Genomic DNA, 57,671 nt, shown 5'->3' on the forward strand with positions numbered 1-57,671 from the left:
GTCGGGAGAAAATTTTTGGATATAGGAATCCATATAATCATCATGACTTACATAGATATTGTTAGCACTATCAATTGCAAGACCTCTTGCACTTGAAACGGCTGAATCAGGCAAAAAGAATTCATGATACCATATTACCTCTCCTGAGCTGTCAAATTTCACCATCAGATAATTCACCCCTTGATTAATACTGATTAAATCTAAGGTACCAATACTTATAAACTGTACAAAACCCATTGTCATAATCAGGTTTCCTTCATTGTCGCAGGCAATATTGTAAATACTTACATTTCCTGTAATTTCTTTAGTAAAAACTTCATTTCCTTCTGGATCGAATTTGTTAAAGAATTGAGTTCCCATAATGTCTTCATAGATAAAAGCATCGTCTTTGAAGCCTGTCATATAGACATTTCCAGAAGGATCTAGAGCAATATTATAACCAATATTATCAGGATTCATGTCGAAATCTATTGGAGCAATATTTAGCCATTCAATCGTTTGAGAATGAGCCGTAAAACCAAGAAGTATAAGTAGAGTTGAAAGTAGTTTTTTAATCATGTTTTTGTGTTTTAGGTTATCCAAAATAATTGATTTTTAATGTTATAGAGATGCTTTTGTGTTAAAAAGGTTGCTTGGTTTTAAATACTTTATGTAAATATATACAAAGACAATTACTTAATAAAAGTGAGGAACCCTATAATTCCTTTAGAGAGAGTTTAAAGTTCGTGATAAGAAAACACGTTAATAAAAAAATGGCACAGAATAAATATCCTGTGCCATTCACGAAATTAACTAAACTCAAACCTTATTCGTACACTCTAATATAATCGATGATAAATTCCTGAGGAAAGATGCTGTCGTCTACTTCTGGACCGCCAAAGTTGCCACCAATTGCCATGTTTACTAGGATATAAAAAGGCTGGTTAAAGGGCCAAACGTCTTCCTTTTTATTTTCGGGCTGGAAGGTATAAACGAGTTTTCCATCTACAAAAAAATCCATTTTTTCTTTGGTCCAATCTACTGCAAAGACGTGAAAACCTTCTTCGATATCTTCAAATTTTGTTTTCTTGGTGTTGATTGTATTTCCATGACTGGCTTGGGTGTGAAGCGATGTGAAAACCATATCGGGTTCACGGCCTACGTATTCTAGGATGTCGATCTCACCACATTTTGGCCATCCCACCTGACCAATATTTGAACCTAGCATCCAGAAGGCAGGCCAAATTCCTTGACCAACTGGTAGTTTTGCTCGTGCTTCGATTCGGCCATATTGAAATTCTTTTTTAGCCTTCGTGGTGATTCTTGTAGAAGTATATTTCTCGCCATCTTTCTTGGCAGTAATCACTAATTTTCCATCTGTCAATTTATGATTGTCTTTGGTGTAAAGTTGGCGTTCGTTGTTTCCCCAGCCACAATTTGGACAACCATTTCCTAGCTCGAAATTCCATACTTTTTCGTCGAGAGCCTTTCCATCGAAATTTTCTTCCCAGATGAGTTTCCTTTTGGTTTCCTGTGCAAACGAAATGCTAGCGATTAGAAAAAGAAAGAGTATTTTTTTCATAGTACTTATTTTAGCTACAGATTCACAGATTAAAAAACGTATTATCAATCTGTGGTAATCTGTGAAATCTGTGAAATGTGTGTTTAATTTTTATATTCAAATTTTCCTTCCAATGTAGCATCCGAGCTTCCTCCGATGAATACTTTGAAATCGCCTGCTTCAGCTTCCCATTTGCTATTGGCGGTATAAAATTCGATTAGTTTACTGTCGATTGTGAAGCTAACGGTTTTCGTTTCATTTGCTTTAAGTGAAACCATTTCAAAGCCTTTCAATTCTTTTACAGGACGCGTTATACTTCCTATTTCGTCTTTGATATACATTTGAACTACTTCTTTTCCATCTACCTTGCTGGTATTTTTTACATTAACCGAAACCGTGATTTTTCCGTTTCCAGAAAATGAAGAAGCACTCATTTTTAAATTAGAATATTCAAATTTAGAATAGCTCAAACCATATCCAAAAGGGTAGAGTGGTGTGTTCTTTTCATCTGTAAAATGTGACCAAAACACGCTCTCTCCTCCAGGTCCAGGACGTCCAGTTGTTTTTTGATTGTAATAGATTGGCACTTGTCCCACACTTCTTGGAAATGTCATAGGCAATTTTCCACTAGGATTGTAATCGCCATATAAGACTTGTGCAATTGCATTTCCGCTTTCGGTTCCAAGTTGCCAAGCTTCCAGAATTGCAGGAATATTTTCGTCAGCCCAAGTGATGGCTAATGGACGACCGTTGTTTAAAACCAGCACAATATTTGGATTCGCTTTGTAAACTGCTTCTAAAAGTTCTTGTTGTACTCCAGGTAAATCAATTTTGGCACGACTTCTACCTTCTCCTGATTGAAAGCCTACTTCTCCTAAAACCATGATTACAACATCTGCTTTTTTGGCTGCTTCAACGGCTTTGTCAAAACCACTCTTGTCGGTTGTATTGATTTTAATTTCCAGTCCAAAAACAGGAGTTCCTGTATAAACATCGGCTCCTTTTTCGTAGGTTATTTGATTTCCTTTGTATTTTTGAAGACCTTCTAAAACAGAAACAGCTGTTCCATCTTTCGAAACACCTCTCCAACCTCCAAGCGGACTACTTTTATCATTTGCCAAAGCTCCGATAACGGCGATTTTTTGTCCAGATTTTTTTAGCGGAAGCAAATCATTTTGATTTTTTAATAATACAATTGACTTTTTAGCCATATCCAAAACGCCTTCATGCATGGCTTTACTGCCAACTGTTGTTTTTTCGCGTTTTTCATCACAATATTTGTAGGGATCGTCAAAAAGTCCAAGTTCAAACTTGGTTCTCAAGATTCTTCTAGCGGCATCATCAACGACTTCTAATTTTACTTTTCCTTCTTTTACTAAAGCTACTAAATGTTCTACATATCCGCTTGATTCCATGTCCATATCAGAACCTGCATTAGCTGCTAATTCGGCTGCATGTTTAATATCTTTTGCATATCCGTGAGCGATCATTTCGCCCATTGATCCCCAATCTGACACCATAAAGCCGTTGAATTTCCATTCACCTTTTAGGATGTCTCTTTGCAAATATTTGTTTCCTGTTGCTGGAATTCCGTCCAATTCATTAAAGGAATTCATGAAGGTTCTAACACCAGCTTTAGTAGCAGCTTTGAAAGGAGGTAGGATTACATTGTGTAACGTTGAAAGGCCAACATCTACGGTATTGTAGTCGCGGCCAGATTCTGCAAATCCATAACCAGCAAAATGTTTTGCACAAGCCAAAATGGTTTTATGATCCGTTAAATCAGTTCCTTGAAAGCCTTGGATTCTTGCGACACCAATTTTGCTTCCTAGAAATGGATCTTCTCCAGCACCTTCCATCACACGTCCCCAACGAGCATCTCGGGAGATATCTACCATTGGAGCAAACGTCCAGTTGAGTCCAACAGCAGCAGCTTCTTCTGCAGCAATTGCCGCCGATTTTTTGATGGCTTCTAGATCCCAACTTGCAGCTTCGGCAAGTGGTACGGGACTGATAGTTTGATAACCATGGATGACATCATATCCAAAAATTAGTGGAATTCCCAGTCTGGTTTCTTCCACAGCTATTTTTTGCAAGGCTTTTACATCTTTTACTCCTACAACATTTAGCATGGAACCGACCCATCCTTTTTTGAGGTGTTCGTATTTTTTAGCCGCTTGTCCGTCTTTAGGAACCGGACCTGTTACTTCCCAAAATCCATTGTATTGGTTCATCTGGCCTACTTTTTCTTCCAAAGTCATCAGGTTTAAAATGGAATCCACGCGTTGTTCGATTGAATTTCGTTTTATAACTGGTTTGGTTTTTTTTTGGGCAAATGAATCGTTTGAGCTTAACAAGGCAATTGCTGTTATAGCAACGGATGTATAAAGAAACCTTTTTTTCATTGTTTTGTCTTTGTATTAGTAGTTTCAAAAACAAGGAGGTTAGATGGTCTAACCTCCTTTTCTTGAATTGTTTTCTGGTATTTATTGGTAAACTCTCACATAATCAACTTCCATTGTCGATTGTGTAAAGTTTGGATCTACTGGACCACCAAATCCGCCTCCCATTGCTACATTCAGGATGATAAAGAAATCAGCATTGAAAGGGGTATTTGCATTGTTTGTAAACGTGTGGAACAACTCATCATCTACATAAAATCGGATTGTGTTAGCTGTCCAAATTGCTGCATAGTTGTGAAATTCGCTTGAAACGTTATCTACTATTGTTGATTGAGTTGGCCCATCACCTCCAGAATTTCCGGGATAATGAAGAGTAGAATGTATGATTCCCGGTTCATACCCCTTGTGTTCCATGATGTCAATTTCACCACATGCAGGCCAGCTAAGTTGCTCAAAACTTGCACCTAGCATCCAGAAAGCAGGCCATGTACCAACTCCTGCCGGAAGTTTGATTCTAGCTTCTACTTTACCATAGGTCCAATCTTGTTTTCCTTGCGTTTTAATTCTTGCAGAAGTATAAGCTGCACCACTGAAGGTTTGTTTTTTAGCTGTGATTTTTAGCATTCCACCTTCAACTTTTACGTTTTCGGCATTGTCGCGGTAGTACTGCAATTCGCCGTTACCCCAACCACCAGCACCGATGTCATAACCCCAGTTTGCAGGATTAGGTGCTCCAGCAACATCAAATTCATCTGCCCAAACTAGGGTTTCAAAAGTTTCGTCATCACCACCGCCTTGTTCCGGTTTTGTAGTGGTAAAGGTATGGTACCAAGCTAAAGCTGGATCATTACCCATGATGGCACGAACAATCATTCTGTTTTCGGTAATTGTCAGTATTTCATAAGTAGTTTGATTGATATAATATCCCATGAAACCACCATCTGAGAAGGTCATTGCAGTTTTACGGCTTTGATCAGCTGTTAATACGGATTGAGAAGGGCTCAGGAAGACACTTTTTTGACCAGATGTGTCAAGAGGAAGACATAAATCTCCACCTCCAAAACTATGGAAAGCAGCATTATAGAAGGTGTTTCCTCCGTTGTTTAATTCAAATTTTAAAGCCCCATTATCATCAAGTGAAAAGGTCATTTCAGTATCATATAGACAACTGCTTTCTGGAGCACCAGCTTTTTCGAATGGAGCTGCTGCATACCAAATTGGAGAGGCATTTTCTCCTGAGTTACCATTGTTTGGCCCAACACCTAAATGGCCAGGTTCATTTGCTGCAAAATACCATTTTTTAGAACTTCCGCCAGTCAAAAATTCAACCGCTTGAGGATCTTTAAAGTCACTGAAAACCTTAATTTCAAAGCTCATACTTGAAGTTACACCACCAGTTCCGCTTGCTAAAACTGTAACGGTATAAGTATTTGTTCCTTCCGTATTGAAACGCTTTCCAGCTAAAATTCCACTTGGTGAATTATCTTCTGTACCATCACTAAAAATATATTTATAGCTGATGGCATTTTTTGCTTTAGCGGTAAAGTCTACCAAACCAGATCCATCTCCGTCAGGAAATTCATCACTGACACCCAAAATTACCGCTTCCACTTCGATACCGCTCGGAGAATTGATATCTCCGAAAGTATTGTCGTCGTCCTGACAACTTGAAAGTGCAAGTACTGCTGAGAGTATTATTGCTAAATTCTTAATGTATTTTTTCATATTATTTTTTTTAGTTGTGGAAATAAACGTTGTCAATATATACAGTAGCAGATCCAGTTGGGGCAGCTGCATATATAAGTTGTGCAATATGGGCTCGTGCAGTTAGTCCAGTAAAATCACTCAAAGGAATATCTAAACTTAACCATGTGTTTTGAGCAGGAGATTCAATTACAATCTCGTGTTCAGAATCATCACCACCTTGATAAGCGCCATTTGCTCCAAAATCTACTAACTTAATTTTGAAAGTTGTGGCATTTCCAGTCCATATATCGGTATGGAAATGTGTCATGGCTGTGGCATCAATCATGTTAGCTCCTGTAGTTTCAATCCCAACAAAGTCTAAATTATAGTATCTTTTTGTATCATTACCTTGAATTTGTAGGTCTTCAAGAGCGCCACCTGACCATGTGGTCAACCAAGTATTAACCGGAACATTTGTGTAAGCATTGCTAAACATTGAAATTACTTGTGAAGCTGCCAATGTTGGAGTAGGAGCTGCAGTTTGTGGTGTTGCACTTTGCTTGTAAAAATATACATTATCGATATATACACTTGAAGTTCCTGCTGGAGCTCCAACATAGATCAATTGTGCAATATGAGCTCTAGTTGTTAAACCAGTAAAGGCACTTAAGGGAATATCGATTCCTACCCATTCTTCCTGAGCTGGATTTGAAATAATGATTTCGTGCTCAACATCATCACCACCACCATAGGCAGCATTGGCACCAAAATCTACTAATTTCACTCTGAATTCGGTTAAATCAGCTGACCAAATATCGGTATGGAAATGAGTCATCTCTGTAGCATCAATCATTGAAGTTACAGTTTCGATACCTACGAATGTTAGACCAGAATATTTTTTAGTATCATTTCCATTGATTTGTAAATCTTCCAGTGTAGCACTAGACCAATCGGTTTTCCAAGTATCTACGGGAACATTATCAAAAGCATTACTGAATAACGAAATGACATCTGCTTGATTTAGAAGAGGGTCTGGAGCGGCATCCAAATCAGATACAGTTACAGTTTGTGTTTCTTCTGCAGTAGCAGCACCTCCGCTTAAAGCGACAACTTTTACTTCATAAGTTCCTGCAACGGCATAGGTATGTGTTATAGTTTCACCCTGCATAAAGTCAACTGGAGTTTGATTTGGATCTTCACCAAAATAAACTTGGAAGAACGTTTCTAATTCAGCCTCAGCTTGAACAGTAATGGAACGACTGGCACCAGGAATGATGGTTACAACCAAACCAGTTGGTTGGAGAAATGAAACGGTTAATTCCTGAGTAAACTCGGTTTTTAGTCCGTTGATTCCAATGCCATAAATTGTAACGGTGTAAACACCTTCTGCATAAGTATGTTCAAAAACTTCTCCAGCAGCAATCGTTTCGGTTTCGACAGTTCCGTCACCATAATCTACTTCGTATGAAGTTATTCCATCACCATTTGGGCGAATGGTAACTTCTCCTGAATTGTCCTGCTTGATAGTAAACAAGGCAGAAATATTAGAGGGTGCTTCGATACCATCCACATTGGTAACAGTATCATCTTCTTGACATCCCAAAAGGGCTGTTAGAAGAAAAAAGCTAAAAATATATTTTAAATTTTTCATATTAAATGAGGTATTAATATTGAGGGTTTTGAGCCCAGTTTCCGTTTGAGAATTGTATTTCTTGAAAAGGAACGGGAAATATTTCATGTTTTCCAGCAATGAACCCATCGATTTCTTGAGCTGCTTTTCCTGTTCTAACCAAGTCAAAGAAACGGTGTCCTTCGCCTGCTAATTCAACTCTTCTTTCGGCTAGTATGGCATCCGTCAAGCTTGGTCCAGAAAAACTAATATCATGGTTGTTATCACCAAAAGCACGACGTCTAACTTCGTTTAAATAAAGACGAGCTTTTGCATCGTCGATACCACTTCTGTTAAATGCTTCGGCAGCCATCAACAAAACATCAGCATAGCGAATTGCTCTGTAGTTATTTGGATTTGTAAGGTTTTGATCTCCTGCTGCATCATTACTTCTAGTTCTTGGAAGGTATTTTCTGTTGAAGTAGCCTGTGTGCTTGAAGCCAGTACTATATGTAGCACCTGTTTGTGTAGCCCAAGCCTCGATATCTAAAATGGCAACATCTTTTCTTAAATCTCCCGTTTCGAAAGCATCTACTAATTCTTGTCTTGGAACATTAAAACTAAATCCTGATGCAAAAACAGGACCTGCATAGCTTCTAACACCGCTGAAACCAACTGCTACATTTCCTTCACTACATTGAAGACAACCAAATCCAGCTCCTTCTAGTTCGCTATATTGTACTTCAAAAACCGATTCAGGACCGTTTTCGCCAGCCATTTCAAAAATTGTATTGTAGTTTTGGACTAATGAATATGGAGAGTCAGTAATCATTGTATCTAAAATTTGTGCAGCAAGTGCAAACTTATCTTGATACAAATAGGCTTTGCCTAATAATGCTTGTGCTGCACCTCTAGTTGCTCTACCAGTTTCGGATGCATTAGGATTTAAATTTTCTACTGCAAATTGCAAATCCGATTCTATCACGGCATATACTTCTTCGATTGGGGATCTAGGAATACTTGTCACATCTGAAGCAAGGAATCTTTTATCACCACTTAAAGGAATTGGACCAAACCATTTTACTAATTCGAAATTATAATATGCTCTTAAAAATCGAGCTTCTGCAATAACTTGATTTCTATTTGGAAAATCGGTTTTGTCTTTAAATTCTAAGATGTAGTTGCATCTGTTTACCCCAGCAAACATCCAATCCCAAAGGTTTTTAAGATTTTCGTTAACCGGTGTATGTACCATATCGTCAATTTGTTGAAAACCAATGACATCTGTTGCACTTTCTCCTCCAGAGGCTGTATTGTCTGAAGCTATTTCTCCTAAAAGAACATTGATGTATGTAGATTGCAACAAATCGTAAGCTCCAATTAATGCTTGATTGTAGTCAGTTTCTGAATTAAAATAGTTTTCAGAATCGATTGTATAGACTGGGTCTCTTTTTGTAAAATCATCATCACAAGAAGCAAAGAATGCCGCAATGATTACTGTTGTTATAAAAATATATCTTTTCATTTTGAATATTTTTTAGAAGTTAATGTTTACACCTAGCATATAGGTTCTTGGAATAGGGTATGTTCCGTTGTCAATTCCACCACCAATTGGTGCGGCACTAACAGCTCCTGGATCAAATCCTCTATATTTTGTAAATGTATATAAGTTGTTTACACCTAAATACATACGAAATTTAGAAATGCCTATTCTATTGCTGAAATCCGGATTTAAAGTATAGCCCAACTGAACATTTTGAATTCTAAAATAAGAACCATCTTCTACAAAATAGTCAGAAAAAACGTTATTGCTAGTTGCATCAGTTGTCACTCTTGGAACGGTATTGCTTGTTCCTTCTCCTGTCCAACGGTCTAAAACATAGTTCAATCGGTTTACATCGGTTAATGTTCTTTCGTAGTTTCTGACGATATCATTTCCAATTGAAGCATAGGTATAGGCTGCAAAGTCAAATCCCTTGTAGGTTAAATTGAAATTGAAGCCCATAATCATATCTGGAATCGGATCTCCAAGATTTGTTCTATCATTTGCATCAATAACCCCATCGCCATTTATATCTTTAAATCTTATATCTCCTGGTTGTGCAACTGCACCAAGAGCTTGTTGAGATGGATGTGCATTAACTTCGGCTTGATTTTGGAAAATCCCATCAGTTTGATAGCCATAAAAATAGCCTATTGGTTGTCCTTCCTCCATTCTAGAGGTCAATAAAGTTTGGCCTACTCCAAAAGTTCCACCTTCAATAAAACCTGTTTCAGTATCTACAAGCTCTACGACATTATCAATAGTTGAGATATTGTAATTCAATTCCACTTTGAAATCATCCGTAATTTGATTGTTGTAGTTAATTGCAAATTCAAATCCTGAATTTCTTGTCGTTCCAGCATTTACGGTTGAGTTTCCACTTCCTGGAGCTCCACCACCACCAATTCCAGATGCTGGGACACTTCCGATGAGTAAATTTTCTCTAACATCATTATAATAATCGGCTACTATGTTCACTTTATTTTCAAAAAGGTTGAGGTCTAAACCAATATCTAATTTTTTACCTTTTTCCCATTTAAGATTTGGGTTTGGAAGAACCCCAACTGCTGTTCCGTTGATTAGACTTCCGTTAAATACATATGTAGCTTCTCCATTAAGCAAAGATGCGAATCGATTGTTACCAATTTGATCGTTTCCTAAAACACCATAACTTGCTCTTAATTTCAAGAAATTAACAATATTATCAGTTCCAAAAAATTCTTCGTTTGAGATTAACCATCCAGCGGTCATTGATGGAAAATAGGCGATAGTATTATTTGGACCAAACTTAGTAGAAGCATCTCTTCTATACATTCCAGAAATTAAATATTTACCTTTGAAATCATATTGAAATCTTGCAAAATAAGATAGTCTTCTTTCGTCATAATTGTAGGCTCCAACATCTCTTCCCTCTCTAAATCCATTAGCCAAAGAAATATCTGCAAATTCCCATGAATTATTTGGGACATCGTAACCCGAAGCATTTAACCCTGTGCCAAATTCTTTAAAAATAGTATTACCAACAGTAAAGGTTAGGTTGTGATTATCAGCAAATGTCTTTTTGTAAGTTGCAAAAAAGTCAAAAGAGTAGTTATTGTCTTCATTTTTGCTTTGATCTACACGGCTTCTTGGCACATTAAATACCTTTCCCTCAACATAAAAAAGCTCTTTTGCAAAAGTTTTTCCTCTACCATTCCCAGTATTAAAACCAATTCTAGAGGTTAATGTTAATCCCTCAATTAGTTCATAATCTAGTCCAAATGTACCATTGATTTTTTTGTAACTTCCATCATTGTATGTGTTTTCAAGTTGAGCTAATGGATTGATGATTTCTATACCATAACCTTGGTTTGGAATTTGCGTAAATTCACCATTTTGATCATACGGAGTGAAAGTTCCAGGCAAGTTTATTGCATTAAATAATACAGATCCTAAACCATTATCGTTGAAACCCCTTGAATTATAATAGCTATAAGTAACATTTGTCTGTACTTTTAATTTTTCAGAGATATCAAATCCTAAAGCGATTCTAGCGGTATTTCTTTTAAAACGTGATTTATCCCAATCACCGATGATTCCTTCCTGAGTCAAATCGGAAGCACTGATGGCATAGGTAACTTTATCGGTTCCTCCTGATACTGAAAAGTCATGACTAATGATTGGAGCACCTTTGCGAAAAAGTTCATCCTGCCAATCAGTCCCTTTCCCTAAGCCAGAAACGTCTGGATAAGGTAATGGGTTTCCTGCATTTGCATAGCTTTCATTAAGAATCAATGCATAATCGGTGGCATTCAATAAAGAAAGTTTTCTTGAAGTTTCTTGAAAACCAGTATAACCATTATAGGTTACCATTGGTTTTGTATTTTTCCTTCCAGTTTTTGTAGTCACTAGGATGATACCGTTTGCTCCAATAACTCCATAAATTGCTGCTTGAGCATCTTTCAAAACGGTTAGTGTTTCGATATCACTTGGGTTTAAATCACTTAGATTACCTACATATCCATCAATGATAGCTGTTGGTCTGTTCACTTCATTTGAACCAACTCCTCTAATTTTAATGTCAAATCCTGCGTTTGGAGCACCTGTTCCTCCAGATACAATAACACCGGAAACTGTCCCTTGTAAGGCTTGATCTACTTTAATAGGTTTTATTTTTTCCATTGTTTTTGCATCTACAATAGAAACTGATCCCGTAACCTCACGTTTTTTCTGACTACCATAACCAATAACCACAACTTCGTCTAAGGTTTTGGTGTCTTCTTGCATGGCAATTGCAACATTGCTATTATTTGAAGTTACGGTATATTCAAAATTAGAATATCCTACATAACTAAATACAACCACGGATCCTGTTGGAATTCCTCCAAGCGAAAAATTTCCATCAAAATCCGATGTTGTTCCTTTAGTAGTATTCTTAATTTGAATGTTTACTCCAGGAAGCGGTAGTCCCGATCCTGATTCTTTAACTGTTCCTCCAATGTCATAACTTTGGGCAAAACCAAAAGCGGAGAGTAACAGAAAATAAATTAATAGATAATTTGACTTCATAAGTATGTTTTTTGTGAATTATAAAATTAGCCTACTTATTTGAGAATAATTCAAAATATACCACAACAAAAAACATACATCCTAAAAAAAGTAGTGCAAAATTTCCATACCAACAAAACAATCCCAATAGATATGCAGAATGTTAGAGTAATGTTAAATCAAAAAAATCTTAAAAAAATCAAAAAAAAGAGCCAATACAACGTTGTTGTTGTGGTAATGTATAGGTAATTTTTACAGATGTAGTAGTGGTGCTATATGGATAGTATATACTCAACAAGCCCTTGTTCGTGAGGTAAATCCATTTTTTTACGCAAACGATATCGTTTTATTTCAACACTTCTTACGGAAATATTCAATAATGGTGCAATTTCTTTCGATGAAAGGTTGAGTCTCAAATACGCACAAAGCCTTAAATCATTAGGTGTTAGGGAAGAATGTGCAGCTTTTATTTTTTTCAAAAAGTCTTTATCTGCATTATTGAAAGCTTCCTTGAAGAGGTCCCAAGTATCTTCTTCACTGATGTTTTTATTGATTGTTGTGATTACGGTTTTGATATTTTTCGAATTATCATCTGTTTTTTTCAAATCTTCCTTGATGGATGTCAATAATTCATTTTTCTTAATCAGGCTCATAGTCGAAACAGCCAATTCGCGGTTCTTGCTATTTACATCAAGTTCCAATTGTTCATTCTTTATTTTTAGCAGTTCTTGTTCAACCTCCATTTCTTTTAATTCCAATTTTCTATTATTGTCTTCAATCAACTTGTTCTTTTGATTTTGATAATAAGAATTGTAAGCTTTATGCACAAAAAATGCAATTATGAAGATAATGATCAGATAGATCAATATGGCTAAATTAGTAGCATACCAAGGTCGTTCAATTGTAAAGTGATAGACAATTGTATTTTCTGAAAGCGAATTCCCAACCCTAGCACGAACTTTAAAAGTATAATCTCCAAAAGGCAGATTTTTGAAACTTACATACGGTTTATTTGACCAAACGCTCCATTCCTCAAAATAACCTTCAAGCAAGTATTGATATTCGGCTACAATATATTTGTTGTATTCTGGTACACTAAAATTGAACGTAAGATTATTGGAAACAAAATCGATTTCTTCATCACCTGTAATGGAGATATAATGAATGTTCGAGTTGCTTTCATTTTTATAAACTGTATTTAAATTGATATTGAATTTATTGAAATTCAATTCATTAATGTTCATTGAATAGTAGCCGTCAGTAGTTCCAATAAAATAAATATTCTCTCCAATTCTCGAAATATTTTCATAACCAGGCATCGAATTATTGAGTGAATAGGGGATAGGGATAGTGTTGAGTTTTGGCTCGCTACTCAATTTTCCTATAGTGAAATAATTAATATTATTTTTAGTAAAAAGCCATAGTTTGTCGGATTTATCGACTATTAACTTCCCCGAACGATATTCGTCATTTTCAATCGCCTTGCTTAATATTAGGTCTTTTTCAAATTTTTTATTTTGGTTATTAAATTTGAAAATCCCTTCTTTTGAAGCATAAATTATCGTGTTGTTGAATTTTGCTAGACCTGCATTTTTTCCCTTTGCTGGCGATTTATAGGTTTCAAATTTTGTAACTTTTGTAAAATTACTGTTTAATAAAAGTCGGAAAATGGCTTTATATTCATGACTTACAATTATTTCGTTAGGCGAGTTAACTTCAAAAAATTTAGATGAATAATCAAAACCTGCAATTTTATTTTTGAATTTCCATCCTGAAGCCGTTTTCTCCAAAATACTAATTCCTGAATAATTCCCCTGAAGTAATTGATTTGGATTATTAGGAAAGTTTTGAAACTTCCATGTTCCCGATTGGTTGTAAATCAAGCTCGAAGTACCCTCATTAATAACAAAAGTACCTGAATCATGACCACAAAATAAGGTGTTGTCATATTCAAAAAGTGACCAAACTTGACCTTTCGTTCCGTTCACGATTTGATATTGCTCGTTTGAATTATTGGTTTTATAAAATAATCCCTGATTTGTTCCTACATAGATTTTATTGTTAAATACCGTCGAAGAATAGACTGTTCCTAGAATTCCTGTCTTGTCGAAAAAGGTTTTTATGGGAGAAGAAATATTCAAACAATCGATTCCATTATCAAGTCCAATCCAAAGATTTTTCTCCCGATCTTCAAATAATGAAAGGATTGTGTTATTGCTTAATCCTTGATTTTGAGTGATATGGTATAATATTTTTCCTTCTGGACTTATGATAAAAACACCATTTGATATACTCCCTAAAGCAAAATTTCCATTATTCAAAACGATACTTGCATAGATACTGGTAGAATTGAGCAAAGCATCAGCTTCAGTCGTCCATTTTAGAAGATTGCCATCTGAAAATTTATAAAATCCGCTGTATTGTGTTTGAATGAGGATGCCATCATTTGAAGAAAAAATATTCAAGACCTTTTTATTCTGCATGATTTTTTGATCGACTAAAATATGCGAATTCCCATTTTTAATTTCAAAAATACTTCCGTCAACGCTTTGAAAAAAGATACCGTCACGTGCTTTAAACGATTTTAAAATACCGCTTTTGGGTGTGATAATTTTGAACTGTTGGGTTTTGCTATCATAAATATAAATCCTATTCAATGATTGGAATATAACCCATTGATCATAGTTGATAATGTTCCAAAATTGTTCATCATCAATTAACTTTTCTTTTATTTTTTTGCTAAGAGAGGTATATTCGAGAATGCCTTTCTCATTCTTAATCCAAAAACCAAATTCCATGTAACATCCCGTATATACTGTGTTTTCAATCACTTTTACTGAACGAAGAATCGTTTCATTTGGTGATGGATAAAGTCTCCAATTTGCACCATTAAATTCTAGTAATCCTTCGTTGTTAGCAATGTAGATGAAGTTTTTTTTATCTTGATCAAGCATCCAATTTTGGTTTCCAGCACCATATTCTTCCGAACTATATTTCACAATAGACGGCAACTCTTGTGCAACTCCAAGAAAAGAAACGGTAAAGAAAAGAAGCACTAATTTTAGAGGAAAAACTTTCATAATCGAATTTAAATAGGTTGCTAAAGATAGAAATATAAATAGGTTTTGTCAAAAAAAGCAACGTTATTTTACGGTGCTTCGTATAATAAAAAAGCACGTTTTTTCGTAGAAAAAACGTGCTTGCTGACTAAAAAAAAAATTATTTTTTAATGATTCTTGATGTAGTTACTTTTCCTTCTACGGTTACTTTGGCGATATAAACTCCGCTTTGAAAACCTGAAAGGTTAATAGTTTCATTGTTTTTGAATGAATTTATTGATAGTATTTCTTGTCCAAGTAGGTTATAAAAGGTGATGTTGTCAATTGTTTTTTCAGCACTTACATGGAAGAAATCGCTAACTGGATTAGGATACATTTTCACTGAAGAAATTTTAAAATCCTCAGTCGCTAAAGCTCCATTACTGAAATAAACATTATCTACATATACTTTAGAACCCCCACCAACAAAGATCAACTGGGCAATATTTTCCATTGTTGTCAATCCTACAAAATCTGTTAAAGGAATACTCATCGTTACCCATAGGCTTTGAGCCGGATTGTCAAAAGTCAATTCATGTTCTACGTCATCGCCACCTTGAAAGATTCCGTTTGCACCAAAATCTACCAATTTAATTTTGAATTGCGTGAAAGTTGGCGACCAAACATCTACATTGAAATGTGTCATACCCGTGATGTCAAGCTGAGAAGTAACGGTTTCGATACCCACAAAGTTTAGAGAGGTATATTTTTTCGTGTCGTTTCCTGCAACCTGAACATCCTCCAAAGTCGCATCCGACCAATCTGTTTTCCAAGTGTCAACCGTAACATTTGTATAGGCATTGCTAAACATCGAGATTACATTTGCAGCATCCATCGTTGGAGTAGGTGCTGCAACTGTTGGGTCTGAAGGGATAACAATAACTGTTTCGTTACTAAAATAGACATTATCAATATATACTTTTGCACCACTTGCTACAAAGATAATTTGGGAGATATGTTGCAATGAAGTTAGATTTTCAAATTCTGCCAAAGGAATGGTATAGGAATTCCAAGTAGATTGTGCAGGACTATTAAAAGTGATTTCATGTTCAGAGTCGTCACCGCCTTGAAAAACACCATTAGGGCCAAAATCAACCAATTTTATTTTGAAAACAGTGAAGTCAGGCGACCATACATCTACATTAAAAGCAGTCATACCCGAAGCATCGATTTGAGAAGTCACGGTTTCAACTCCTACAAAAACCAAAGGATCATATTTTTTCACATCGTCTCCTGCAATTTGAACGTCTTCTAACGTAGCATCCGACCATTCTGTTTTCCACGTATCAACTGCAACGTTGGTATAGGCGTTACTAAATAGTGAAATTACATCAGCTTGCGGCAATATTGGAAGTGGAGCTGCTACTATAGGATCTGTTGGAACCGTACTTGCTTCGTTCGTAAAATATACATTGTCAATAAATACAGTTCCTGTACCAACTGGCATTCCTGAGAAAATAAGTTGTGCAATATGCTCTTTGTTTATCAAATTTGTAAAATTAGTCAAAGGGATGTCATAACTTACCCAGCCATTTTGAGCAGGTGTTTCAAATATAATTTCATGCTCAGTATCATCGCCACCTTGAAAAGCACCATTTGCGCCAAAATCCACTAGTTTGATTCTGAAGGTTGTAAGGTTGGGTGTCCATATGTCAACATGAAAATAAAGCATGTCACCAGCATCAATAAGGTTAGGGCCAACCGTTTCAATACCAACGAAACTAAGGTTAGAGTACTTCTTTACATCGTTTCCTGCAATGGATAAATCTTCCAAGGCTCCAGCTGACCATTCCGTTATCCAAGTATCAACTGGAACATTGGTATAAGTGTTGCTAAACATTGAAATAACATTCGCCGGATTTCGTGTAGGAACCGGTGGTGCATCTGTTGGAGCTTGCGAAAAGCCGTAAGAACAAATTAAAAGGAAAATCGTTTGCGTAATTTTTTTCATGATACTATTGTTTTTTGTTGTATCTCAAATTTAGGATTGAAATAGAAGATTTGTATAAAAACCAACTATATAAAAACTATACAAATTGTAAACTATTTAAAACACAACTAAAACATGGTTTTGCGAAAGATTTTTAGAGTAATATTCCATTAATAATAAGGTTTGATAATGATGTAAAATGCAAAATGTTGTGGTAATGTATTGTTTTTTTAGAGAAAATTTTATAAGTATTTTTATGTATTTGATTAATTTTAATAGAAAAAAGTGTCAAATTCTTATTTATATCCTATGGAATTGAATTAATGAGAATTACATTATTGCAATTATAAAGTCTAAATAGTTGATAATATGGCAATTGATTTATTGATTTTAAGAAATTAGTAATCTTTATTCAAATTTTAACAAATTAGATTGTAATAAATCCCTATTTTCGCTCGTTAACAATAAAAATTTAAACATGAAAAAGATGAAAAGAGCGATTTTAACAGCGTTTGTATTAGTAGGTTTAACGTTAACTTCTTGTGGAAGTGATGACAACGGAGGAGGTGCAGAAGCATCTATTGTTGGAAAATGGAATCCATTAAAAACAGAAACTAAAGTAGGAAATTCTCCTGCTCAAGTTGAAAACTATGATGGACATGAGCCTGGTTGTGATAAGGATTATTTTGAATTTGTTCAAAGTGGTAGCCTAAGAGAAGTGGTTTATTTCAAAAACGTTTCTGACGTTTGTACAGAAGATGAAGCTCAACCATCTAGTTGGGTGAAAAATGACAATACCTTGACTATTAATGATGGTCAATATGATGGTGTTTATCAAATTAAAAGATTAACCAGTTCAGATTTACAGCTTTCTACTGAAGTTTCTTTTCCAGGTGGAACAACAACAACATTGACACTTTTTTTCAAAAAAGCTGCTAACTAAAAAGAAGTTGTATTAAAAAAGAAAAGCCTTAAACTTAGAGTAGTTTAGGGCTTTTTTTTTATGACTAATAGGTTCTTTTAAACAATCTCAGCACTCAATCCTGCATCCAGGAGTTGGGTACACTGCGGTTTTAATTCGTCTAAAGATCCTGTTTTTACTGTACATTTTCCTTTGTAGTGTACTAATATTGCACATTGTTCAGCCTGTTCTGCTGTATGGTTGCAAACTCTGATGAGTGTTTCAATTACATGATCAAATGTATTTACATCGTCATTAAATAAAACAATTTCGTTGTTTAGCCCTACAGCTTCTTCAACCAAAACCTCTTCTAAAACTTTTTCGATTGTACTCATTTTAAATTGTATACTGATTTGAATCTGGAAACAAATTTACGAATTTATATATTTTAAAGAAACCCAATTATTTCTTTTAAATTTCTTAACATACGTTAAACCTTGTTCTTTACAGGAGGCATCAATGAATGGAATATCCTCTTCATAAAAACCACTTAAAAGCAAAATACCCTCTTTATTGAGGCACTTCACATAAGCTTCCATATCATTCAAAAGGATGTTTCTGTTGATGTTGGCTATAATCAAGTCATATTTTTTACCTTCCAATATTGTTGCATCACCTTCATAAACAGTGATGTGACGGCAATTGTTCCGTTCGGCATTTTCGATAGAATTTAAGTAGCACCAGTTGTCAATATCAATGGCGTCAATTGGCTGAGCACCTTTCATTTCGGCTAAAATGGCTAAAATAGCAGTTCCGCATCCCATATCCAGGGTTTTTAGACCTCTAACATCTGTTTCCAGTAAATGCTGAATCATCATGTGGGTGGTTTCGTGATGTCCGGTACCGAAACTCATCTTAGGCTCGATCACGATATCAAACTCGGCATTGGTTTTAGGATGAAAAGGTGCACGAACATGGCATTTTCCGTCCACATCAATTGGTTCGAAATTTTTCTCCCATTCTTCATTCCAGTTTACTTGTTCTATTTCTTCAATTGTATAGGAAATCGTAAACTCAGGCGAACTCAGAATTTGAATATCTTCCAAAACATCTTCTGTCCACAGCTGCTTCTGGATGTAGGCAACCACACCAAAATCGCTTTCTGTAAAGCTTTCAAAAGGTTTTTCGCCCAATTCGGCTACTAATATTTCTGAGCCAAGCTCTTTCGGTTCGACCGTAAAATGATATCCTAGATAGGTATTTGCCATAACATTAAATTTTTGCAAAGGTAATATTATCATAACATACGGTAAGTAAATTTAATATTAAGTTTGCATCAACTTAACACAACTGGTTTAATGAAAAAAACAATTGCAATTTTTGCACTATTCTTCGCTTATTCGTTGAATGCTCAAGTTACTATTAAGCAAGCAACTGATGACAATGATTTAAAACTTTCCACTTTACCTTACTATAATTTCGGAAAAGGTATTGGATTGACTTCTCCCGACAGTTTATTTCAACTTAATATTCGATTCAGGATGCAAAATCGTGTTACCTATATCGAAAACGAAGACGAAAAACCGGCTTATGACGGACAAATTCGCCGTCTTAGACTGCGTTTTGATGGTTATGTAGGAAATCCTAAGTTTTTGTATGCCATTCAATTATCTTTTTCTCCGGGAGATGTTGGCGAAGTAATCCCTGGCGAAAATATCAATATTATTCGTGATGCGGTAGTTTTTTATAGGCCTAATAAAAGCTGGAATATCAGTTTTGGGCAAACTAAGCTTCCAGGAAACCGTCAGCGTGTTAATTCCTCTGGAGGTTTGCAACTTACAGATCGTTCCATCAACAATGCAAGATTTACTATTGATAGGGATTTTGGGTTTCAGGTGCACAACTTGAATGAGTTTAAGGACAAATTTTCATACAATCTAAAAGGCGCTGTCTCTACTGGTGAAGGTCGAAATGTTACAGGAAAAGCCGATGATGGGGTAGCGGTTACTGGAAAAGCAGAGATTTTTCCGTTTGGCGCATTTCAAAAAGATGGAACTTATTTTGAAGGTGATGTCCTTCGTGAGCCTAAGCCAAAGTTGATGCTTTCAGGTGCTTTTCAGCAAAATAATCACGCAAAACGCACACAAGGCCAACTAGGAAGTGACTTGTTTGAGGCACGAACAATGAAATCTGTAATGCTGGATGCTATGCTAAAATATAATGGTTGGGCAGCGATGACGAGCTATATGTCTAGAACAACCAATGAGAATGCGGTAACTTTTAACCCTGATGATGCTACCAATTTTAATTATGCTTATATAGGGAGTGGGTTTGATTATCAATTGAGTTATGTTTTTCCGTCCAATTATGAAATTATTGGAAGATATTCGACTCAAAAAGTAGGAGACGACATCATGCTTCTCGCTCCAGATCAAAAACAATACAGTCTAGGAGTTACTAAATATATTTGGGAGCATACCTTCAAAATCCAAACGGAATTGACTTTTGATAACCTTAATTACCACGAGGGAAGCACTAAAAACAATTGGTATTTGCGTTTTCAAGTCGAAATAGGAATATAATTCTGACAAGCTGGATATTTTTACGCTTCGTAAATCTCTTAAATAATGAAAATAAATCAAGTGAAGGAATTATATATTGAATTATATTTTTATATTTACTTAAAATATTTCATTTTTGTTAAATAAGCTAAAAAAAATACATTATTCTTTGCGGTATTAATTTTTAAATATATTTTTACGTTAGTTAATTAAACCTTATTATTTTATTATGAAAAAACTATTTTTATTTCTTGCCATGGCAAGTACGACAATGTTTGTATCATGCGGAAGCGATGATTCAGATGGAGGACCAGCAGTGACTGGAGTTGTATTAACTGTAAGTTCTACTTCAGTTGATTTAGGACAATCTGTTACCTTAACAGCTAAAGACAACAATGGAGAAGATGTTACAGCTGATGTTGTGTTTTATGACGGAACAACTGTTGTTACCTCTCCTTATACACTAACAACACCAGGAGCTCACTCTTTAACGGCTAAATTAGATACTTTTACAAGTCCAGCAGTTGTTGTTAATGGTAATGTAGCTGCAAATACTGTTTTTGCTAATGGAACTTCAAATGTTACAGACATTTCTATTATGTATTATTTAGGTTCAACAGAAGCTGGAGCAAATGTTTTTGTAGCTAATCCTTACAATCAAGTAGGTACTGGTGAGACTGCTACATATCCAAATGATATTTATGTTTATTTTACTTCAGCTCAGGAAGCAGGATCTGAATTTTTAACTTTACCTGAATTAGGTAATTATGCGTTTGGATTGCCTACTTCAAGTAAAGTAACTATTGATGCTAATGTATTTATTAACAGTCAAGAGATTTTAGAAACTGAGGTTACAACAGATGCTAATTGGAATTTGGAAGCTTTGACAGTAGATGAAACTGCTCAATCATGGGATTTTACATATGGTATCAAATTAGCTAATGGTTCTTATGTATATGGTGATTTTAGTGGTGACTTTGAGTTCGTTAATCAAGCAGGAAGAAATTCAGCAAGAAGTTCTGCAGGCTCGAAAATCAAAGTTGTTACGGTTACTCCTGCTGAATTGCAAGCAAATTTAGATGCAGTATTAGCAAAAAACAAGAAATAATCTAATTTTGAATTAGATTTTAAAACCCGATTACGAAAGTAATCGGGTTTTTTAATTTCAATCATTGTTATTTGATATTTTTTGATGTTCAAAAGTCCTTTGACGATACTATTTTTAATCTTCTCTTGAGAATATTGAAATTGTTGAGTTGCTAAAAAAATAAGATTATAGCATAATTTTTACAAACTATAGCATCAAACAGTAAGTAAATTAATATTGAATTATTTCCAGTCAACATATCAATACATTTTGCTTAATTATAAAGTTATGAAATGATAGTAATAAATATTCTTCCTTACAACTAAATAATGGGAAGTGGTAAAAAAAAACACCAATTTCTCCATAATAATTTGAAGAAAATTGGTGCTACTATTTTTATTTAAATGAGTATTTGTTAAAAAAAAAAAAAACTACTTCTTATTCCGATCCATCTTCATATTAATAAACTCCACAGCTAGCGAAAATGCAATGGCAAAATAGAGATAACCTTTTGGAACCGCTCCAACGCGTTGTCCTATTAATTGTGCATCGGAAAGGTGCATGCTTTCTGTGATTAGCATAAATCCTATCAAAATTAAGAAAGCAAGACCCAGTATTTGAATCGAAGGATTTGCATTCACGAAATTCCCAACAGGAACTGCAAACAGCATCATGACTCCCACGGAAATCACTACTGCCGTTATCATGATATAAAGGGCTCCTTCTAGTCCGTTGGTCATCCCAACCGCCGTTAAAATCGAATCAACTGAGAAAATCAGGTCGATCATCAGGATTTGCAGGATGACATTCGAAAAAGATTTTGTGGCACTGCTTCCCAATGTTTGTTCCTCATGGCCTTTGTGTTCCACTTTCTCCCTGATTTCTTTGGTACTCTTATAAATCAGGAACAATCCTCCTGCTAATAAAATCATGGCTTGACCTGTAATATCGGCACTAAACCAGCCCCAATCGAATGAAAACCAGGGTGCTTTCATGGCAATTAGTAAGGTAATTCCAAACAGCAATCCAATTCGCATAAACATTGCCAAGAACAAACCAATTCTGGTGGCCTTTTTGCGTTTCTCCACGGGTAATTTCCCCGTTACGATCGAGATAAAAATGATGTTGTCAATTCCCAGAATAATTTCTAAGAAGGTTAAGGTTAATAGGGCAATCCAAGCATCGGGATTTAAAAATACTTCCATTTTTTAGTTATGAATTATAAGTTATGAGTTTTTCAAGAATTAGAAATTAAAGATAGTGATACAAACGGTGTATAGTTTATGAATTAATTTTTTTAAATTATAAGATAATCAAATGCTTTGCATAAAGCACACAACTTAGTAATTCATAATTTATAACTCCTGATTATTCAATCTTCACTACGGTTCCGGTTTGTTTTTCAGAACTTCCAACCATTCCGAACTCAAATGTATAAGAATTTTTTGAGGTGGAAAGGATTTTCATCGCAATTGCCTTTTTTTCCTGCATGTTTTTCGGGTTGATCTTTTGGATAACATATTCACAATCGTTGATCCATTTGATAGAAGAAGTGTCCGATTTTCCTTCATAGAAATCAATTTCTTGATTTTCAGTACGAATGAAGGTAGTAGTTTTCTTTATGCCATCTACTTCATAGTCAAATCGAAATTTCCCGGTTTTAAAATCCTTGCATTCCCTTTCTGGGGTTTCGAAGCAGGAACATAAAAGGAGTAGGGCCAGTAGTGAGGTTATTTTCTTCATTGTAAACGTCTTAGTTCTTCTTCGGTAAAATTTTTTATGGTTTTTTCTTTCGAGAATTTATCGACATTATAGGCTGTCGAGTTATTCTTCGGAATCGAAAGGCTGTTCCATTCGCTCTGCTTTAATAATTTGGCATAAAAAACAATCTGCCCGATATGATAGGGATAATGGGCTAGTTGCCTGTTGATGGCTTCGATTACCGTATGCCCTTCATTTCTGATATAAATAATTTGCGATAAATGATTGGTTTCTAGTGTGTTTAAGGTGGTTATAAAACAATCCCAACCTTTGTTCCAAAAAGACAAAAGTTCCTCTTTTGTGGTAATGCTTTCCTCAAATTCAGCATCACGGTTTCTCCATTCTTTTTCGCCATCGGTAGTCAGAAAATCGGTCCATCTTGAAAGCATATTGCCCGAAAGATGCTTTACGATTACAGCAATCGAATTGGTATTTTCGTTTAAGGAGATAAAAAGTTGTTCGGGTTCTATTTGTTCAAAAGCTTTTTCCCCCAAGGTTTTATAATAGAGAAATTGCTTTTTGACACTTTCGAGATAAGCGGTATTGGCTTCCATATTATTGAATTTTAATATCATATTTTTCTAAAAGTCCCGGAATTCCCTGTGTGGCAAATTTTGCTTTTCGCATCGGGTTGGATTCTGGGTCGATGGTATAATTATAAGCCGTTACAAAATCGACTTCCTTCAGTTCGGTATCATTGAAAATAGCGCCACTCAAGTCTGTAGTATCAAAGGTAGAGCCTGAAAGGTTGGTTCCAATAAAAATGACATCTTTCAAGGAGGAATGGATGAATTCGGTCTTTGGCATTTTCTTATTGGCAAAGGATGAATAGTCTAGGATACATTCTACAAAATAAACACTAAAAAGGAAATCATCACATTCATTGAATTGAATTCCAAGTAGTTTGCAGTTCTTGAAACTCGCATTTCGCATACTCGAACCTGAAAGTTTGGTCATCGAAAGATTGCAATCAATGAATTCACAATCTACAAAAGTGTTATAGGAAAAATCACTGCTCGAGAAGTCGCAATTCTTGAAAATGCAACCTTCGAATTCACGGTTATTGATTTTCTTATCAAGATAAATTACCTTTTCGAAGGTTTTGTAGAGGTGGATTAGGTTTTCCATTATTTATCAAACATGCTTTTAATAATCGTTTTAATTCCTAAGAAAACCATTACCATTCCGGTAAGGCAAACCAAGATTCCAATACTCAAAATCAGCCAATAAATAGGCTGGAGCTTGTTGATAAAGGCAAAATGAACAATTGCAGGTCCTATAAACAAAGCTGGCAAAGCCCATGACATATAAGATATTCCCTTGGATAATATTTTTCTATTGGTTCCCACAATTAATTTTAGATTTTAGTCCCGAAGCTTCGGGATTAGAGTTTAGATTGGAACTCATAACTCATAATTTATAACTTATAATTTTCCACCGCTTTCCTCACGCTTCCATATTTTTTCAATAGTTCCGAAGCTTCTTCGTATGAAACATTGATTTCACTGATGATCATTTTTACACCCCGATCTACGAGTTTATCATTGCTCAATTGCATATCAACCATCTTGTTGCCTTTCACTTTCCCGAGTTGTATCATTGTGGAAGTGGAAATCATGTTTAAGACTAATTTCTGGGCAGTTCCGGCTTTCATTCGGGAGCTTCCAGTTACAAATTCAGGTCCAACAATTACTTCGATAGGGAATTTTGCAGTTTGCGATAACGGACTTCCAGCATTGCACGAAATGCTTCCCGTGGCAATGTTATTTTCGTTGCATTTTTGCAATCCGCCAATAACATAAGGTGTTGTTCCCGATGCCGCAATCCCAATAACCACATCGTTTTCAGCAATATTTTGCTCCTGCAAATCAATCCAGGCTTGGGTTGTATTGTCTTCGGCATTTTCTACAGCTCTACGGATGGCTTTGTCACCACCGGCAATGATTCCGTTTACCAAATCGAATGCAACGCCAAAAGTAGGAGGGCATTCGGAAGCATCCACAATTCCCAATCGTCCAGAAGTTCCAGCTCCGATGTAGAAAAGTCTTCCGCCTAATTTCAATTTCGAAACGATTTCAGTTATCAAAGTTTCAATCTGTGGCAATGCTTTTTCAACAGCAAAAGGAACAGTTTTATCTTCCTGATTGATGTTTGAAAGCAATTCAGCAACCGACATTTTTTCTAAATGTTCGTATTTCGATGATTGTTCGGTGGTTTTGGTGAAGGTCATTTCTATTTTTTTTGATGCTTAAAGATAAGGATTTATAGCAAAAGCTAATGCGAATGGGGTGCTTCAATTCCTAAAAAGTAAGCCAATACAATTCCAATGGCAATCATCGATAATTTTGCCAAATTGAACTTGTGGTTTTCGCTGCTTTCAAAAATAATAGTGGATGAAATATGAAACAGAATTCCAATTACTACGGCTGTAATTTCAGTATAATAATGATTCAAAAAAGTAAAATATTCAGCAGCTAGTGTTCCAAGTGGTGTCATAATTGCAAAAGCAATCATAAAGAAAAATACAACTGTTTTATTCAGATGTGAATTCAGGAAAAAAGACGTCAAGATAACTGCAATCGGCAAATGATGAATGGCAATTCCTAAGGCCAGATCACTATGATGGCTAACGGGAAACCCTTCCATAAAAGCATGAATGCATAGGCTTATAAAAAGAGCCCAAGGCATCTTCGAGCTTTCATCGTGACCATGTGAGTGAACGTGACCATGTTCAGCACCTTTTGAAAAGAATTCCAATATAATTTGGAACAAAATTCCAAGCATGATGTAAATCCCAACAGCACCTGAATGGTTATGATCACCATGATTTGTTGATTCATATACTTCTGGCAACAAATGCATTACGGTAATGGAAAGCAAAAACGAACCGCTAAAAGCCATTAGCAATTTCAAGTTGGTTTTTTTAGTCGGTTTCAAGAATAATGCAATTCCATAACCAAGCAAAACCGAGAGTAGGGGTAAAATATAAATCATTCTTTAATTTCTGTATAAATCTATCCCGAAGTTTCGGGACTGCAATCTAAATTATTTAAAAACCATTATCAGTCTTTCGCTTTCATTTTTATGGAATTTCTTCAATTTATAATCTCCAAAAGTGTCCAAAAGATAAATTCCGGCTTCTTCCATCAAATTTTCGAAATCTTCCAAGGTTAAAGCTCTTACTTTTTCAGTAAAATGAAATTTTTGACCTTTATCTTCAAAATCAATTTCCTTATAAATGTATCCGTCAATATGAAAACGCTTAATCTTAAAGTCGATTCCATCCACAGTTTTCACTTCTTCGGCAACTAAGTTATTGATTACCTGATGCACATTCATAAAATCAATCACGGCAAAACCATATTCTGTAAGACTTTCTTTTATTGCTTTTAGGGTTGTCAAGTTATCGGCGTCATTTTCGAAATAACCAAAACTTGTAAACAAATTCAAAATAGCGTCATACTTTTCGTTGCACGGTTTTCTCATATCGTGCACTACAAAATGTAAACGGTCATTCTCGGATTTTTTAGCTTCAGCGATACTGTTTTCTGACAAATCCGCACCTGTAACATCAAACCCTAATTGATTCAGATAGATAGAGTGGCGTCCTTTTCCGCAGGCCAAGTCCAAAATTTTAGCCTCTTCGGGAAGATTCAAATAATTGGTAATGTTGTCCATAAACAACTGGGCTTCGGTATAATCGCGGTCTTTATAAAGTATATGGTAATAGGGTGTATCAAACCAAGATTCAAACCAATTGGGTATACTAGGATTTTGTAATTCGGACATTTATCGTTTTCTATTAATTCAAGTCTGCAAATTTAGTGTATTTTTGCACACGAATAATAAAAGAATTCCCCCTTTGGGGGATAGGGGGCTATGGAAAATAATTTTAAAATGGTTGCCAAAACCTTTTTTGGTTTTGAAGAAATATTAGCAAAAGAACTGCAAATGTTGGGAGCTCAGGAAGTTGAGCAAGGAGTGAGAATGGTTAGTTTTAAGGGCGATAAGGGGTTTATGTATAAGGCCAATTTGTCTTTGAGGACAGCTTTGAAAATATTGAAACCCATTTATTTTTTCCGTGTCAATAATGAAGAAAGTCTTTACAAAGGAATTTCGGGAATCGATTGGTCGAAATATCTGAATTCAAATCAGACTTTTGTGATTGATGCTACAGTGCATTCTGAAAAATTCAACCACTCTGAGTTTGTTTCGCAAAAGTGTAAGGATGCAATCGTGGATCAGTTTAGAACTAGAACCGGACAACGACCAAGCATCGACAAGCAATATCCCGATTTGAGGATTAATATTCATATCGATAAGGATCAATGTTCAGTCGCTTTGGACACTTCGGGAAATTCTTTGCACCAACGAGGTTACAGGACAGCTACAAATATCGCCCCAATCAACGAAGTTTTGGCAGCTGGAATGCTCTTGCTTTCGGGTTGGGACGGACAAGGAGATTTCATTGATCCGATGTGCGGTTCAGGAACTATTTTGGCGGAAGCCGCGATGATAGCCTGTAATATTCCAGCCAATATCAACCGAAAAGAATTTGCTTTCGAAAAATGGAACGACTGGGACAATGATTTATTTGACCAAATTGTGACGTCTTGCTTGAAGAAAGTGCGTGAGTTTCATTATACGATAAAAGGTTATGACAAAGCACCTTCGGCAGTTAGCAAGGCAAAAGACAATATCAAGAATGCCAATTTGGATGAATATATAACCATTTCTGAAAACAATTTTTTTGATACCGAAAAAACTTCGAAAGGACCGTTACACATGGTTTTCAATCCGCCTTATGGAGAACGTTTGGATATCCAGATGGAAAATTTTTACAAGAATATCGGTGATACCTTAAAGAAAAATTATCCCGGAACAAACGCTTGGTTTATTACTGCCAATCTCGAAGCTTTGAAATTTGTAGGTTTGAAACCATCAAGAAAAATCAAGCTTTTCAACGGAAGTCTGGAAGCAAGGTTGGTGAAATATGAAATGTATGAAGGAAGTAAAAGAACAAAGTTTCAAACTTCTAGCGATAATAATGATTTAAATTAAAAAGAAATGAGTTTAAAAACCAAAGCCTTTATCTACCAGCTATTAAGTTTTGCAATATTGTTTATTATTGTCCGTTTTTTAGTGGATGCTTATACGAATCTGGAAGGATTTTGGGTTCCTTTAACAGCTTTTGTTGCAGGAACCATCTTGGCTCCACAATTTCAAGCGGTGAAAACCAATGAAGGTGAAAAGCTTTTTATGAAATGGATTCTTATGAAGGGAATCAAGCAGATTAAATAAAAGATTTAAATATTTAAAAGATTTTCATAAATTATGCATCAATAAAAAAAATGGGCAACTTGCCCATTTTTTTATACTTATTATTTCTTCCCTTCCTCAACAACAGGAACATTTTTCTTCTTATAGATAGGTAAAAGATAAGAAACCGTATAATTAAACCCAACGCCAAAATCACCATCATAGGTTCGGTTGAAACCTGGAATGTACAGATTATCGAAGCCTCCCGGTTGTTTGTTCGAAATCATTCGGTTCATTCTGAAACTGAAGCCTACAAAAACATTATCAAAAACTCGGGTTTTCATCCCTACAACCACCTCAAGCCATTGTGCCGAAAGTCCGCTGAATTCAGCTCCTCCATTGGTTGCAGGAAGTTGTCCCCAATAAGGATTTGGATTATAAATATTATAATTATTGATTTGCTGACTAAACGAACTAACGCCATATCTCAAACCAACATGGATCATATTTTCCAGGTCGAGCCAGTTTTCGTGCATATTGTAATCAAAACCTACTTTAAAGAAAGTACCTTTTGTGGTGAAGTTCACCTGATCTTCATCAGTAGTTTTGTTCTCATTTCCAATTTCTCCCGCCAAATAATATTTTTTTGTTAAACGGTAATCACCAACGATTTCAAAACCTGTATAATCTTTGTCATAACCTGTTCGGGCTAATTTCAGTAAATCGACTCCAAAACGAATTCCATAACGTTGCGGTATAACAGGAACTGCTGATGAATCTTGCTGTTTTTCTTGTGCTACAATTACTGATGAACACAAAATCAATACAATGCTACAAAAAATAGATGTTGATATGTGTCTCATTTTCGTTGTCTAGGTTAGGTTCAATAACTTCAATATTTTCAATCCAATTTCCAGAAGTTGCAGCGTCATCATTGTTCAATACAAACGGACTTGCATTTGGAATTCCAAACAAGTCAAAATTGGTTTTAAATCCGCATGCTCTCGAAACATATTCGTCTCTTCTGGAATAGTTAAATGCAAGAGTGTCTATGGTTGCATTTGCAAGAAGTGTATCCTGTGCAAAGCGAATAAATCGAAATTTAGAAACATCTTCATTTATTTTTAGCGGAATATAGGCAACAGTATCATTCCAAAACTGGCTTCCATTATTATTTAAAACACCATTGTTATAATTCATTCCTTCACCAACGATTTTTAGATTGTTCATTCTCTTGACAACCGAAGGATTATTGAAGTCATAAAATTTGATAACCAATCGAGGCGTGGTAGGTGTTGAAGGATCACAAATATCATCCTTTTCACAACCTGCCAATACAATACCGACTATAAATAGGACACAAAGTATTTTTTTCATTTTTTCATTTTTAATTTTCAAACCAAAAAAAGCCATAATATTGGAAAGCCCCTTTTGGGGTTTGGGGGCTAATCTCTTCTCTCCAAAAGTACAACATTTTCCACATGATGCGTTTGCGGAAACATATCGACTGGTCGAACACGAGTAACTTTATATTTTTCGTCCATTAAGGCCAAATCACGAGCTTGTGTAGCCGAATTACAGCTCACATACACCACTTTTTCTGGAGCGATTTTCAGGATTTGTTCGATAACATCTTTGTGCATCCCGTCTCGTGGAGGGTCAGTGATGATCACGTCTGGTTTTCCGTTTTGGGCAATAAAGTTTTCGTTGAAAACGACTTTCATATCACCAACAAAGAAATCACAATTGGTAATTTCGTTACGTTTTGCATTTTCCTTTGCATCAGCAATTGCTTCTGGAACAGCTTCAACACCAACAACTTTCTTCGCTTTTCTCGAAACGAATTGTGCAATGGTTCCCGTTCCTGTATACAAATCATAAACGATTTCATTACCGGTCAAGCCTGCAAAATCTCTTGTGATTTTGTATAACTCATAAGCTTGTTCCGAGTTGGTTTGGTAAAACGATTTGGCATTGATACTAAATTTCAAGCCTTCCATTTCTTCCAAAATATAATCACGACCTTTATATAGCATTACATTTTGGTCATAAATAGTATCATTTGGTTTTTCGTTAATGACATACTGCAAAGAAGTAATTTCAGGAAAACGCTCAGCCAAGAAATTAAGCAAGAGCTCTCTTTTTTCTTTATTTTCTTTGAAAAATTGTATCAAAACCATGATTTCTCCTGTCGAAGCAGTTCTAATCATCAAGGTTCTCAACAAGCCCTCGTGGTTTCTTGGATCAAAGAATTCCAGATTATTTTCGTTTGCAAAATCACGAATCTCATTTCGAATGGCATTCGAAGGATCTTGTTGCAAATGACATTTGGTAATATCCAAAATTTTATCCCACATTTTCGGAATGTGAAAGCCCAAAGCATTTCGGTTTCCTAAATCCTCCGTACTTTCAATTTCGCTTTCGGTCAACCAACGTGAATTCGAAAAACCAAATTCCATCTTGTTTCTATAAAAGAATTGCTCTTTTGAACCTAAGATATCTTCAAATTCAGGAAGTTCAATCTTCCCGATTCTTTGCAAATGGTTTTTTACCTCATTTTGCTTATATAAAAGTTGCTGAGAATATTTCATATTCTGCCATTTGCAACCTCCACAAACACCAAAATGCTGGCAAACCGGTTCAATTCTATGCTCAGAAAATTCGTGAAAACGAACTGCTTTTCCTTCATAATAGGCTTTGCGTTTCTTGAATGTTTGCACATCCACCACGTCGCCAGAAACAACATTTGGTATAAATATAACTTTTCCGTCTGGTGCTTTTGCTACCGAAACTCCTTTGGCTCCAGCATCTAGAACCTTTATATGATTGAAAACGATCTTGTTTGTAATTTTTCTTGCCATAGCGCAAAAATAAGGGTTTGATTAGTTTTTCAAATTGAAATTGTGAATTATTTTTGAATTGATTTTATTTTAGAACCATTTTACAACTATTTTTGCGTTCAAGTGTTGATAATGATAATAATACTATCTTTATCAGTAACTAATAAAGCCCCAAAGTTCTATGAATTTATACAAAAGTTTATCCAAAATTAAGTTTTTGAGAAAGAGCTATGTTGCCAAGTTCTTGTTTATAGCTTTTCTCGGTATCCATATTCCGTTAATTGGTTTGATTGTTTTTATCCTCAATTTCGAAAGTGCTTTTTCACCCACAACCATTTTTATACTCACTTTATTGTTGACATTGGTGGCTACTGCCATAACGCTTTTAGTATTGAACAACTTGATGCAACCTATAAAGGTGATGTCAAAAGCGTTGAACCTTTATCGAAGCAGTAAAATTGTACCCAACTTTTTAGGTGAATTTGATGATGAAGCGGGAAAATTAATGCAGAATATTCAATCAACTGTTGTCGAAAATGAAACACTTTTGCAAAACAAGCAGGATTTGATTTTTTTGCTTTCGCATGATTTAAAGAATTATGTGGAAAATGCCTCTTCATTGGCAAAAATAATTACAGACGAAAATGTTGAAGAAGATATCAAGAATTATGCACAGTTGATAATTGAAAATACAGATAAACAATCTTCTTTTATTGAAAAATTCATCAATTTTTTGAAAGAAGAAGAGAATATTCACAGGCAAGAAATCCAAGTGATATCAATTGATGTTGAGGATTTAGTGGTTTCACTTCAAGAGAATTTTGATCATAAGCTAAACACTAAAAAAATAGATTTAATTATTGAAAAAAATATCGGGATAGTATATTTAAAAGCCGATAAGGAACTTTTGTTTAGGGTGTTGTCCAATCTTCTTGGCAACGCCATCAAGTTTTCTTTTCCAGAAAGTAAAATCCTAATGTGTTTTACAAAGAACGAAAAGCATTTTGAAATCATGATTCAAGATAGCGGAATTGGTTTTGAAAATTCTAAAAGCGAAGTGTTATTTGACAAGTTTACCAAGATGAGCAGAAGAGGAACCCAAGACGAGAAGTCAACCGGAATTGGACTTTATTTATCAAAACAGATCATCAAAAAATTTGGCGGAACTTTTACTGCCGAAAGCGAAGGAATCAATAAGGGTTCAAAATTCACGGTGAAGCTAAAGTTGTATTAGTAGAAAGGTGAAGTGTTTTATTTTTGTTAAAAATCATAATTTCATAACATGTTTCCTTTTTGAAAGGTTTAAATTTGAGATAAAATAATCCAAAATACCTCAAAAATTATGAAAAGAAATGCAACAGCAGTCTGGAAAGGATCTGTAAAAGAAGGAGAAGGAGCTTTAACAACACAAAGTAAGGTTTTAGACAGTGCTCAATATTCCTTCAAAACTAGATTTGAAAACGGAATTGGCACAAACCCAGAAGAACTAATTGCAGCAGCACATTCAGGCTGTTTCACGATGCAATTATCGGCTTATATCACGGAGGAAGGTTTTGAAGTTGAAAGCTTGGAAACCAAATGTGACGTAGATTTTCAAGATGGAAGTGTAGTTGGTTCACACTTAACAGTTACTGGAAAAGTAAAGGAAATTACAGACGAGAAGTTTCAAGAATTGGTTACTAAAGCCGAAAATAATTGTCCGATTTCTAGATTATTGGATACGAAAATTACATCTTCGGCTACTCTAGCTTAATTTTTATAAGAAATAATAATCCGTATTTATGAGCAATCATAAGTATGGATTTTTATTTTCTACAAATGCTAGGATTACACGAAACATTAAAGAATAATCAATTTATAAGATTTATTTTTATTAATTTTGTAGAAAATAGGGTGATTTCTCTCCACAAGTAGGAATTGTATAGCATTATTTAAAAAATAGTTATAATGGCAGTCTTAGAAAAAACAAGTTCAGAAGCAATTATCAATTTAGAAAACAAATACGGAGCTCATAATTATCATCCGCTTCCGGTTGTGTTGAGCAGGGGAGAAGGTGTATATGTTTGGGATGTTGAAGGAAAAAAATATTATGATTTTCTTTCGGCATATTCAGCTGTAAATCAAGGTCATTGCCATCCAAAAATTGTAAATGCAATGATCAATCAGGCTCAAACGTTAACGCTAACATCTAGAGCATTCTTTAACGATCAACTAGGACCATACGAAAAATACATCACTGAAACTTTTGGGCTTGATAAGGTTTTGCCAATGAATACAGGTGCAGAAGCGGTAGAAACAGCTTTGAAACTTTGTAGAAAATGGGCTTATGAAGTGAAAGGTGTAGCCGAACATGAAGCACAAATTATTGTGTGTGAAGGAAATTTTCACGGACGAACAACCACTATCATTTCGTTTTCTAATGATGAAAATGCCCGAAAAAACTTCGGTCCTTACACGGCCGGATTTATCAAAATTGCTTATGATGATTTGGATGCTTTGGAAAAAGCATTGGCATCGACCAAAAATATTGCAGGTTTCCTTGTGGAGCCAATCCAAGGAGAAGCAGGAGTTTATGTGCCATCCGAAGGTTATTTGGCGAAAGCGAAAGCCCTTTGCGAAAAACACAACGCTTTGTTTATTGCAGATGAAGTGCAAACCGGAGTTGCAAGAACAGGAAAATTATTGGCAGTTCACCATGAAAATGTACAGCCAGACATTTTGATTTTAGGAAAAGCAATATCAGGTGGTGTTTATCCAGTTTCGGCGGTTTTGGCAAATGATAGCGTGATGAATGTCATCAAACCTGGACAACACGGTTCTACCTTCGGAGGGAATCCTGTTGCAGCTGCTGTTGCTGTTGCCGCTCTTGAAGTAGTTAAAGATGAAAACTTGGCTGAAAATGCGGAGAAATTAGGTATCATCTTCAGAGAAAAAATTGGTGAGTTTGTAGCCAATTCAAACATTGCAACACTTGTTAGAGGAAAAGGATTGTTGAATGCGATTGTAATCAATGATACAGAAGAAAGCGACACGGCTTGGAACATCTGCATGCGTCTTCGCGACAATGGCTTGCTTGCCAAACCAACTCACGGAAACATCATTCGTTTTGCACCACCATTGGTTATGAACGAAGAAGAACTGCTCGATTGTGTGAACATTATCATCAACACTTTGAAAGAGTTTGAAAAATAGAAATAATAAAAAATCCGCTGAAAAGCGGATTTTTTATTGGTATAAATTTATTTATTATTGAGCAGCTTGCATTTGTTCAATCCATTGCTGTTGCATTTCCATCAATCCTTCTTGACCAATAGTTACATAGAAGTAAATGTTTGCAATCAAATAAATTGTACTTAAAACGATTCCGATAATGGCAAGGATTCTACCCGTATTTAAGTTTGAATAATTAGAGTAAAGTTCTGGATTTTCTAAATAAAGTGCTTTGTCTTTTTTGGCTAAAACTAGGGCAACAATTCCTAATATTAAGCCAATGATTCCATAACAACAGCAGGTTACAATTGATAAAATTCCAAGAACGAGAACAGCGGTAGCATTGGGTAATTTTTGATTTTCCATGATTTGATGGTGGTTTTAAGTGATTAATAATTTGAAATTTTAAATAAATAGGCAATAACCATGATCGATGCATTAATTATAGCCAAATTAATAATAATTTTATGATAATTTCTTTTTTTGTCAATAAAATTCAAGGCAATACTTCCAAAAAGCAAAATTGTAGTATAAATGGCTGGAAACATGTGAAAAGCAGCTATAAAATCACCGTGAAACAGCAATGAAAGAGAACGTTGCATCCCACAGCCGGGACAATCCAAGCCAAAAAGTTGCTTGCTTAAACACGGAATCATATATTTTTCTAAATCCAAAATGCTTTCTTTTTATTGCAATTTTACAAAATAAAAATAAACTTTTCGGATTTTAAAGGTTATTATTTTAAAGTTCTTTACTTTTGGATTCCCAATTAATGAATATGAAGAAGCTACTAATTCCTGTTCTGTTTGTTTCAGGATTTTTCCTGCTTTACGAACAAAGTAAGGATCAACCAAATATCTATATCATTGCAGCATCCATCGTGGTTTTCATGTTTGGATTGATGCAACTCAATACTAAAATTCCACATAAAAATAACGACAAAGACGAAAACAATGTTCAATAAAGGAGATAAAGTTACCGTATTGGATGATGCGATTGATGGTATTGTACTTTCCGTAAAAGCTAATAAAGTGACCATCGAAACCACGGATGGTTTTGATTTGACGTTTGACGCAAAGGAATTGATTAAAGTAGGAACTAATGATCTAAACTTCAACATTGGTCCTAATTTGAGTCAGATCATAAAAGAAAAAGAAATCCCGAAGCCTAGAAGTTTTGTCAAGGAAAAAAAACCGAAACATGAAGCGGGAGTTCCGGAATTCGACCTTCATATCGAAAAATTAGTCAAGAGTTTCAAGGGAATGAACAATTATGACATTCTTTCCATACAAACAGAAACCGCCCAACGTCACATAGAATTTGCCATCAAAAACCGCATTCCAAAGATTGTTTTCATTCATGGAGTGGGGGAAGGCGTTCTAAAATCTGAACTCGATTTCCTTTTGGGAAGATATGATAATGTTGCTTTTCAGGATGCTAATTACCAAAAATATGGTCTTGGAGCTACCGAAGTATATATCAAACAAAGTAAGTAACTACGGAACAACAATGGTTTCAAATTCTCCAAAAACAAATTCGCTTTTCAGTAAAAAGTTTTGATTACCTCTTATCATTTTTACATTTCTTAAAGTGACAACATGAGAACGATTGCCTTCTGTGGTTTCAGATGTAACTACTTCAATCACACCGTTTTCACCCGAACCATTTTCGGCAACCCAACTGTGTTTGATTGTCGGAAAATTAGGTGGATCGTTGTCACATAAAAACGCTTCTGTTACAGGAGTAGTTGCTGTTTTCGCATAAAGATTATGAGTGAGAACATTTTCACCACCCAAAAATCTTGTTTTAGGCTCATCAGTAGTTAGCACAGTCGAAAATAAAAACTCTGCATCTGCTTGACTTAATGTAAGAATCAAAGCCTGAGTTCCATTATTTTTAAAAAGAAAAGTCAAGTCATCACCACAAGTTTGAATAGCTGTTGCAGTATCAAAAGGCTCAAAAGGAGTAGCTGTTCTCTTAAAAGTTACTGTTGGAAGCGATTCATTTCGTTGTGATTGAAACGAAATATCTGAAAAATTTAGCGTATAAAGATATTCTGTAATTTTTGTTGCACCATTAGCATCTGGCAACGATTTCAAAGCAGTAGTCACAACAGATATTTTACCACCTAGTGCTGTGCTTTCCTCTGTAACCACAGGATACGAAGCTGGAAAACTCGAGCAAATAGTTGAGGAAGTTATGTCATCATTATACACTCTATAAATCAATTGGCCAGGATTCTGTGATCCAGAATTGTTGAGATCAATCACAAAAGGAGCACCTTGTAAAGTATCGACTGTAAGAGTTTGAGTGAAATTCTTTTCCAATACTTCTAAAATCAAAGCCCTTTGATCAGTAGTTTTATAGATAAAGAATTTATTAGTAGTAGCATTACATTCTTGAGCAGCCGAATCATCAAACTCAAATGACACTTCGGCCAAATCGCCATCATCACAACTCGCAAATAAAACCGCTACAGCCAAAAAAATAAAAAATCTTTTCATTATCCTATAAATATTTAAAGCAAAAGTAATCAAAAATAGCATAATTCATAAGCTACTTTTCATAATGAAATCACAAAGAAACAATTTTGAATTCTAGAAGCATCGCCATGGCACTTTTTGAGCCATGTTCCCGCTGGAGCAACTCGCTTTGCAACAGCTCTTACGGCAGTTGCAAGAGCTCAAATCCCGAAACTTCGGGACACCATCGGGGCTAAATGAAATCTTTAGGCTTCTTTTAATCCTTGTTTTCCAATAGGAGTATAATTTTCCTTGCACCTTCACAATCATCATTTTAATCGATAATTCTTAATTTTTAATTCGAAGTTAACAATTCATAAGAAAGTACAAAACCAAAAAAGACCTAAATTTGCAACCATGAAAAAAATATATCTAGACAACGCCGCTACGACACAAATCCGACCAGAAGTTATTCAAGAAATGGTCAAAGTAATGTCAGAAGAGTATGGAAATCCATCTTCAACCCACAGTTTTGGTAGAAGTTCGAAGAGTATTTTAGAACTTTCTAGGAAATCCATTGCAAAATGTTTCAACGTAAGTTCTCAAGAAATCATTTTCACATCTGGAGCTACAGAAGCCAACAACTGGATACTCAATAGTGCGATTGTCGATTTGAAAGTAGAACGAATTATTACTTCCAAAATCGAGCATCATGCGGTTTTGCATACCATTGAAATTTTAGAAAAAAAGCATGCCATCAAAGTTGAGTATGTAAAAATAAAACCAGACGGAACAATTGATATCAATCATTTGGTAGAATTATTATCTGAAAATATTCCAACTTTGGTTTCCTTGATGCACGTTAATAACGAAATCGGGACTGTTTTAGATTTGGAAGAAATAGGGAAAATTTGCAAGCAGCATCATGCCTATTTTCATTCGGACACCGTTCAATCCATCGGGAAAACAACATTCGATTTACAGGAAATTCCAGTAGATTTTCTTGTGGCAAGTGCTCATAAATTTCATGGACCAAAAGGTGTTGGTTTCGCTTTTATTCGAAAAGGAGTATTGCTAAATCCTTTGTTTTATGGAGGCGAACAGGAAAAAGGTCTTCGTCCCGGAACAGAATCGGTTCATAATATCGTTGGGATGACAAAGGCTTTGGAAATGGCCTATCAGTTATTGGAAGAAGAAAAAAAACATATTTCAGATTTAAAAAAATACACCATCAACCAACTTCAAGATAGTTTTGATGGAATAAAAGTGAACGGAAATCCAGACCACACTTTTTATAATATTTTGAATGTATGCTTGCCTTTTTCGGAAGCCAAAACTTCGATGATTTTATTTAATTTGGACATGAAAGGAATTGCCGTTTCAAGAGGAAGTGCTTGCCAATCAGGAAGTTTAAAGCCTTCTCACGTTTTGGCCGAAATTTTGAATGACGATGATATTAAAAAACCATCCTTACGAATTTCCTTCAGCCATTTCAATACAACCGAAGACATTGATGCTTTTATTGAAGTATTAAAAGGGATTTAGATACTATAATTTTTTTAAACCATTAAGGTATAAAGTAATAACTACTTAATGAAACTTAATGTCTTAATGGTTTAAAATTTTAATAAAAAAACCGAAGACTTTCATCTCCGGTTCAAACTAAAAACCAACCATCAAAACTTATTTTTACTGATTCCTGAAAACCAATTTTCCGTCGAATTCGTCAATCAAAATAATACTGTCTGTTTTGATACTTCCGCCAAGAATCTCTTTTGATAATTCATTCAGAACTTCTCTTTGGATCACACGTTTTACAGGTCGTGCTCCAAAATGAGTATCATAGCCTTTTTGTGCCAAATGGTCAATCGCCTCTGGTGTCGCATCCATCGTAATGCCTTGTTGCAATAACATTTTGCTAACCGATTTTAATTGCAAACCAACAATCTGACGAATATTATCAGTAGAAAGTGGCGTGAACATTACGATTTCATCAATACGATTGATAAATTCAGGTCGAACGGTTTGCTTCAATAATCCCAAAACCTCTGTTTTAGCAGCTTCGGTTGCAGCTTCTATTCCTCCCTTGAGATTTTCAAATTTCTCCTGAATAATATGGCTTCCCATATTCGAAGTCATGATGATAATCGTATTTTTAAAATCAGCCAATCGGCCTTTATTATCCGTCAATCGACCCTCATCTAAAACCTGCAACAGTATATTAAAGGTATCAGGATGAGCTTTTTCGATCTCGTCCAATAAAATCACTGAATAAGGTTTTCTTCTAACGGCTTCCGTCAATTGTCCGCCTTCGTCATATCCCACATATCCCGGAGGTGCACCAACCAAACGGCTCACGCTGTGTCGTTCCTGATATTCACTCATGTCGATTCGGGTCATTGCGTTTTCATCATCAAACAGATATTCGGCAAGTGCTTTCGCTAATTCGGTTTTTCCAACTCCAGTTGTTCCAAGAAAAAGAAACGTTCCGACAGGTTTTTTCATATCCTGCAAACCAGCCCGACTTCTTCTAACAGCATCACTAATCGCTTGAATGGCTTCTTCTTGACCTACAACGCGATGATGTAATTCGTCTTCAAGTTTCAATAATTTTTCTCTTTCGCCTTGCAACATTTTCATTACTGGAATTCCGGTCCATTTGGCTACGACTTCAGCAATATCTTCACGGGTTACTTCTTCTTTTATCAGTGAATTTCCACTCTGGTTTTCCTGCAATTGTTTTTGCAACACATCTAGTTTTTCCTGAGCTTCCTTGATTTTTCCGTAACGAATTTCGGCTACCTTTCCATAATCGCCTTCTCGTTCGGCACGTTCGGCATCGAATTTTAAATTCTCAATATCCGTTTTAATGGCTTGGATGTTATCTACAACATCTTTTTCGGATTTCCATTTGGCGTAGATTTCATTTCGATCTTCCTTCATATTCGCCAAATCGATACCTAGAATCTTTAATTTGCTTTCGTCATTTTCACGTTTTATAGCTTCAATTTCGATTTCAAGTTGCATGATTTTTCGATCCAAAACATCTAATTCTTCTGGCTTTGAATTGATTTCCATCCTTAATTTGGAAGCGGCCTCGTCCATCAAATCGATGGCTTTATCGGGCAAAAATCGGCTGGTGATGTAGCGTTGTGATAATTCGACAGCAGCAATAATCGCATCATCTTTGATTCTCACTTTATGATGTGTTTCATATTTTTCCTTGATACCTCTAAGGATCGAAATCGCACTTTCAGTATCGGGTTCATCCACAATTACTTTTTGAAAACGTCTTTCAAGAGCCTTGTCTTTTTCGAAATATTTTTGATATTCGTCAAGAGTCGTAGCCCCAATGGCTCTCAATTCGCCACGAGCCAAAGCGGGTTTCAAAATATTGGCGGCATCCATTGCTCCATCGCCACCTCCAGCACCAACTAAAGTGTGGATTTCATCAATGAACAGTACAATATCGCCTTCGGCAGAAGTGACTTCTTTCACCACCGATTTCAAGCGTTCTTCAAATTCACCTTTGTATTTTGCACCAGCGATCAAGGCTCCCATATCCAGAGAATAAACAATTTTATCCTTTAAATTATCAGGAACATCGCCATCCACAATCCTATGGGCTAAGCCTTCGGCAATTGCAGTTTTTCCAACTCCAGGTTCTCCAACTAGCATGGGGTTGTTTTTAGTTCTTCGGGTTAGGATTTGCAAAACACGTCGAATTTCTTCATCCCGACCAATAACGGGGTCTAATTTTCCGTTTCGGGCGAGCTCATTCAGGTTTTTTGCATATTTGTTTAAGGAATTATAGTTTTCCTCAGCCGATTTAGAAGTTACTCGTTCGCCTTTTCTCAACTCTTCGATTGCTGCTTTCAAGCCTTTTTCGGTAACTCCTTGATCTTTCAAAACTTGTGCAATCTTGCTTCGTGAACCGAAAATGGCAAGAATTAGATGTTCAATCGAAACAAATTCATCATTCATTTTTTTGGCGATGATCTCAGCTTCATTCAAGGCCGAATTTGCATCACGCGAAAGTGTTAAAGTTCCGCCGGAAACTTTTGGAAAGCCCTGAATCATGCTATCTAGAATTTGTTGGAACAAATCAACATTAACATTCAGCTTTTTTAATAAATAGGGTGCGACATTTTCGTCGACTTCAAAAATGGCCTTTAGCAAATGCTCGTTTTCAATTTGCTGTTGGCCGAAACTTTGAGCCAGCAATTGGGCTTGCTGCAAAGCTTCTTGTGATTTGATTGTGAAATTATTTAAGTTCATATTTTTATTTTAAGTTTAACAGTTTAGAGATTTGGTTTTTTTAAATTTGATGAATGGATTTCAAAATACATTCCAATACGTAAAAACCGACAAAATGTCTGTAAATAAAGGAATTGTAACGACAAAATGTCCTAAAACAAGACAAAATGAGTTTATTTAATATTTTCGGAAATGATTCTAGTAAAGATAATGCCTCTTCAAATATGGAATGGAATAAATTGGAACATATTGATCAAATTGCCAATATGATTATTCCGCAGTCTTGGGAAATTCCTATTTTGATTTTCAAACACAGTACCAGATGCAGTATCAGCCGTTTTGCTTTGAAACAATTTGAAAAAGAATTTGATTTGCAAGGAAAAGTCAAGCCTTATTTTTTAGATTTATTGGAACATCGCGATATATCCAATGAAATTGCACATCAATTTGGAGTCCAACATCAATCGCCTCAACTAATTGTAATACAAAATGGAGTTGCAGTTTATGATACTTCGCATGATAGCATTGATGCTTCAGCCTTGAAAAGATTTACTATATAAAAATAAAAAATCCGAAGCCATAAACTTCGGATTTCTTGTTTTCTTATTTTCTAAATTTATTCTTGACGATAATATCTTTCAGCTTTAGCTTCAAATCTTCTCCTGTATCATATACCATTTGTTCATTGGAAGGGAAAGGAACAGGTCGGTTTTTAAAAAACGGATGGTATTCTTTTTCAATTGCTCTTAGATCTCCTCTGTATTTTGCATAAATATTTTCAAAAACAAACTCGCTCGAAATTGGAAACGTTTGAATCAATTGGTTGGTAGTAAGGTCTAAATAATCCACTTTTGCTACTACTTGAGCTGTTTTAAATTGACGGAATTCATTGATTTTAATTTTTACAATCTTGATATTATCTACCATTACATCTTTGCCAAGGCTATCTTTTACGACTCTTCCTCTTGCATCTAAAAGTTTCTTTTTTCCGTCAACGATTTCTTTCTCATTTACAAATTCACGTTCTTTTATTTGTTCAGGCGAAATGTTTATCTGACGGAAATTTACCAGCATAGCATAGTCATAGGTTATATTTTTTTGTTTGCTGCTATGGTAAGCAGTCCATTTATCATTCAAACCATACGTGCTAAAATCCAAAAGAGCAGTTTGCAAGTCCATTGGAATCATCATTTTGGTTTCGTTTTTTGTATAAACGTGTACAAAATCAGTTCCTTTGAATTTTGCATCTTCCATCAGTTTTCGCACGTCCTTATAATTTGGAGTCAATTGTTCCAAATAAACCAAATCATCATAAGCACGACGGTAATTAGCCTTATCTCTCGTGCCTAAAAGACCTTTTGCATTATCATACAAATGACGTGAAAGTGCATTTTTACTGTCGATTATCTGATCTGTATAATCATCAAAAGGGAAATTAGCATTTCGGCCTTCTTTCAAAAGTTTCAATGGAAGTAGAGGTCTGATTTTTTCCTGACGATTGTTCAATTGAACATACGTATTAAAAACCTCTTCAAAATTCCTTGGATTAGCATCTTTAACTAGCATCGAAATGTTTCGCAAATCACGATCCTTTGCTTTTGCGAAAGCTTCTTCCAGTAAATAAACATAGTCTTGTTTTCCTTTTTTGTCCTTGTTACTCCTTAAACTTGAAACTGCTTTGTCTATTGCAGCATCATAATCTCCAGAGCCCACAAAATTTTGTGTTTGTTTTACTCCACAACCAGCAGCGATTATCAGTAAAAATAAGAGTAGGGTAGTTTTTTTCATTTTTGGTAAGTTTTAGCAAATATAATTTTTTTAAGGAGCTATTTCCGGCTATCCGTTGCAATCTTTTATTTTTTTAAAGAAAAAAAATAAAAGGATTTCCACTTCTATCCGGGCTAGGGCTTTTAGGTGCGAATTCAACAATAGTGCCAAAAAAAAGCCTAATCGTTTTGTCAACAATCAGGCTTGATTTATAATTAAAATAAAAATTATTTTCGTGTAAAAGGAGGAAGTAATTTACTGCAAACTTCACCAAAACCAATTCTCACATCTGAGTTTTGGCAATAGCCTTTTATTCTTACAGAATCACCATCATTAATAAATTTACGTTCTGTTCCATCTTTCATTTGTATTGGATTTTTTCCACCCCAAGTCAATTCAAGCATTGATCCAAAACTATCTGGAGTTGGTCCAGAGATTGTTCCAGAACCCATCATATCGCCAGAGTTTACGCGACATCCATTAGAAGTATGGTGGGCCAATTGTTGACTCATCGACCAATACATATATTTGAAATTTGATTTGCTAACAAGTGTTTCCTCTCCATTTTCAGGTTCAATCGAAACTTCCAAGTGGATATCAAAAGCGTGTTTTCCTTTTTGTTGTAAATAGGGAAGAGGCGTTGGATCTTGTTTAGGACCTTTAACTCTAAAAGGTTCTAAGGCATCCAAAGTAACAATCCAAGGTGAAATGGAGGAAGCAAAGTTCTTGGCCAAAAATGGTCCAAGTGGTACATATTCCCATTTTTGGATATCTCTTGCACTCCAATCGTTCAATAATACCATCCCGAAAATATAATCTTCGGCTTCATGAACTGGAATGTTTTCGCCCATAATGTTGGCATCTGTTGTAATAAAAGCGGTTTCCAATTCAAAATCAATCAATCGTGAAGGGCCAAAAACAGGAGTCGTTTCGCCATTTGGCAAGGTTTGTCCCATTGGTCGGTGAACCGGAATTCCAGACGGAACTATAGAAGAACTTCTTCCGTGATAGCCAACCGGAATGTGCAACCAGTTAGGTAACAAGGCATTTTCTGGGTCACGAAACATTTTTCCCACATTTGTAGCATGTTCTTTACTAGAATAAAAATCAGTGTAATCACCAATTAAAACGGGTAATTGCATCTCGATTTCATCTAAAGTAAAGATTACTATTTCACGGTGTTTTGCGTTATCTCGAAGTAAAGGATTCTCAGCATCAAAAATTTCGGCAATTCGGTTTCTAACCAAACGCCATGTTTTTTTTCCGTCAGAAATAAAGTCATTTAGGGTGTCCTGCATGAACATATCATCGGTTAATTCGATGCCTTCAAAATAATTCATCTGCTGTAAAGCACCTAAATCGATCGCACTGTCACCAATTCTGGTTCCAATTGTGATGACGTCGTCTTTGGTTAAGAACACACCAAAAGGTATATTCTGTATTGGAAAATCGCTGTCATTTGGGACTTCCAGCCATGATTTTCTATTGGGGTCGTTTGCTGTAATCGGCATTTTGTATGTTAGTTAGTTTGTTGAAAATTCAGTTATCAAATATATCATTATATGTCAATTTAACAAACGGTTTTCGTATTTTTGCGGAGTTTTTAACGAAAAATTATCAAATGCAACACGACAAACAAATTTTCGACCTTATTCTTGAAGAACAAGACAGACAGATACACGGATTAGAGCTAATTGCTTCTGAGAATTTCGTGAGCGACCAAGTGATGGAAGCGGCAGGTTCTTGCCTAACAAATAAATATGCCGAGGGTTATCCGGGTAAACGATATTATGGTGGTTGTGAAGTAGTGGATGTTGTAGAACAAATCGCTATTGATCGTGCTAAAGAATTGTTTGGAGCAGCTTATGCAAATGTTCAACCACACTCAGGTTCTCAAGCAAATACAGCAGTATTTGCTGCATGTTTAAAGCCAGGCGATAAAATTTTAGGATTTGATTTATCCCATGGCGGACATTTAACACACGGTTCTCCTGTGAATTTTTCAGGAAAATTATATTCGCCAGTTTTTTATGGTGTAGAAAAAGAGACAGGACAATTCGATTATGATAAAATCCAAGAAATAGCGACCAAAGAGCAACCAAAAATGATTATCGCTGGAGCTTCTGCTTACTGCCGTGATATGGATTTTGAGCGTTTCCGTAAAATTGCAGATAGCGTTGGAGCTCTTTTATTAGCTGATATTTCGCATCCAGCTGGTTTGATTGCAAAAGGTTTGATGAACGACCCAATTCCGCATTGCCATATCGTTACTACAACTACTCACAAGACGTTGAGAGGACCAAGGGGAGGAATGATCTTGATGGGGAAAGATTTTGAAAATCCTTGGGGATTGACTACTCCAAAAGGCGAAATCAGAATGATGTCTTCGTTATTGGATTTATCTGTTTTTCCTGGAAATCAAGGCGGTCCGTTAATGCACATCATTGCCGCTAAGGCAGTTGCTTTCGGAGAGGCATTGAAGGATGAGTTTTTTACCTATTCACTTCAAGTGCAAAAAAATGCAAAAGCAATGGCAGAAGCTTTCGTGAAAAGAGGATACAACCTTATTTCTGGAGGAACTGACAACCACATGATGTTGATTGATTTGAGAAACAAAAACATTACAGGTAAGGAAGCTGAAAATGCATTAGTTAAGGCCGAAATTACGGTAAATAAAAATATGGTTCCTTTTGATGATAAATCACCATTTGTAACTTCTGGAATCCGTATTGGAACTCCAGCTATAACAACTCGTGGTTTAGTAGAGTCAGATATGGAAACGATTGTGGATATGATTGACCGAGTTTTGATGAATCATACAAACGAAGAAATCATTGAGCAAGTTGCAGACGAAGTGAATGAAATGATGGGAGAGCGAGCGATTTTCGTTTTTTAACAATTGTTTGATTGAATACATAAATTGCCCGTACTTTCTGTACGGGTTTTTTTATGAAATGCAAAATCATTATTCAAGTGTATAAATGGTCGCTGCTATTCGTTAAAACTAGCAAAAAGCAATACCTTTGCAGTTCATTTATCGCTCTATAAAGTTTACAATTTAGATGGGAAAACCTATTATTCGCATTTGCACCCGAGTTTTATTTTACACGCTATTTATTAGTATGGGTGTAGGTTCTTCTATTGCTCAAACCTTCCCTCAAAGCAAAGAATTATTAAAAAAGACATCTCAATTATTATATTCCAATCCAGATGAAGCGATTAAGATTGTCAAACATCTCTTAAAAAATAATTCAGATGACGATCAAAAGGCAATTTTAAATTTGCTTTTAGCAAAAGCTTATGCAACCAAAGGGAATTCAAATAGTGCGATTGTTTCAATATATGAGGCTGGAAAATATGCTAAAACTATTGATGATACAATAAAAATTCGTATTCTCTTGCTGAAATCTTCCCTTTTAAGAGGTTTGTATTTAGATTCACAGTCCGAAAAATATCTTGCAGATGCATTAGCCATCAATCAGCGGCAACCTGAAAAATTGATGATGCAAATAACTGAAGCCCATATTGTTTTAAATAAAATTAAAATGCATTTAGAGCGACGAAGCAGCAGCAAAGCTCAAGATGTATGGGAGAAAAACACTCAGCTTTTTAAAGAAGTTTCGGAAAAAAATAAAAATATTGCTCAAGATATTCGAATGGTAAAGGCTGAAATATTCAGTTATGTTTCTGAACTAGATTCTGCTGTCATTTATTACAACAAGTCACTTCTATTTTCGCAAGAGCTAAAAAATCCAAATATTTTGGAACAAGCCATACTGTTTAATGAATTAGGAAGGTTGTATTTTCAGAAAAAAGAACATCAAAAATCAATAGATATTCTTTTAAAAGCTCTTGACAAGGCTAAGAAAATTAACAATCCTGTCTTATTGAAATCAATTAATAGGTATTTGTCAATCAATTATCTAGCTTTAAATGACAGGCCCAATTATAAATTTTTCAACAATGAGTTTCTAAGATTAAATAATATTTTGGAACAATCAGAAGAAGAATCTGTTAACTCTGCCTATAACTTAATTAGTCAAGAGCAAGAATCTTTTTTTGAGGCTAAGAGAAAGGAATATGCTGTTCGTTTTTATTTCGTTTTGGCAGCTTCCATACTGATTATTTTGGTTTGTCTCGTTTTTTGGCTTAAAGCAAAATGGAGGAAAAAACGATTGAATGAAATTGTCAAATATCTGGAAATCAGTAAAAATGTTTTTTCTAAAATTGCTGTTGAAAGAAAAGAACCTAATAAAAAAATAATCATACCAGCCGAAACCGAACAAGCTATTTTGACAAAGCTAAAGCGTTTTGAAGCCTCTACCAGGTTTACTTCAAAAGAAATGTCTTTGGCAGTTATGGCTGGCCAGTTTGAAACGAATACGAAGTATTTATCAGAAATTATTAATAAACATTATCAGGATAATTTCAATACTTATATCAACAAGCTTCGTATTAATTTCATTATAGAGAAGCTAAAAAGCGATCCTAATTTTATGAACTACAAGATTAGCTATCTTGCAGAAAAGAGCGGTTTTTCGTCGCATAGTAGCTTTGCAACCGTTTTTAAATCGATAACGGGAATAGCTCCTGTGACTTTTATTGATCTTTTGAAAGAGGAAACCGAGCAAAACAAAAAAGAAGTTTAGTATGCAGATATCCATTAAACATATTCTGTTGGTGTTGTTTCTGATTGCAAATTATTGCTGTATCGGTACTTTTGCTCAAAGTAACATCCAGTTAGACAGCCTCATTAGAGCAAGTACCTTAGAAATTTATGAAAATCCAGACAAGGCAATTGCTGTAGGGAAATCTATTTTTGAAGATCCAAAAAACACTACAAAACAAAAAATTAGAGGGTTGACTTTGATGTCTGATGGCTATTCATCTAAACGCAACTATCAGAAATCTCTAGAAACTGTTTTAAAAGCTAAACAGATTGCAAATAAGATAGATGACGATTTGCTCAAGATTAGAATTGTATCAAAATTAGCAGCTCAATACCAACAATTAAAAATTTATGATAAAGCAATTGCTTTTTTGGACGAGTCAGAAGCCTTGTGTTTGAGCTTTCCCGTTAGAGATTCAGTCCAATTTCTTTTGGGAAACAACTATGTTATTCGTGGTTTTATTTATAAAGAGCAACTCAATTGTGATATTGCCATTAATTATTTTCAAAAAGGAATTAAGGAATATCAAAAAATTGATGGTTCTCTGATGAATGCCAATCTTAGTATAACTTATTATAATATAGGGAATTGCTATATTTTGATGGCTAATCACGCAGCAGCAAAGAAAAGTTTTACCGAATCAATTTCAATTGCACACCAAATAAACGCTAAGAGTTTAGAAGGATTTTCTTTGAAAGGTCTTGCTGAAGTGTATACGCTTGAGGGAAGATATAATGAAGCCATTAAAAAGCTTGATGAAGCTTTAGTAGTTTCTAAAAATGTGGGGGATTTGGTTTTAAATCAAGGAATTTACAAAGGCTTATCAGAAAATTACCTAGCAATTAACGAATGGGAAAAGTATCGGAATTATCATTTGGATTATTTGCAAACCCAATTGCAAGTAAAAGAATCCGAACGTAAATCAATCAGTAATTCGTTGGATAAATCATTTGCCAACCATCATTTAATTTTGGAGGAATCCATTCCCAATTATTATTATGGAATTATAACATCAATTTTGATATGTATTGTGATTGTGATTATTTTTATTTTTAACACTATTAAAGTAAAAAAATCAAACCTTAATCTTGAAAAATTGATCAATAATTTGCAAAAAAGTAAGTCAAATCCCCTTTGATTGCAAGATGCTATTCTAAGCATGTAAGTGTCGTGTTTTTAATAGTTTAAGGCGTCATTTGTCCTTTCAAATTTCGGTAAATACACAAGACTTGTCTATAAATTACTCATTTTGTCACGCTATTTTTATGGCGAAACTAACCAAAATGATGTAATCATTATGCAAGAAAAAGTACAATTAACCAAGGTGATAAATCGTATTTCATCACCACCTATCTTCCCCAAAACGTTTTCGGAAGTTAGCAATTTTCTCCTACAAAGTTGTATAGGAAAAAAGGTAGCGTTACCTATGTTATTCTTTTTAGTAACCATTTCCAGTTATGGACAATTGGCAACTGAAAATTTTGAAAGTGGTATTCCTGCCACTTGGACACTATTTAATAATTCAGTTGGAACATTACCATGGTCTATTTCTACTGATGGATATCTGGGTAGTGATGCTGCTACAATAAATCCATCGGCTGAAAATATTGGAGCTGGAAATATAGCACAGTATTTCTTGGTAGCCCCATTAGTGACGGTTCCAGAGAATGCTGAAATTAGGTTTTATACCAAACGTGCCACAACAGATGCAAATCCTGATATTGTATATCAAATAAGGGTTTCTACCGCAAGTCAGCCCGATATTAATGGTTTTTCAGTGGTGTTGCAAGAATGGCAAGGATCAGATCTAAATGTTGGTGCCGAAGACCAATACGAAGAAAAGATTGTTAGCATTCCGTCCAGTATTCCAACTGGTTTGGATATTTATATTGCCTTTGTAGCTGTAAATACACAAACCGGTGTAGTTGCAAGTGGTGATGCATGGTTTATTGATAATGTTCGAGTAATCGAATCTTGTCTAAAAGTAGTGGAAGCTGATTTTAATGTTGATGCTGTTACGCCAATTTCGGCTCAATTATCGTGGACTCATCCAGACGCTTTTGATTTTGAAATAGTTGTAGTGCCACAAGGAGAAGTTCCTGGAACTACAGGAACAATTGTTTCTAATTCGCATCTAGCCGATGGTTTAGAAGGCGATACTTTTTATGATGTTTATATCAAAACCATTTGTGATGATACTACTAAAAGTGCTTGGGCTGGACCTTTCGGTTTCAAGACTGCTGTTTATGGTTTGTCTTGCGAAACACCAATTGTTATAACGGCTTCTCCAGGTGTTCCTTATTCGCTTGACGCTAATTTAAAGGATTTCCCAAATGCTGATACGGTACTTTATGCCAATCAAGGAACAAGTTGCTTATCGCCAGCTATAACCGAAAATTATTTGGAGGGAAACAAGATTTTTCTTTCCTATACAGCAACACAAAATGGTGTTATCAACATCAGCCAACTTACACTTCCTTGGTCTCAAGGGACTGAATGTTTTGGAAATGCAATTACTGGTGTTTTTGTTTATGAGAATTGTACCAATGTTGGTGTTGAATGTTTGGCAGGTTTGAATACTACACAAACAGATCAACCTAAATACATCGAAAATTTTCCTGTTGTAGCAGGAACAGAATATGTTATTGTAATTTCAACTTCTTTTGCAGGTACCGATACAAGTATTTGTTTTGAATTTGATTTGTCGTTCTCGACTTGTCCAGCTCCTTCCATTTTTACTTATAAGGATTTGGTTCAAGACAGCGTTTCTTTTTCTTGGAACAATCCAGTAAATATTGCAGATTCTTGGGAATATGCTGTTCAAACTGCAGGTTCTGGAATTCCTACATCAGGAACACCTACCAATACAAACGTTGATAACATAATCAATACAGGTCTTTCAGCAGGAACTCTTTATGAAATATATGTAAGATCAGTTTGTGATGGAGGTCCAGGAGAATGGAGTATGCCTTATACTTTCACAACACAATGTGCGATTTTGGCAACACCTTATTTTCAAGATTTTGTTGGTGCTACAGCAGCAAACCCAGAACCATGCTGGACTTCAATGGACTTGAATGCTGATGGCGTGAAATGGTCTTATCAAGGAGGTTGGGAGGATGGCTATTTAGGTTATGCAACTTTAAATACCAGTACCAACCAAAATAACAATCATGATTATTTGGTTTCACCTCAAATTAATTTTAATGGAACTCAAAAGCGTTTGCGATATTCGCATCAAGTAGGCTGGGGTGGAAGTTCTAGTTATAGCATAAGAATCTCCACAACTGGAATTGGTGAAGAAAACTTCACTTATGAATTACTGCCAGAAACTACAATTTCTAATGAATCTTGGCAAGAAGTAATCTACAATATTCCTGAAACCATCACGGGAACAGTTAATATTGCATGGGTAGTTTCTCCACTTGGTTCAGGACAAGAAGCCAGTAGAATTTCTATCACAAATGTATATATCGAAGACAAACCAGCTTGTCCAGATCCGATTGCTCCAATTGCAGAAGATGTAACTACAACAACTGCAACTTTATCTTGGACAAATGGAGAATCTGAAACACAATGGCAAGTAGCCATTCAGCCATTAAATACAGGGCTTCCAACAGGAGATGGAATACTTGTAGATTCTAATCCTTACATTGCAGATGTAGATCCAGCAACACGATATGAATATTATGTTAGGGCCTACTGTAATGAATTGGAACAAAGTAACTGGGTTGGACCTTTTAATTTCACCACACAGTGTATATCATTCGATACTCCATTTTATGAAGGATTTAATGATGCTGATTCAGATACTAAAAAATTCTGTTGGTCGATTAATAATGCCAATGCCGATGCTGCACAGTGGATAATGAATCCAGAATATCCATCTATTCAACCAAGTACTTCTTGGTTTAATCCAACTACTGGCTATGATGATTACTTGATTTCTCCAGCTATAAATGCGGTTGGAACCAAAGAATTAAAGTTTGATTACAGAGCCGCTTTTTCAATTTTTGCTCCAACTTCTAGATTTGGTGTAGAAGTATTGATTTCTACAACCGATACCAATCCTGAAAGTTTTACAGTGTTGATGCCATTGATGGAGTTTACCAACACAGACTTTGAAGAAAAATCACTTTACTTTGAAGGTACTGGAATTACTTATATCGCTTTCAGAGTTCCGCCAGCCTATAATTTAGCAGGAGGAAGTTCTATTTTGCAAATCGATAATGTTAGTATCACTGATGCACCAGCTTGTCCGATGCCATCTGCTTTAGCTGCTGCTAATATTTTACAGAACCAAGCATTATTGTCATGGTCTCCAGGTTACTTAGAAGAAACATGGAATGTAGTGGTGCAAGAAGCTGGACTTGGAACGCCAACAGTTGCTGGAACACCTGTGTCAGCTCCAAATTATACACCAAACACCTTAGAGCCAAACACGGATTATGAGTTTTATGTAAAAGCAAATTGTACAAGTGAAAACAGCGAATGGGCAGGTCCTTTTGTTTTCAGAACGCTTTGTACAGCTTTCAACACACCTTTCCAAGAAACATTTAATACTGACTCAACTTCCGAAGACTGCTGGAGAATCCTTAACGAGAACAGCGACGGAAACATTTGGAGTATGCAGGTAACTGTAAACCCTTATGAAGGTAATCAAATGGCGGGAATGTTTACAGGAAGTAACGGTGCAAATGATGATTGGTTGATTTCACCAACAATCAATGTTACCGCAAATCAAAGACTACGCTTCTATTATAAAGTTTACGATAGCTTCTTTACTGAAGATTTGGAAATCAAACTTTCTACATCAGGTATCGACCCAGAAAATTTTACAACCACATTATACAATACTGAAACAGAAACGGTTTTACTGAATAACGTGGAATACAAAGAGATGATTATCAATTTCCCAGAAGCTATAACAGGAAATATAAACATTGGATGGCATATACCAGAAATGGAACCAAGCTGGATGGGCTACAGAGGTCAATTATTATTTATTGATAATGTAATTGTAGAGGATATTCCTGCATGTGCATCAGTATCAAATCCAGTTGTAACTTCTATAATTGATACCGAAGTTCAAATCACATGGGATGCAAACGGTTCGGAAACTTCCTGGGAAATTTCGGTTCAACCGTATGACACCCCAGCTCCAGTAGGGAATACACTTCCAGAATATCTTTATACGGCAACTACAAATCCATATACAATAACAGGATTGACTCCAGCTACAAAGTATGAATATTACATCAGAGCGATTTGTAGTGAAACACAGCAAAGCGAATGGGTGGGGCCATTTGAAGTTATTACAAAATGTAGTTTCGAAAATTTATGTGAATATACCATCACCTTGAGTGGCGGGCCAACAGGAGGAATTGGTGGAGGAATCGATGTAATCCAAAACGGTTATGTTATTCAAACACTTGATTTCCCAACTGTAGCTTGGAACGAAATTCCTGAGCCTCTAGATTTTACACTTTTCCTTTGTACAGGTGTTGAGTTTTCACTGTTTTGGGACTCTATAGGAACGGCTCCAGGGCAATTTCCAGGGGCAACTGTAACCGTAAAAAATAGTGAAGGAGTAGAAATTTCTTCTACAGATTTAGGTTTGCTTCCTGCTCCACGTTCTACTTTCTTTACAGGAATTGCAACTTGCGGAACGATTACTTGTCCACAACCAACGAACTTGGCAGTTAGTCCAACAACAGCTTTCACTTGGACAGCAGGAGGAACTGAAACACAATGGGAAGTTTTTGTTCAACCAGTAGGGAACAACACACTTCCACAATCGGGAACTATAGTAGATGTCCCAACTTATACTCCATCGGAGGCTGATTTTAATGATCCGACAACTACTACCTATGAATATTTTGTTCGTGCCATTTGTGGCCCAGATAATACTAGTTTTTGGTCGGGACCTAAAGTATTTGTTAGAAATGACGATGCCACAACAGCTTTAAAATTGCAAGTAAACGACGATGAAATTTGTAATATTTCAGCAAGTGATGTAACTTTTCATGGTGCCAGTCCTTCAGCAGATCCAATGTCATGTGCAGGAACTAATAATGCTGATATTTGGTTTGAATTTGATGCAACAGCAAAAATTCATATTATCGAAGCAAATGGATTTACAGGCAATTTCTACATTTCTTCGGGAGATGAAGCCTATCCAGATATGACCATGACTTTATACCATGTTGCAGAAGGTGGAACTTTGGTAGAAAAAGCATGTAGCAACAACAACTCAATTGTGGCGATGTACACTTCTGAACTAATTGTTGGTGATACTTATAAAATCCGCTTGACGCTAAATGCTCCAGCAACCAATACCAGAAAATTCAATGTTTGTATCAAGACTCCATTGGATTTCTGCAAGGTAAATGCCGTAAATTATGATTTTGAAACACCTCCGATGCAACAGGTTACCGGAGTTACCACTATAGGAACCGAATTTGTAGTGCCAGGTTGGAGAGTAAACGTTGATACTTGGGATGCTATTTTCTTTGCAGAAGCTCTGAATTCAATCAATTTTGCACCTTATTCTGGTGGACAATGCATTCAATTGTTATCTGATCCAGAAGAAGATTGGGATGCAAATGACCCAAATATCAAAGGACTCTACCAAGAATTTGATACCTCTGAAATTACCGTGATGGACTATAGTTTTGCTCATGCAACACGTTCTGAAGGAAATAGTATCCAGTTGTATGCAGGACCACCAACAGGACCTTTTACTTTAGTTACCGAAGAAGCTGCTGTTGGATTACAGTGGACTCTGAAAACAGGTGAATATGTTGTTCCAGCAGGTCAAACCACAACACGTTTTATATTTAGAACCAAAGAAAATAAAATCGGAAGCCTTTTGGATGTTGCTAATTTTACCGCAAATATCTCAATCAAAACGGCTCCGCAAACATTGGCTTGCCAAGAAACAGAAGTGGTTTTAGAAGCAGAAGGAATCGGAACTTGGTCAGCTGATGAAGCAAATCCAGCAATGACCTTGATTGCAAATGCAACAACTAAAACAGCTACAATTTCTGGATTCAATACGCCAGGAATTTATACCTATCATTGGAAAACACGTTATTGTGACCAAACGGTTACCGTAACCTATGAAGGTTTCGAAGATGTTCCAACGGTTACTACACCAGTTGAATATTGCTTGAATGCAACTGTTCAACCTCTAACGGCTACACCATCTGAAAATCATACGCTAAAATGGTTTACAGAAGAAATAGGAGGAACAGGAACTACAACGGCTCCAACACCAGTAACAACTGCTTTAGGAGAAACAGTTTATTATGTTGCGAACGTAAATGCCGAAGGTTGTGAAGGACCAAGAGTAGCGATTTCAGTGATTATCAATGATACTGAAATGCCAGAAGTTGGTTTTGCTTATGATGAAAATCAATACTGTATAATTGGAGAGAATCCAGTTATTACACTAAATGAAGATTTTGCTACAGGCGGAACTTTTACAGCAACTCCAACTGGTTTAGCCATTGATGCTACAACTGGAGCAATAGATCTATCAACTAGTACTGCAGGAACTTATGAAGTGACCTATAGCGTGTTGCAAAACGAATGTGTCTTGGCAAATGAAAGTTCGGTTACCATTGTGATCGGTGTTACAACCGCACCAGTTGTTGGGTTTACCTATACAACTCCGGTTTGTACTAACAGTGCTAATTTACTTCCAACTTTAATAGAGAACTTTACTACAGGAGGAGCATTCAGTTCAACAACTTTAACAGTTAATGCTTCAACTGGAGAAATCGACATGACAACTGTAAGTGCAGGAACTCATGAGATTGTTTATAACATTGATGCTTCAGTTGAAAATTGTCAAGCAACAGGGTCATCAACTTTCCAAATCGTGATTGAAGATTTGATAACGCCTGTAACAGGATTTACTTTCAATATTGATTACTGTCAAGCAGATACTAATCCGTTGCCAACTTTGCCAGTCGGTTTCTACACAGGAGGTTTATTCAGTTCCTCAACAGGATTGATTATCGATGCTTCAACAGGTGAAATTGATTTAGAAAATAGTCCGGCTGGAGTTCATTCAGTAACCTATGATGTTCCGTCAAGCGGATGTGTTGCTGCTGGAACGAATACGGTTTCAATTACAATTAACGAATTATCTGCTCCAACAGTTTCATTCAGTTATGACGATGCTTGCGTAAATGCAACAGCAAGTCCATTGCCAATTTTAGAAGCAGGATTTGCTTCAGGAGGAACTTTCAGTTCACCAACATTAACAGTTGATCCAACAACTGGAGCAATTGACTTGACGTCAGCGACAGAAGGTGCACATGATGTAGTTTATACATTAGATTTAGATGTGACAATGTGTACAGATGCAGCCATTTTTACTGCTCAAATCATATTGATTGATGGTATCAATGCAATTACATCATTTACTTATGATGCCACTTATTGTTCAGGTAGTTCAGATGCTTTACCAACATTGGCAAACGACTTTACTCTTGGAGGAACTTTCAGTTCAACCGATGGTTTAGTGATTGACCCTGCAACAGGAGCTATCAATATTACAGCAAGTACAGCCGGAACTTATGTCATTACTTATGAAGTAGAATCCGATGAGGAAACGTGTACTGTTGGAGGTTCAAATACATTCACGATAACCATTTTTGGAGCATTGAATGCTACTGTAATGGGTGGATGTGAGAACAAACAATATATTTTAAAAGCAACGCCAGTTGACGGTTCATTCAACCCATCAGATGTAGATTATACTTGGAGAGATGCTGCTGGAAACATAGTAGGAACAAATGCTGATACGTTCAATGTAACGGAATATGCAATAGGAAATCCAAATGCGATTTTCCCAATGGTATTTACGGTTACAATCGAAGCAGGTGCTTGTTCTATCGAAACACCTTTCACGGTAAACACGGTTACTTGTATGGAAATTCCACGCGGAATTTCGCCAAACGGGGATGAATTCAACCAGAATTTTGATTTGACCGATATGAATGTTCGTAGTGTTATCATTTTTAACCGATATGGTACTGAAGTGTATAGCTTTAGCGGAAACTACACCAATCAATGGTTTGGTCAAACTAATGGTGGAGACGATTTGCCAGTGGGTACTTATTTCTATAGTATCACAACCGAAAACGGAACTTCTGTAACAGGTTGGGTATACATCAATAGATAAATTAATCATATAAAGACAGCCTGACTGTATTGGTCAGTCAGGTTGTTATTTAAAACAAAGCATCATATAATGAAAAAAATATATTTTACACTAGCCTTTGCCTGTATGGGTATAATGAACATGGAGGCCCAGCAGGATCCACATTATACACAATACATGTATAATATGAATGTGATGAACCCGGCTTATGCAGGTTCGAAGGAAAGCTTGTCAGTAGGCTTGTTGTACAGAGCCCAATGGGTAGATGTCCAAGGTGCTCCAAAAACCGGAACATTGTCGATTCACAGTCCTGTAGGAAACAATGTAGGTTTGGGACTTTCAGCTGTTTCGGATAAAATTGGTCCAGTCGAAGAAAATAATGTCTATGCAGATTTCTCTTATACATTGAATTTAGGTGGGGAACATCGCCTGGCTTTGGGTATTAAAGCTGGAGCTACTTTCCATAAAGTTGGTTTGTTTAGTGACATTGGTAATGGTTTTGTACCGAATCCAAATGATCCCGCTTTTAGCGAAAATATGAGCAATACGTATCTGAATTTTGGTACTGGAGCTTTCTACTACAACGAAAGATTCTATGCGTCTTTATCTGTTCCAAATATGCTAAAAAGCAAACACTTGGATGTTACACAAAATGGTCAAGAATATCAATTTGGTTCTGAAACACAACACTACTTTTTAACGAGTGGTTATGTATTCGATTTATCTGAAAATACAAAATTCAAGCCTTCGTTCATGTTGAAATCGGCTTTCAATGCACCAACTTCTTTGGATGTTTCTGCAAATGTTTTGTTTTTCGAGCGTTTCGAGATTGGGGCTTCCTACCGTCTGGATGATTCTTTTGGAGGTATGATCAATTTTGCTATAA

General features: G+C 35.7%; 45 protein-coding genes (2 of these 45 cut by a window edge). 17 read left to right on the forward strand and 28 right to left on the reverse strand.

Features of this window, described 5'->3' with window-relative positions:
* From G508_RS0111005 to G508_RS19570, 9 genes are all read right to left on the reverse strand, one after another.
* Nucleotides 1-558, reverse strand: partial view of a T9SS type A sorting domain-containing protein gene (locus tag G508_RS0111005; protein WP_026705366.1) — the start only. The gene continues 999 nt to the left of window position 1, outside the view; the window shows 558 of its 1,557 coding nt (coding positions 1-558); the start codon lies at nt 556-558; its stop codon lies off the left edge, out of view.
* 247 nt (nt 559-805) lie between these two features.
* On the reverse strand, nt 806-1,561 hold the full coding sequence (locus G508_RS0111010) for a glycoside hydrolase family 16 protein (RefSeq protein ID WP_026705367.1): 756 nt from the start codon (nt 1,559-1,561) through the stop codon (nt 806-808).
* An 83-nt stretch (nt 1,562-1,644) separates the two neighbouring features.
* Nucleotides 1,645-3,945 carry a beta-glucosidase BglX gene (bglX, locus tag G508_RS0111015; RefSeq protein WP_026705368.1) on the reverse strand — a complete coding sequence of 767 codons (2,301 nt, stop codon included), beginning with the start codon at nt 3,943-3,945 and terminating at the stop codon, nt 1,645-1,647.
* 81 nt (nt 3,946-4,026) lie between these two features.
* Nucleotides 4,027-5,667, reverse strand: coding sequence for a glycoside hydrolase family 16 protein (locus tag G508_RS0111020; RefSeq protein WP_026705369.1), 1,641 nt, complete (start codon nt 5,665-5,667; stop codon nt 4,027-4,029).
* 10 nt (nt 5,668-5,677) lie between these two features.
* Nucleotides 5,678-7,279 carry a PKD domain-containing protein gene (locus G508_RS19565; protein WP_157485969.1) on the reverse strand — a complete coding sequence of 534 codons (1,602 nt, stop codon included), beginning with the start codon at nt 7,277-7,279 and terminating at the stop codon, nt 5,678-5,680.
* 13 nt (nt 7,280-7,292) lie between these two features.
* Nucleotides 7,293-8,762: a RagB/SusD family nutrient uptake outer membrane protein gene (locus tag G508_RS0111030; protein WP_026705371.1), complete on the reverse strand. Its 1,470-nt coding sequence runs from the start codon at nt 8,760-8,762 to the stop codon at nt 7,293-7,295.
* Nucleotides 8,763-8,774: 12 nt separating this feature from the next.
* Complete coding sequence (locus tag G508_RS0111035) at nt 8,775-11,828, reverse strand: SusC/RagA family TonB-linked outer membrane protein (RefSeq protein ID WP_026705372.1); 3,054 nt, start codon at nt 11,826-11,828, stop codon at nt 8,775-8,777.
* Between the two features lie 251 nt (nt 11,829-12,079).
* Nucleotides 12,080-14,887: a helix-turn-helix and ligand-binding sensor domain-containing protein gene (locus G508_RS0111045; protein WP_026705374.1), complete on the reverse strand. Its 2,808-nt coding sequence runs from the start codon at nt 14,885-14,887 to the stop codon at nt 12,080-12,082.
* A gap of 139 nt (nt 14,888-15,026) precedes the next feature.
* On the reverse strand, nt 15,027-16,856 hold the full coding sequence (locus G508_RS19570; protein ID WP_026705375.1) for a T9SS type A sorting domain-containing protein: 1,830 nt from the start codon (nt 16,854-16,856) through the stop codon (nt 15,027-15,029).
* A gap of 457 nt (nt 16,857-17,313) precedes the next feature.
* Between G508_RS19570 and G508_RS0111055 the strand changes: the two genes are divergently transcribed.
* Nucleotides 17,314-17,778 (forward strand): lipocalin-like domain-containing protein, encoded by a 465-nt coding sequence (locus G508_RS0111055; protein ID WP_026705376.1) that lies wholly within the window; start codon nt 17,314-17,316, stop codon nt 17,776-17,778.
* A gap of 77 nt (nt 17,779-17,855) precedes the next feature.
* On the opposite strand, the gene G508_RS0111060 is transcribed toward G508_RS0111055, so the two are convergent.
* Both G508_RS0111060 and prmA read right to left on the reverse strand, forming a co-directional pair.
* On the reverse strand, nt 17,856-18,131 hold the full coding sequence (locus G508_RS0111060) for an ATP-dependent Clp protease adaptor ClpS (RefSeq protein WP_026705377.1): 276 nt from the start codon (nt 18,129-18,131) through the stop codon (nt 17,856-17,858).
* Nucleotides 18,132-18,167: 36 nt separating this feature from the next.
* On the reverse strand, nt 18,168-19,004 hold the full coding sequence (gene prmA, locus G508_RS0111065; RefSeq protein ID WP_026705378.1) for a 50S ribosomal protein L11 methyltransferase: 837 nt from the start codon (nt 19,002-19,004) through the stop codon (nt 18,168-18,170).
* A gap of 90 nt (nt 19,005-19,094) precedes the next feature.
* Between prmA and G508_RS0111070 the strand changes: the two genes are divergently transcribed.
* Nucleotides 19,095-20,318: a porin gene (locus G508_RS0111070; RefSeq protein WP_026705379.1), complete on the forward strand. Its 1,224-nt coding sequence runs from the start codon at nt 19,095-19,097 to the stop codon at nt 20,316-20,318.
* A gap of 235 nt (nt 20,319-20,553) precedes the next feature.
* The gene (locus G508_RS0111075) at nt 20,554-21,405 is read left to right on the forward strand and encodes a hypothetical protein (RefSeq protein ID WP_157485971.1); all 852 of its coding nucleotides are present in this window, start codon (nt 20,554-20,556) and stop codon (nt 21,403-21,405) included.
* Between the two features lie 410 nt (nt 21,406-21,815).
* Here the strand turns inward: G508_RS0111075 and G508_RS0111080 are convergent, their stop codons facing one another.
* The 8 genes from G508_RS0111080 to G508_RS0111115 form a co-directional block, all read right to left on the reverse strand.
* Nucleotides 21,816-22,589 carry a TerC family protein gene (locus G508_RS0111080; RefSeq protein WP_026705381.1) on the reverse strand — a complete coding sequence of 258 codons (774 nt, stop codon included), beginning with the start codon at nt 22,587-22,589 and terminating at the stop codon, nt 21,816-21,818.
* A gap of 163 nt (nt 22,590-22,752) precedes the next feature.
* Nucleotides 22,753-23,127 (reverse strand): hypothetical protein, encoded by a 375-nt coding sequence (locus G508_RS0111085; RefSeq protein WP_026705382.1) that lies wholly within the window; start codon nt 23,125-23,127, stop codon nt 22,753-22,755.
* Nucleotides 23,124-23,699 carry a DUF1572 family protein gene (locus G508_RS0111090; RefSeq protein ID WP_026705383.1) on the reverse strand — a complete coding sequence of 192 codons (576 nt, stop codon included), beginning with the start codon at nt 23,697-23,699 and terminating at the stop codon, nt 23,124-23,126. The genes G508_RS0111085 and G508_RS0111090 overlap by 4 nt, the downstream gene beginning before the upstream one ends.
* A 1-nt stretch (nt 23,700) precedes the next feature.
* Nucleotides 23,701-24,273 carry a pentapeptide repeat-containing protein gene (locus G508_RS0111095; protein ID WP_026705384.1) on the reverse strand — a complete coding sequence of 191 codons (573 nt, stop codon included), beginning with the start codon at nt 24,271-24,273 and terminating at the stop codon, nt 23,701-23,703.
* Nucleotides 24,273-24,494 carry a DUF6095 family protein gene (locus G508_RS0111100; protein WP_026705385.1) on the reverse strand — a complete coding sequence of 74 codons (222 nt, stop codon included), beginning with the start codon at nt 24,492-24,494 and terminating at the stop codon, nt 24,273-24,275. The genes G508_RS0111095 and G508_RS0111100 overlap by 1 nt, the downstream gene beginning before the upstream one ends.
* 68 nt (nt 24,495-24,562) lie before the next feature.
* Complete coding sequence (murQ, locus tag G508_RS0111105) at nt 24,563-25,375, reverse strand: N-acetylmuramic acid 6-phosphate etherase (RefSeq protein WP_026705386.1); 813 nt, start codon at nt 25,373-25,375, stop codon at nt 24,563-24,565.
* A 44-nt stretch (nt 25,376-25,419) separates the two neighbouring features.
* Complete coding sequence (locus tag G508_RS0111110; protein ID WP_026705387.1) at nt 25,420-26,139, reverse strand: ZIP family metal transporter; 720 nt, start codon at nt 26,137-26,139, stop codon at nt 25,420-25,422.
* A 51-nt stretch (nt 26,140-26,190) separates the two neighbouring features.
* Entirely contained in the window at nt 26,191-26,934 is a 744-nt protein-coding gene (locus tag G508_RS0111115; RefSeq protein WP_026705388.1) for a class I SAM-dependent methyltransferase, read from the reverse strand.
* Between the two features lie 90 nt (nt 26,935-27,024).
* Between G508_RS0111115 and G508_RS0111120 the strand changes: the two genes are divergently transcribed.
* Both G508_RS0111120 and G508_RS0111125 read left to right on the forward strand, forming a co-directional pair.
* Nucleotides 27,025-28,206, forward strand: a complete 1,182-nt coding sequence (locus tag G508_RS0111120; RefSeq protein WP_026705389.1) for a THUMP domain-containing class I SAM-dependent RNA methyltransferase — start codon at nt 27,025-27,027, stop codon at nt 28,204-28,206.
* Nucleotides 28,207-28,212: 6 nt separating this feature from the next.
* Entirely contained in the window at nt 28,213-28,446 is a 234-nt protein-coding gene (locus G508_RS0111125; RefSeq protein WP_026705390.1) for a hypothetical protein, read from the forward strand.
* Between the two features lie 80 nt (nt 28,447-28,526).
* On the opposite strand, the gene G508_RS0111130 is transcribed toward G508_RS0111125, so the two are convergent.
* From G508_RS0111130 to rlmD, 3 genes are all read right to left on the reverse strand, one after another.
* On the reverse strand, nt 28,527-29,267 hold the full coding sequence (locus G508_RS0111130) for a DUF6048 family protein (protein ID WP_026705391.1): 741 nt from the start codon (nt 29,265-29,267) through the stop codon (nt 28,527-28,529).
* A complete protein-coding gene (locus tag G508_RS0111135) occupies nt 29,236-29,781 on the reverse strand; it encodes a DUF6452 family protein (protein ID WP_026705392.1) in 546 nt (181 codons plus the stop codon). The genes G508_RS0111130 and G508_RS0111135 overlap by 32 nt, the downstream gene beginning before the upstream one ends.
* Nucleotides 29,782-29,849: 68 nt before the next feature.
* Nucleotides 29,850-31,265: a 23S rRNA (uracil(1939)-C(5))-methyltransferase RlmD gene (rlmD, locus tag G508_RS0111140; protein WP_026705393.1), complete on the reverse strand. Its 1,416-nt coding sequence runs from the start codon at nt 31,263-31,265 to the stop codon at nt 29,850-29,852.
* Nucleotides 31,266-31,461: 196 nt separating this feature from the next.
* On the opposite strand from rlmD, the gene G508_RS0111145 reads away from it, so the two are divergent.
* The 3 genes from G508_RS0111145 to rocD all read left to right on the forward strand — a co-directional run bounded on the left by G508_RS0111145 (nt 31,462) and on the right by rocD (nt 34,436).
* The gene (locus G508_RS0111145) at nt 31,462-32,478 is read left to right on the forward strand and encodes a sensor histidine kinase (RefSeq protein WP_169628028.1); all 1,017 of its coding nucleotides are present in this window, start codon (nt 31,462-31,464) and stop codon (nt 32,476-32,478) included.
* Between the two features lie 108 nt (nt 32,479-32,586).
* The gene (locus G508_RS0111150) at nt 32,587-32,997 is read left to right on the forward strand and encodes an OsmC family peroxiredoxin (protein ID WP_026705395.1); all 411 of its coding nucleotides are present in this window, start codon (nt 32,587-32,589) and stop codon (nt 32,995-32,997) included.
* Between the two features lie 194 nt (nt 32,998-33,191).
* A complete protein-coding gene (rocD, locus tag G508_RS0111155; RefSeq protein WP_026705396.1) occupies nt 33,192-34,436 on the forward strand; it encodes an ornithine--oxo-acid transaminase in 1,245 nt (414 codons plus the stop codon).
* Nucleotides 34,437-34,490: 54 nt separating this feature from the next.
* On the opposite strand, the gene G508_RS0111160 is transcribed toward rocD, so the two are convergent.
* Both G508_RS0111160 and G508_RS0111165 read right to left on the reverse strand, forming a co-directional pair.
* On the reverse strand, nt 34,491-34,820 hold the full coding sequence (locus tag G508_RS0111160) for a CCC motif membrane protein (protein ID WP_026705397.1): 330 nt from the start codon (nt 34,818-34,820) through the stop codon (nt 34,491-34,493).
* 23 nt (nt 34,821-34,843) lie between these two features.
* Nucleotides 34,844-35,128, reverse strand: a complete 285-nt coding sequence (locus tag G508_RS0111165) for a DUF2752 domain-containing protein (RefSeq protein WP_026705398.1) — start codon at nt 35,126-35,128, stop codon at nt 34,844-34,846.
* A 104-nt stretch (nt 35,129-35,232) separates the two neighbouring features.
* Between G508_RS0111165 and G508_RS0111170 the strand changes: the two genes are divergently transcribed.
* Both G508_RS0111170 and G508_RS0111175 read left to right on the forward strand, forming a co-directional pair.
* Nucleotides 35,233-35,418, forward strand: coding sequence for a hypothetical protein (locus G508_RS0111170; RefSeq protein ID WP_245569863.1), 186 nt, complete (start codon nt 35,233-35,235; stop codon nt 35,416-35,418).
* Complete coding sequence (locus tag G508_RS0111175; RefSeq protein WP_026705400.1) at nt 35,408-35,950, forward strand: Smr/MutS family protein; 543 nt, start codon at nt 35,408-35,410, stop codon at nt 35,948-35,950. The genes G508_RS0111170 and G508_RS0111175 overlap by 11 nt, the downstream gene beginning before the upstream one ends.
* Here the strand turns inward: G508_RS0111175 and G508_RS0111180 are convergent, their stop codons facing one another.
* The gene (locus G508_RS0111180) at nt 35,951-36,958 is read right to left on the reverse strand and encodes a hypothetical protein (RefSeq protein WP_157485973.1); all 1,008 of its coding nucleotides are present in this window, start codon (nt 36,956-36,958) and stop codon (nt 35,951-35,953) included. It lies immediately after the preceding gene.
* 375 nt (nt 36,959-37,333) lie between these two features.
* Between G508_RS0111180 and G508_RS0111185 the strand changes: the two genes are divergently transcribed.
* The gene (locus G508_RS0111185) at nt 37,334-38,461 is read left to right on the forward strand and encodes a cysteine desulfurase family protein (RefSeq protein WP_026705402.1); all 1,128 of its coding nucleotides are present in this window, start codon (nt 37,334-37,336) and stop codon (nt 38,459-38,461) included.
* Nucleotides 38,462-38,605: 144 nt separating this feature from the next.
* Here G508_RS0111185 and clpB read toward each other — a convergent pair whose 3' ends face one another.
* Nucleotides 38,606-41,194, reverse strand: a complete 2,589-nt coding sequence (gene clpB / locus G508_RS0111190; protein WP_026705403.1) for an ATP-dependent chaperone ClpB — start codon at nt 41,192-41,194, stop codon at nt 38,606-38,608.
* Nucleotides 41,195-41,340: 146 nt separating this feature from the next.
* Between clpB and ytxJ the strand changes: the two genes are divergently transcribed.
* Nucleotides 41,341-41,733, forward strand: coding sequence for a bacillithiol system redox-active protein YtxJ (gene ytxJ / locus G508_RS0111200; RefSeq protein ID WP_026705404.1), 393 nt, complete (start codon nt 41,341-41,343; stop codon nt 41,731-41,733).
* Between the two features lie 43 nt (nt 41,734-41,776).
* Here ytxJ and G508_RS0111205 read toward each other — a convergent pair whose 3' ends face one another.
* Nucleotides 41,777-42,961: a hypothetical protein gene (locus G508_RS0111205; RefSeq protein WP_026705405.1), complete on the reverse strand. Its 1,185-nt coding sequence runs from the start codon at nt 42,959-42,961 to the stop codon at nt 41,777-41,779.
* A 206-nt stretch (nt 42,962-43,167) separates the two neighbouring features.
* Nucleotides 43,168-44,451 (reverse strand): fumarylacetoacetase, encoded by a 1,284-nt coding sequence (gene fahA, locus G508_RS0111210; protein WP_026705406.1) that lies wholly within the window; start codon nt 44,449-44,451, stop codon nt 43,168-43,170.
* Nucleotides 44,452-44,561: 110 nt separating this feature from the next.
* Here fahA and glyA point away from each other — a divergent pair, with 110 nt between their 5' ends.
* The 5 genes from glyA to G508_RS0111235 all read left to right on the forward strand — a co-directional run.
* On the forward strand, nt 44,562-45,836 hold the full coding sequence (glyA, locus tag G508_RS0111215; protein ID WP_026705407.1) for a serine hydroxymethyltransferase: 1,275 nt from the start codon (nt 44,562-44,564) through the stop codon (nt 45,834-45,836).
* Nucleotides 45,837-46,002: 166 nt separating this feature from the next.
* Complete coding sequence (locus tag G508_RS19575; protein WP_084625964.1) at nt 46,003-47,589, forward strand: AraC family transcriptional regulator; 1,587 nt, start codon at nt 46,003-46,005, stop codon at nt 47,587-47,589.
* A gap of 1 nt (nt 47,590) precedes the next feature.
* The gene (locus G508_RS0111225; protein WP_035694615.1) at nt 47,591-48,748 is read left to right on the forward strand and encodes a tetratricopeptide repeat protein; all 1,158 of its coding nucleotides are present in this window, start codon (nt 47,591-47,593) and stop codon (nt 48,746-48,748) included.
* 288 nt (nt 48,749-49,036) lie between these two features.
* Entirely contained in the window at nt 49,037-56,806 is a 7,770-nt protein-coding gene (locus G508_RS0111230; RefSeq protein WP_169628029.1) for a choice-of-anchor J domain-containing protein, read from the forward strand.
* Nucleotides 56,807-56,875: 69 nt separating this feature from the next.
* Nucleotides 56,876-57,671, forward strand: partial view of a PorP/SprF family type IX secretion system membrane protein gene (locus G508_RS0111235; protein ID WP_026705411.1) — the 5' portion only. 140 nt of this gene lie beyond the right edge of the window; 796 of the gene's 936 nt are visible here — the first part of the coding sequence; its start codon is at nt 56,876-56,878; the stop codon falls past the right edge of the window.

The organism is Flavobacterium soli DSM 19725, from assembly GCF_000422705.1.
GTDB lineage: Bacteria > Bacteroidota > Bacteroidia > Flavobacteriales > Flavobacteriaceae > Flavobacterium > Flavobacterium soli.

Bases quoted from the DNA above. Each gene is read 5' to 3' on its own strand.
- G508_RS0111010 (WP_026705367.1), bottom strand. From the start codon at position 1,561: ATGAAAAAAATACTCTTTCTTTTTCTAATCGCTAGCATTTCGTTTGCA.
- bglX (WP_026705368.1), bottom strand. From the start codon at position 3,945: ATGAAAAAAAGGTTTCTTTATACATCCGTTGCTATAACAGCAATTGCC.
- G508_RS0111020 (WP_026705369.1), bottom strand. From the start codon at position 5,667: ATGAAAAAATACATTAAGAATTTAGCAATAATACTCTCAGCAGTACTT.
- G508_RS19565 (WP_157485969.1), bottom strand. From the start codon at position 7,279: ATGAAAAATTTAAAATATATTTTTAGCTTTTTTCTTCTAACAGCCCTT.
- G508_RS0111030 (WP_026705371.1), bottom strand. From the start codon at position 8,762: ATGAAAAGATATATTTTTATAACAACAGTAATCATTGCGGCATTCTTT.
- G508_RS0111035 (WP_026705372.1), bottom strand. From the start codon at position 11,828: ATGAAGTCAAATTATCTATTAATTTATTTTCTGTTACTCTCCGCTTTT.
- G508_RS0111045 (WP_026705374.1), bottom strand. From the start codon at position 14,887: ATGAAAGTTTTTCCTCTAAAATTAGTGCTTCTTTTCTTTACCGTTTCT.
- G508_RS19570 (WP_026705375.1), bottom strand. From the start codon at position 16,856: ATGAAAAAAATTACGCAAACGATTTTCCTTTTAATTTGTTCTTACGGC.
- G508_RS0111055 (WP_026705376.1), top strand. From the start codon at position 17,314: ATGAAAAAGATGAAAAGAGCGATTTTAACAGCGTTTGTATTAGTAGGT.
- G508_RS0111060 (WP_026705377.1), bottom strand. From the start codon at position 18,131: ATGAGTACAATCGAAAAAGTTTTAGAAGAGGTTTTGGTTGAAGAAGCT.
- prmA (WP_026705378.1), bottom strand. From the start codon at position 19,004: ATGGCAAATACCTATCTAGGATATCATTTTACGGTCGAACCGAAAGAG.
- G508_RS0111070 (WP_026705379.1), top strand. From the start codon at position 19,095: ATGAAAAAAACAATTGCAATTTTTGCACTATTCTTCGCTTATTCGTTG.
- G508_RS0111075 (WP_157485971.1), top strand. From the start codon at position 20,554: ATGGCAAGTACGACAATGTTTGTATCATGCGGAAGCGATGATTCAGAT.
- G508_RS0111080 (WP_026705381.1), bottom strand. From the start codon at position 22,589: ATGGAAGTATTTTTAAATCCCGATGCTTGGATTGCCCTATTAACCTTA.
- G508_RS0111085 (WP_026705382.1), bottom strand. From the start codon at position 23,127: ATGAAGAAAATAACCTCACTACTGGCCCTACTCCTTTTATGTTCCTGC.
- G508_RS0111090 (WP_026705383.1), bottom strand. From the start codon at position 23,699: ATGGAAGCCAATACCGCTTATCTCGAAAGTGTCAAAAAGCAATTTCTC.
- G508_RS0111095 (WP_026705384.1), bottom strand. From the start codon at position 24,273: ATGGAAAACCTAATCCACCTCTACAAAACCTTCGAAAAGGTAATTTAT.
- murQ (WP_026705386.1), bottom strand. From the start codon at position 25,375: ATGACCTTCACCAAAACCACCGAACAATCATCGAAATACGAACATTTA.
- G508_RS0111110 (WP_026705387.1), bottom strand. From the start codon at position 26,139: ATGATTTATATTTTACCCCTACTCTCGGTTTTGCTTGGTTATGGAATT.
- G508_RS0111115 (WP_026705388.1), bottom strand. From the start codon at position 26,934: ATGTCCGAATTACAAAATCCTAGTATACCCAATTGGTTTGAATCTTGG.
- G508_RS0111120 (WP_026705389.1), top strand. From the start codon at position 27,025: ATGGAAAATAATTTTAAAATGGTTGCCAAAACCTTTTTTGGTTTTGAA.
- G508_RS0111125 (WP_026705390.1), top strand. From the start codon at position 28,213: ATGAGTTTAAAAACCAAAGCCTTTATCTACCAGCTATTAAGTTTTGCA.
- G508_RS0111130 (WP_026705391.1), bottom strand. From the start codon at position 29,267: ATGAGACACATATCAACATCTATTTTTTGTAGCATTGTATTGATTTTG.
- G508_RS0111135 (WP_026705392.1), bottom strand. From the start codon at position 29,781: ATGAAAAAAATACTTTGTGTCCTATTTATAGTCGGTATTGTATTGGCA.
- rlmD (WP_026705393.1), bottom strand. From the start codon at position 31,265: ATGGCAAGAAAAATTACAAACAAGATCGTTTTCAATCATATAAAGGTT.
- G508_RS0111150 (WP_026705395.1), top strand. From the start codon at position 32,587: ATGAAAAGAAATGCAACAGCAGTCTGGAAAGGATCTGTAAAAGAAGGA.
- rocD (WP_026705396.1), top strand. From the start codon at position 33,192: ATGGCAGTCTTAGAAAAAACAAGTTCAGAAGCAATTATCAATTTAGAA.
- G508_RS0111160 (WP_026705397.1), bottom strand. From the start codon at position 34,820: ATGGAAAATCAAAAATTACCCAATGCTACCGCTGTTCTCGTTCTTGGA.
- G508_RS0111170 (WP_245569863.1), top strand. From the start codon at position 35,233: ATGAAGAAGCTACTAATTCCTGTTCTGTTTGTTTCAGGATTTTTCCTG.
- G508_RS0111175 (WP_026705400.1), top strand. From the start codon at position 35,408: ATGTTCAATAAAGGAGATAAAGTTACCGTATTGGATGATGCGATTGAT.
- G508_RS0111180 (WP_157485973.1), bottom strand. From the start codon at position 36,958: ATGAAAAGATTTTTTATTTTTTTGGCTGTAGCGGTTTTATTTGCGAGT.
- G508_RS0111185 (WP_026705402.1), top strand. From the start codon at position 37,334: ATGAAAAAAATATATCTAGACAACGCCGCTACGACACAAATCCGACCA.
- clpB (WP_026705403.1), bottom strand. From the start codon at position 41,194: ATGAACTTAAATAATTTCACAATCAAATCACAAGAAGCTTTGCAGCAA.
- ytxJ (WP_026705404.1), top strand. From the start codon at position 41,341: ATGAGTTTATTTAATATTTTCGGAAATGATTCTAGTAAAGATAATGCC.
- G508_RS0111205 (WP_026705405.1), bottom strand. From the start codon at position 42,961: ATGAAAAAAACTACCCTACTCTTATTTTTACTGATAATCGCTGCTGGT.
- fahA (WP_026705406.1), bottom strand. From the start codon at position 44,451: ATGCCGATTACAGCAAACGACCCCAATAGAAAATCATGGCTGGAAGTC.
- glyA (WP_026705407.1), top strand. From the start codon at position 44,562: ATGCAACACGACAAACAAATTTTCGACCTTATTCTTGAAGAACAAGAC.
- G508_RS19575 (WP_084625964.1), top strand. From the start codon at position 46,003: ATGGGAAAACCTATTATTCGCATTTGCACCCGAGTTTTATTTTACACG.
- G508_RS0111225 (WP_035694615.1), top strand. From the start codon at position 47,591: ATGCAGATATCCATTAAACATATTCTGTTGGTGTTGTTTCTGATTGCA.
- G508_RS0111230 (WP_169628029.1), top strand. From the start codon at position 49,037: ATGTTATTCTTTTTAGTAACCATTTCCAGTTATGGACAATTGGCAACT.